This is a genomic window from Lysobacter enzymogenes, assembly GCF_900106525.1.
GTDB lineage: Bacteria > Pseudomonadota > Gammaproteobacteria > Xanthomonadales > Xanthomonadaceae > Lysobacter > Lysobacter enzymogenes.
In genome coordinates this window covers 165,464-221,713 of record NZ_FNOG01000004.1, presented here as the reverse complement: position 1 = coordinate 221,713, position 56,250 = coordinate 165,464, and the positions used below count along the sequence as shown (strand labels likewise).

Genomic DNA, 56,250 nt, shown 5'->3' with positions numbered 1-56,250 from the left:
AAGGCCGCGCGCGGCCGTGCGCAGCGGACTGGGGCCGACGCCGGAATCGCCGCATCGCTGAGTTCGGCGTGCGCTGCGTCAGGCGAAACGACCGCGCACGCAAAGAGCCCCCTCCCCGCGAGAGGAGGGGGCTGCGCGCGGCGGTGCGGACGTGGGCGAGGTTGGGATGGGTAACCTCAGGGGCTCGGCCGGCGCCGTCGTCGCGCATTGGGTGGAAACGCGCGGACGTCGCGGTTGTGAACCGCGCACCGCGGGCCCGCCGCGCTCAGCGTCGGTAGCGGCTGCCGCCGCCGTCGGCGCGTTGGGTCTGCAGCGCCGCGACACGGCCGTCGGCGCCGCGTTCGAAGCGCAGGCGCAGGCGCGGGTCGTCGCTGAGGCAGAACAGGTCCGGCTGCAGCGCGATCAGCGTCTGCGGCGGGCGGCGGCCGTCGCGCAGCACCAAGCGGCCGTCTTGCTCGTCGATGCGCATGCGCTCGTACTGGCCGAGGTAATCGGCGGCCACCATCGCCACCGGCGTGGCCTGCGCGCGCAGCGTCTCCAGCGCCCAACGCGCTTCCAGCGCGCCGGTGCCTTTGCCGCCCGCGGCCAGGATCCGCTGCAGCGCGCGTTCGCGCGCGACGTTCAGTGCCTGCGCAGGTTCGGCGTCGACATCGGGCTGCACGCCGCGGCCTTCCCAGTTGCCGCCGGTGATCGGGTTGGTCGGCGAACCGGTGGCGACGAACACGCGAAAGCCCACGCCCGCGGCGAACTCGTCGCCGGGATTGGCGGCGCCGCCGCTGCGCTCGCCGATCACCGTGGCGCGGCGTGCGGCCTGCAAGGTGTAGGCGAGCGCTTCGGCGGCCGAGCCGGTGCGCGCGCTGATCAACACGTACAGCGGAACCTCCAGGCGCGGCTGTGCATGCCATTGCGCCGGCGCTTCGCTCTGGCTGCGCAGGCGGCCGCCCTCGCGCCAACGGAACACGTTGTAGATCGGCGCGTCGCGCGGGGTGAACGCGCTGACCAGGTAGCCGACCGAGGCCGGCGAGCCGCCGCCGTTGCCGCGCAGGTCGATGATCACCGCGTCGCTGCCGGCGAGCAGGGCCAGCGACGCGTCCAGCGCGCGCCGGGCCGGGTCGGCGGCGTCGGCGAAGTCGAGATCGGGCAGTTCGCGCAGGTCCAGGTAACCCAGATTGCCCGGCAGGGTTTGCAGCGTGCGCACGCCGTAGTTGCCGCGGCGCGCGGCATCGGCGTAATCGGCGTCGGGCGCGCCGCGTTCGCGCGCGTCCGGCGACGGGAACCGTGCCGGGTCGCGCCATTCGACCCGGAAGTGCTTGTCTTCCTGGCTCAAGCGCTGGCTCAGCGCGGTGGCCAGATCGCGCGGATCGGCATAGGCATCGTAGCGGCCGGCGCCGGCCTCGCTGCGCAATTGCGCGGCCAGACGCGCAGCGCGCTCGGGGTCGTAGAAGTTGCGGTCGATGGCCGCGGCGACCTGGTCGACGGTCGCGCGCGGGTCCGCCGCCGGCGCAGGCGGCGCGGCGGCGGCGGGCAAGCTCAGGGCCAGCGAAAACAGGGCGGCGGCGAACGTACGCAGGCGGCGGCGCGAGGGGTGCATTACGGCTCCGGAATCAGGACGGTCTTGTTGCCTGGATGCGCGCCGGCGCCGCCGCGTCGCAGACACTTGTCACAAGTTCGCGCTGACATCCTGGAACCACGGGCCTTGCGCCGGCATTACCGGCACCGACGGCCAGTCCTTGGCGGCCGTGCTGCCGCCGGTGAAGTCGAGCCCGCTCAGTTGCACACCGTGCACGGTGGCGTTGAAGGCGGTGTTGAAGTAATAGGCGATGTTGGTGTGGTCGCGCGCGACCTGCCACATGGTCCAGTCGCCGAGCTGCGCACGCGCGTCCTTGTCGACCAGCGCAGTGCCGTAAGGCGTGGCCTGGATCGTGGTCACCAGTTGCAGGGCGACGTTGACGATGGTCTGGGTGCTGCCGGTGGCGCCGTCGAGTTTGGCGGTCGGCAGCCAGCCGTTGCCGTCCTTGGGCAGCTTGGCGAAGCCCTGGCGCAGGGTCCAGGCTTTGACGTAGCGCGAGATCGAGGTGATGTCGCCCGGCAGCCCAACCAGGCCCGCGCCCACCGGCACGCCGCCGGCCTTGCGCGAAGTGCCGGTGCCGACCACGCTCAGGTGCGCGTAGTTCTCGATGTTGGTGCGGTGCCAGTCGTAGGTCGGCGCGTTGGTGAGCACAGCGTCGTTGGTGGCGCCGTCGCGGTAGTCCGGGCCGTAGACGATGGTCTGCCCATCGATGCATTCGATCACCGCGCTCAGGCCCTGGCTGTCGGTGGCGATGAAATGCACCGGCAGGTAGGTCGGGGCGCCGGGTTGCGGGCCGACGATGCGCACCTTGGCCATGGCCGCGACCAGCGACGGCACCGAGTCGAACTGGCTCATCACCCAGGCGACGAAATCGTGGAACGCCACCGGCTGCTCGCCGGCGCCGGGCTTTTCGGCGAACTCGCTGCCCGGCAGCCACAGCGCCGCGCACGACAATCCGGTCTGGTTGATGCCGTCCATGAACATGGTGAATTCGGGAATGGTCTGCGGATCGCACAAGCCGACGAAGCCGTAGCTGCCGACCCACGGCTGCGAGTGGTTCTTGAACACCGGGAACTGCTGCAGCGCCGGGACGCGATACAGGCGGGTGGCGAGCGTGCCGGTCAGTTCCATGCAGCGCGCGGAGATGTGCTGCAGCGCCGGTTGGCCCGCGGCGGCGGGGACGTTGGGGACGGTCAACAGGAAGTTGGTGCACATGGCGGAGCTCCTTTCTGCTTGGGGCGGCGTGATGCGCACGCGCGCGGCCGTGCCGCGCGGGTTCGCGTGTCGGCGGATGAAGGCGGATGGCGGGTCGCGGGAGTGGCGCTGAAGGCTTCGCATGCGGACGGGCGCGCGCTGCGAAGGCGATGTTGCAAATAACAACGCGGCGCAAACGCACGAGAGGTCAGCGGTTTTGTGACGATTCGCGCGCTACGGACTATTTGCGCGGCGGGCGGTGGCGACATGAATGAACGACGCGGTCGCGGCTGCTCGTTTCGTCACGCGCTGTGCACGCGCGCATGATGAGGTTGCGCAGCGATGGCGGCGGCGTAGCGTTTCACGCGGCGCGGACATCAAGAACACTGCTGCCGATGTCGGCAGGCGCAAAAAATCGGCTACCGTCCGTCGCGGCGCGAGGCGATGAACAAGCGCGATGCGCAGACAGCGCCTGCGCCGCCTCCCGCGTCGCGAGTCTTCACCTCGATAGAGTGACAACCCGCGCGGGCATCGCCCGTCGACGCGGTTTATGCTTCGGCCTCAGCCGCCCAGGACTTCCCCGCATGGCCCGTTCCCGCTTCGTCCGCTCGCGCGCCGGCTTGCTGCTGGCCGTCGCGCTCGCCGCCGGCTGCGCCGCGCACGCCGCCGCTGTCGCGCCTGCATCCGCCGAGTCTGCTGTCGTCGGGCCCGCTCCCGCCGCGCAGCATCGCCCGCTAGATTTCGGCCGCGCCTGGCCCGACTACCGTCAGCGTCAGTCGCGCCTGCCGCTGCGTTACGAAGCGATCGAACGCGTGCGCCTGGACGGCGCGGAGCGGCGCAGCTATCGGCTGTATTCGCAAAGCTGGCCGGAAACCGGCGGCGCCGAGCCGGCGCAATGGAGCCACCGCGTCGATCTGTACGTGCCCGACGCCGCGCGGCCGAAGTCCGCGCTGCTGGTGATCAACAACGGCACCAACCGCGGCAACGGCAGCGACCCGCAGCGACCGCCCGGCGATTTCGACGAAGCGCTGGCGCTGGAAACCGCGCTCGCCACCCAGACCATCATCGTCTCGGTGTCCGACGTTCCCAATCAATACCTGACCCTGCCCGGCGAGGCGCCGAAGAAAGAGGACGTGCTGGTCGCGGCCACCTGGCGCCGCTTCCTCGACGACCCCAGCGCCGCCAACGCGACCTTGCCGTTGCACGTGCCGATGGCCGAGAGCGCGGTCAAGGCGATGGATCTGGCCCAGCGCGAACTGGCGCCGTGGCGGCTGCGCTCGTTCGTGGTCACCGGCGCGTCCAAGCGCGGCTGGGCCGCGTGGCTGACCGCGATCGGCGATCCGCGCGTCAGCGGCATCGTTTCCTACGTGATCGATATGCGCATTGCGCCGTTGATCGATCACATCGGCCGTACTTACGGCGGCGGCTGGCCGATCGCGTTGCAGCCTTATTACCAGGAAGGCATCACCCGGCGTTATCAGGAACCTGCGTTCGCGCAGCTGATGCAGGTGGAGGATCCGTATACCTATTTGCGCGGGCCGTATCGCTCCAGGTTGGCTATTCCCAAATACGTGGTCAGCGCCAGCGGCGACGATTTCTTTCCGCCCGACGCGCAGCGCTTGTACGTCGACGATCTGCCCGGCGCGACCGCGCTGCGCGCGGCGCCCAATTCCGATCACGGCGGCATCCGCCGGCATATCCGCGAGACCTTGATTCCGGCCTTGCAGCGCTGGAACCGGCACCAGGCGCTGCCGCAGGTGCAGGCGCGCCTGAGCGAACGCGACGGGCGCCTGAGCTTGCGTGCGCGCGCCTCGGAGCGGCCGGTCTCGGCCAAGCTGTGGCTGGCCGAGAACCCCGACTCGCGCGATTTCCGCTTCGCCTGCGGCGTGCGCTATCGCGAGCAGCCGCTGCCGACCCGACGCAACGCGGTCGAGGCGGCGCTGGCCAAGCCCGAGCGCGGCTGGGCCGCGGCCTTCGTCGAGTTCTCCTTCGCCGACGGGTTCGTCGCCACCTCGCCGGTGTTCGTGTACCCGCAGGGCGAGTTCCCGAGCCGTCCGCCGGCCAACGGCAGCGGCGCCTGCATCACCTTGCCGCCGCACGCCGCGGCTGCGGCGGCGCCTGCGAACCGGTAGGCTGTCGCCGTCCAAGCACGGATCCAGGGAAAGGGAACTGCATGAATCGGGGTTTGTTTCAGTCCGCGCGCGTGCGCGGCGCGTTGTTGGCCGTGTCGATCGCGGCGTTGAGCGGCTGCGGAGCGGCCGATGCGCCGCAGGCCACGCCGAAGGCCGCGTCTGCGCAGGCAAAGGCGTCCGTACCGGCCGCGCCGGCGTTCGACTTCGAAGCCTGGGTCGCCGCCAACGCCAGTTGCCAGGGCGACTACATCGCCGATCTGCAGGATGCGCAGTTCGCCCAGCGCCTGCTCGCCAGCGGCGTGCGCGTCAGCGAGGACAGCGGCATCGGCGAGATCGGCGTCGGCGGCGGCACGCTGACCCCGGGCCGGCCGATCCGTCTGCACGGATTTCCGGTCAAGCAGGTGACGTATTACTACGACAGCGGCGCGATGTTCGCGGTGCTGGTCGAAGCCGATGGCGCACAGGCGCGCGCGGCGATCGGCGCCAAGCCCTTGCCGCAGACCTACGGCCCGGACTACCACGACGGCGTGCCGACCGCGCCGGCCAGCGACGACGTGCCGATGCCCGACATCCAGTTCGTGCGCGCAGGCAAGCAGCCCGGCACCCAGGAAATCGGCTGCGTAGGCTTCGACGGCTGAGCCGCCGCTTGCCGCGATCCCGCATGGCCTACCTGTAGGAGCGGCGCAAGCCGCGACCGCGCCAACCCAACCACGACGCAACCCAATCGGGCCCGGCCGCCGCAGCGGCCAGGCCCGATCCGTACTCAGCACTCCAGGTTATTGCCCGTCGGCACGCCCAGAATCGAGGTGAAGCTGCGGTAGTTCGCGACCCGGTTGAGCATCTGCTGATGGCCGATGCCGCCGGCGTTGCACTCGATCCCGCCGTTGATCGCGCGGATGGTCTCGCCGAACGCGCGCAGGTTCACCATCGCCTGGTGCGGGGTGTTGCTGGCGCCGCCGCGCTGGGTCATCCAGTACCACAGCGCGGTCTGCCACGAGATCGCGGCGTTGGTGGCGACCCAGTCTGGGTTGTTGAGCAGGTCCAGCCCCAGCGCGTTGCCAGCGGCGGAATAGTTGTAGTTCCAGCTCAACTGGATCGGCCCGCGCCCGTAGTACTGCTTGCCGCCGCAGGTGCCGGCCGGCTGGCAGTAGTGGTCCCAGTTGGCCTGGTTCTGTTCGCGGATGTGCACCAGTCCGCCGGTCTCGTGGTGGACGTTGGCCAGGAACGCGGCCGCCTCCTGGCGCGCGACGGTGTCGCCGCCGTCCTTGGCGAAGTTCGGATACGAGCGCAGCGCCGCGATCAGGCCGGCGTAGGTGTAGAAGGAATTGCGGTTGGGGAACATCCGGTTGAACTGCGCCTCGCTGACCACGAAGCCGCCCGGTGCCGGGCCGCCGTCGTCGCAGGTGGTCGGCTGCCAGTACCAGGTGCTGATGGTCGGGTCGGTGCCGTCGCTGCCGTTGCTGCCGACGTTGACCAGCTTGTAGAACTGGCCGTTGGGCGGATAGCGCACGATGGTGCCGAGGGTGTAGTTCACCCCGCGCGTCCATTCGACGTAGTTGCAGGCCGCGACCGAGACGTCGGGCGCGAACGCCGGTTCGACGACGGGCGACTGCGGCGCAGCCAGGACGCTGTGCGCGCACAACAGGCCGAACAGGCCGGCGGCGCGGGCGAGGGCGGTGCGAAGGCGGAGCTTGGGCATGGCGATTCCTCAGGAGTTGGGCTGCTGATTCCCCCCGAGGCGCGCCGCGGCGAAAGCGCGGCGCGTCGATTGCGATTGCGATTGCGTCGTTATCGGTATGCGGCGCGCGCCGGGCCCGCCGCGGCCGGTGCGATATCCGGCCGTCGCCGCGCGCGGCGGCGAAGCGGGCGCGGTGCGATGCGCCTGGAGCCGAATGTAGCGGCGCGATGAATCTGAATTCGTGCCGCGGTCGCGGAAGCCGCGCGGCGACGGTCGCGAATCCGCAAGCCGCCGCCGGTATACGCTGCAGGCGCGACCCGTGTCGCATTTGCGCTGCGATGCGACAACCGTTTTACGCCGCGGCGCGGTATAAGGCCGTCAGGGCCCGGCGGCGTCGCCGCCGCGGCCGTTCCGGACCCAGGCCGCGCGGCGGCGAGGTGCAGCGATGAAGCGCAATGCGATCCCGGCGATTCTTGTGTTGACGGCGGCGGCGCTGGCCGCCTCGGCCGCGGGCTGCAGCGGCGCCCGCGACGGCGCCGAAAGCCAGGCGCAGGCCGCGCCGCAGCGCGCCGGCAAACCGCTGGACCCGGGCGAAACCGCGGCGCGTCTGGTCAAGATGCGCGCGCAGGCGCTCGGCGGCGATCAGCAGGGATTGCAGCAGAACCTGCAGGCGCTCAACCAGGACTTCAACCGCTCGATCAAGCTCGCCGACCCGAGCAAGCGCGTGGACCGCGAGAACGCGCGCATCGCCGCGCGCAGCGTCAAGGGCGTGCGCTCGGTGGTGTGGATCGACAACGAAAACCTGTTCGCCATCGTCGGCCACAACGCCGAGCGCAGCTACGACACGGTCGATGCGATCTGCCGTCAGCTCGAACCGCTGGGCGACACGCTGGGCGTGGTGGTCAACCTGCAAAGCGGCGCGGCGCGCACCGGCGACGAGTTGGAGATCCTCAGCCGCAACTGCCAGCTGCCGCCGGGCGAACGGGCGATGGCGCAGAGCAATCGCCAGATCGACGCGTTGCCGCCGCAGATGCGCGCCCAGCACCGCGCCAACGCCGACGCGGCGCGCCGCGCCGAACGTCCGGCCGAGCGCGCCGAAAGCGACCGCATCATCGAGGCGAACACGCCGGAAATGTGAGCGCCGCGGCCGGGGCTGTGCGCGGCCGCGCGATGGGGGACAATGGCCGCCCCACAGCAGCGAGGTGCAGCATGATCCAGCGATTCGACGTAGGCGCGCGCTTGTCGGAAATGGCGGTCTATAACGGCGTGGCCTACCTGGCCGGGCAGGTGCCCGACAGCGAGGAGCTGGACATCGCCGGCCAGACCCGCGAGACCCTGGCTTCGATCGACGCCCTGCTGGCGCGCGCCGGCACCGACAAGACCCAGATCCTGATGGCGCAGATCTTTCTCGCCGACATGGCCGATTTCGACGGCATGAACGTGGTCTGGGACGCTTGGGTCGAGCCCGGCCACACCCCGCCACGCGCGACCGTGCAGGCGCCGCTGGCCAATGCCAAGTACCGGGTCGAGATCGTGGTAACTGCGGCGGTGGCGGCGGGCTGAGCTGCGGCGCGGTTCTAGCGTTCGGGCCGCGCAGGTGCGGCCCGGGCGTTGCGGTTCGAACGGTTGCCGCCGCCGTGACGTGGCGGCGGCGCGAGTGTTGATGCCGGTGCCGGCGGTGCGTGTTGCGCCGGTGCCGCGCAGGGTCGCGTCAGGGTTGAAGCGGACTTGCCCACGCGTTCACAGCGGTACGGGTGCGGCCTGCGTCGGCGCGAGTGGTTGCGGCGCCGTCGGCGGCGAGGGCGCTCGCGCAGGCGCGTCCTGCTCCAGCGCGCGCGTGGTCTCCTGCAGCGTCTGCGCGACGGCTTGCGCCTTGTCGGCGACCGCGCGCCGGTGCGAAGGGTCGAGCGGATCGCCTTCGACCGCGAACAGCCGGCGTCCGTCGGCGCTGGGCACGATATGGTCGATGCGCTGCAAGCCGCCGATGCGCGCTTCGTAGGCCATCGTCGCCGCGGCGCGTTCCAGCGTTTCGCGACGGGCGAAATCGCCGCCGAGTTTCTCCAGTCCGGCCGCGGCCTGCAGGTACAGTGCATGATCGCGATGGTCGCGCTCGTCGATGCGCGGGCCATGCGCCTCCGCCGCGTGCTGGGCGAGTGCCGCGTCCAGCGCCTGCAGCGTGCGCGGATTCAAGCGGCCGTCCGGATCCAGCTCGTGCGCTTGCTGGAACGCTTTCACGGCCTCGCGGCTGCGCGCGCCGAGGCGGCCGTCGACCTCCAGCGGCTGTCCGTCGCGGTCGCCGATGCCGAGCGCGTTGAGCGCGGTCTGGGCGCGTTCGACTTCGGCCGACACTGGCGCCCGCGATTTCTCGCCGCGCACCGGCTCGCGCCCTTCGGCCAGCGCGACCAGATCCTCTTTCTCGTGGCGGGCGCGATTGAGCAGGCCTGTCCAGGACTCCGGCGAGCTGCGGAACAAACGCCGGTTGTGCTCGATCTTGTAATCCTGGATCGCTTCGACGATGTCGCGGTCGGACAATCGCTCCAGCGCATAGTCCGGGCCGAACTTCTGCTTGAGCCCCTTCTCGACGATCGCGGGCGTCAGCGCGCGCAGTTGCACCGATGTGCTCCACAGCGCGTCCTGCACCGCCGGGCCGCGCTCGCTGAGGTCGATGCCGCGGGCCTTGAGCCGGTCGCGCTCGGCTTCGTAATGGCTGCTGCGGATGTAGTCGTGCTGGTCGGCGGCGAAGCCCGGATCGCTGCGCGCGAGTTCCTTCCATTTGGCGTTGAACGCCGGCGTGGCCGGAGTCAGGCCGGCGAACTGCTCGCCGTATTTGGATTGCTGCAAGTACTCGCGCAGCGTCCCGGCGCGCGAGGACAGTTGATAGGCGCCGTAGGACACGCCGCCGTGATCGCCGTGGCCGGTGGAGATCGTCGCCGCGCCGCGGCCGCCGGTTTCGTAGCGCTCGGAGGTGCTGCCGAGCGTCCAGTCCTTGGTCATCGTGGGTGCTCCTGTGTGGCGTTGTGGTTGAACTGCGGGCGCAGCGGCGCTCAGCGCGCGCGATCGAGCTGCGTCTGCAACTGCGCGGCGCGCTCGGCGGTCTTGCGCACCCGACAGCCGTCGGCGCCGAGCAACTGGCCCTGGCCGGGCGCCGCGCCGGGATCGCAGTCGCGGTCGCGCTGGCCGATCCAGGCGCGTTGGCGTTCGCGCAGACGCGCGGCCTCGGCCTTGGGCAGGCTCGCGATCAAGCGGCGGTAGACCTGATTGAGGCGCCGGTCCTGATAGGCGTATTCGGTATCGATGCAGTCCTGCATCGTGGGCGTGACGCCGCCGCTGGCGTCAAGACAGCGCTGGTATTGCGGTCTTGGCGCAGTGGTGCGCGCAGCTTCGGCCCGTGCGTGCGTGGGGGGGCGGGCGTCGGCGATGCAGGCGCTCGCGCAAACGCAGGCGAGAACGACAAGGAGCAGCGCAGAGAAGTCGGAACGTTTCATGGGTATTGTCTCGGCAGGGGGCGCCGGCTCGGCGGCCGGCCGCGCGGATGCGACCCGGCGTCAGAGTTCGCTGCACGCGCTGTACTTGATCGCGCATTCGCCGCCTCGCGCGTAGCCTGCGCAATCCTTGAGCGCGGCAGCCACCGCCTCTTCACGGGTCTGGCGCGCCAACACGGAAGCGGTATTGCTGTCGCTGGCGATGGCTACGCAACTGTCGCCATACACCTGAGCCAACCGGCAGCCTTTGCCGCCGCTTTCGCGACATCGCTTGAGCGCTTCGCGCGTGGCTTGCAGGCGAAAGCGGCGAGATTCGGACATGCCCCAATGGCCGTCGTCGTCGCCGGCGACTGCGCCCCAGCGCAATATCATCCGCACCGGCGGAGGCTGCTCCGGGATCGGCGCGCAGCCGATGTATCCGTATCCGCTCGGGCTGTTCTGGTAATAACCGGCTGGGCAAGCGCCTTCAGCGAACGCGGGCCTGGTCAGCGCGAGGATCGTCAGCGCGCCTGCGGCGAGTGCCTGCGGGAACAAGGGCCATCTCATTTCGATTCTCCTGTTGCGGCCGAGCCGGGGTTTCAACGTGGAGCGCCGCCCCGCGGAGGGATGGAATGCGACTCGGATCGCACGCCTTCTCGTTGGTCGAACCGGCTCGCGCGTGGGTCGTATCCATCGCCGCCGCGCGAGCCGGAATCCGACGGCGACCGTCCGCCCAACTGCGATATAGGGTTGAAACCGCCCAGCGTGCCCTGGAAAAACATCGCCGCCGCCGGCGGCACGCTCACCAACAACACCGACATCAGCAGGCCGATACCACCCTGCTGCATCGCCTGCGTGGTCAAGCCCTCGCCGGCGTCGCCGAGCAGCCCGGTGACCTTCGACAGCCAGAGCGCCACCGCGACTTTGGCCAGCAACTTCATCGTCATCGCCGTGACCACGCTCAGCGTCGCCATCGAGAACAGCGTGCCCAGGCCGTACATCAGCCACTTGCGGAACAGTTCCTTGGTCTGATCGAAGATCAGGCACAGCACGAACAACGGGCCGAGGCCGATGAACAAGGCGAGGGTGAACTTGTAGAGCAGCAGCATCGCGCCGGCGACCATCGGCGGGCCGGCGGTGCCCAGCCCGGCGAACAGCAGGGCCTGTTGCTTGCGCGCCTGCAGCGCTTCGTCGCCGTCGGGCACCTGCACCGCGTCGATCGCGTTGAGCGCGATCTGCATGTAGGCGAGGTTGCGGTCGATGGCGTCGGCGCTGGAGCCGTCCTGATCGGTGAACAGCGAATGGATCTCGCGATCCAGATCCTGGGTGAAGAAGCGATGCAGGTCGGTGCCGGCGAACGACATGCTGGTGGCGATGGCGACAATGAAGGCCACCCGCGCGCCGCCGGCCACCAGGCCCATCATCGGTTCGCGCGACTGGCCGGTGACCATGCGGTAGCCGGCGATCAGCAGCCACAGCGTGACCAGCACCTGGGCGATGCCCGCGGCCCAGGCCATCGCGCGCCGCATCAGCGCGAGGCCGAAATGATCGATCTCGTGATTGAAGTACTCGTTGACCAGCTTGAAGAACACGTAGTCGCCGACGCCTTGGGCGTGCGGGATCAGCCAGTCCAGCGATATCGCGATCGAGTGCATGGGTCCGTCCGTTGAGCCGAGCCGTCCGGCGCGCCGCGCCGTCGTGCGATCCGGGTGAATTCGAATCGCACCCTTTGAGGTGTTGATAATGCGAATTCAGATTGCTTTATGCGGTGCAATTAAACCCGCAACTTCGGCGAAATCAAGAGGCAACTTTTAGTTGCGTCCGAGGTGGCGCGGCGACGGTGCCATCAGAACGGCTGTGTTTTGGCGATGATGTGCAAGGACGGCACATATGCGTGGCGGCGCGTAGCTGCGGCGCGCATCGGCGGTGCACGCGAGGCCGTAGCCGCCGGAGGGATGAGGGCGATGGTTCGGATCGCCCGTCGGCGCGTCAGCGGCGATGTGGGAGGTGGTCAGCGCGGTACGCGTGGGAACAGGCGACTGCCGCTAGGGAAGCGCAAGAGCGTGAAAGACTCGAGTGTGCGCTGCCAAGGGAGCAGCAGCATCGCGCCGGCGACCATCGGTGGGCTGGCGGTGCCGAATGGGGCGTGTCGAACAGTACTTGCGTGCCTGCTTTGCGTGCGCGCCATCCTTGGCACGCGGAACCTATGAATTGTTCAGAGGTTCCCTAGTGGGGACAGGTAAGCACGGGCGCGGATCGGCTTCTGGAACTGCACGCATCCGGCTCGCATCGGTTCTTTTGTAGGGTCGTAAAGCGGCTTCGCCTGGGCAGAGCAATTACGTGCTGAATCCGTGACTGCAGCGTGTGTACACGACGTTGCAATCGATGTCCTTACCTTGGCATCTACGCATCGCTATCGATTCGGCATCTTCCGTGGTCGGGGCGCTCTGAAAAAAGTCCCATTCCTTTCCCGAAACCATGCTCGCGCACTCGTTTCTATAGATCAGTCTGATCTCGCAGTTTTTGCCTTTGTTTTTCGTGCACTGCTTGATCGCTTTCTTTACGGCGTTGTCTCTCCCGGATACGGTGTCCGCCGCACCGAACGCGCCCGTGGATCCGTCGGTCGCTACGGCTCCCCATCTGTCGTGCCATACCGGTTCTCGCTCGGGTGTTTCGGCGCAGCCTTGCCAGCCGTTCCCGTACACCATGGTGCAGGCGGCGGAATTTCCCGGCATGAGAATGATGAGAATCAGCAGGAGTGCGGTCGTCGTCTTCATGGCTGCCCCCTCTTTACTTCATCGTGCGTTTTGATTCTGTCGGCATTTCCTGATTGCGAGTTGATTGGAACGCCATGCTGCTGCCGGGTGGGCTCGCCGTTGCTTCCTGCAAATCCACGAGAATTGCCGTCGCTTCTGTCGGTCGGATTCTGTGCTTGGCTTTTTGACGCGCTGCCGAATGCGGTGTTGTAGTTGAAACTGGCCGCAGTACCTTGAAAGAACATCGCGGCGGCCGGCGGCACCGTAACGATTACTGTCGTCATCAAAAGGCCGATCCCGCCTTGCTGCATGGCTTGCGTGGTTAGGCCTTCAGTGGCTGTGCCCATGATTTTTGTAGCCTTCGCCACCCATAGAACCACTGCGATCTTGGCCATCAATTCCATGGTCATCGACACTACTACGCTGAGCATGGCCATCGAGAACAGGTTTCCTATCCCGTACAACAACCATTTCCTGAACAAGTCCTTGGTCTGGTCGAACATCAAGCACAGGATGAAAATCGGTCCAAGACCGATGAACATGGCGAGCGTGAATTTATAGAGCAGCAGCATGGCTCCGGCCACCATCGGGGGTGCAGCAGTTCCGACGCCGGCGAAAAGAAGGGCGCGTTCCTTTTCCTTCTGGAGCTTCACATTGTCGTCGGGAATCTGCACGACATCGATCGCGCTCATGGCGATCTGCATGTAGGCGAGGTTCTTGTCGATGGCGTCGGCGCTGGAGCCGCTATCGTCGGTAAAAAGTTCGTGGATCTCTCGGTCCAGGTCTTTGGTGAAGAAGCTGTGCAGGCTGGCGCCACCGAATGACATGGTGGTGGCCAATGCCACGATGAATGTCACGCGGGCCGCGTTGACGATCAATCCCATCATCGGCTCGCGTGACTGGCCAGTAACGATGCGATACCCGGACAACAGGATCCACAGGGTCGACAGGACGAGCGCGATCTGACTGGCCCAGGCCATCGTTCGCTTCATCAGTCCGAGGCCGAACTGGCTGATCTTGTGATCGAAGTATGCGCTGATGAGCTTGAAGTAGACGTAGTCGCCGATGCCTTGAACCTGCGGAATAAGCCAGTCGGATAATGCGGTGATCAGTTGCATGTTCAATCCTTGAGTGCGGCGAATTAAGTCCTGGCGCTAAGCCGATCCGATCAGAATGAGAGCGCGCCCTTGATAGCTTCGCTTTGGATCACTTGGCCGACGCCGCCCTGGCGTTTGCCCTCCAGCGCGCGCCGCGCCAGCCGAGCCTGGTCTTTCTGCAACGCGACGATGTAGTCGTCGTAGGCCTTCATCCGCGCCTGCCAGTAATCGAGGTCCATGCGGGTGCGGACCATGAAGCGCTGGGTTTCGTTGTCGTTGGCGGCGAGCTTGCCCTGGCTGTCGCCGACCTGGCCGCGCTGGCCTTCGACCTGAGAGAACTCGCGGTTGCGCTGGATCAGCTGCTTGAGCATGCGCACCGATTCGTTGTACTTGGCGTTGTCGGCCAGGACCATGCGCTGGCACAGGCGGCGCTGTTCGGCGATGAGGTCGGAGTCCAATTGCGGATTGAACGCGCTCATCGCGCCGGCCAGGCCTTCGCGTTTAGCGCCGGGGCAGATGTCTTCCATGCCGTAGGCGGGGTCGCGTTCGGGGAAGTCGTCGCGCATGTTGGATTGCGCCAGTTGCAACTGCTGAATCCTGATCAGCTGTTGCGTGTAGTGGTCGTACTGCTGTTTCCAGCGCGCGGCCTCTTTGCCGTAGACGGTGACTTTTTCGATGAAGTCCTTGATGGCTACGCCGAAATTGAGAGGGTCGCTGACCACGAGTTGCGCATGTGCCGCGGGAGCGAACCATTGGCCGCAAAGAAACACGCCCGTTGCCAGTACGGTGACGATGCGCGCGCGCGGTTGGGTGTGGCGGGAAACGGAAGAGTATGAGGTCATTGCCGAGCTTCCTTGTTCGAGGGGCTGCGTTCGAGGCGCGGTCGGATCGCGCGTTCGCGAGCGAATCAAATCCCACCAAAACGCGGAACGCAACGTAATTTTTCGCCGTGGATGCAATCGTGAGGATGTTTTCCTGATGCGATGTGCGTCGCGAATATTCAGGTTGCGCGCTGGATGCGCATGTCCAGTTTTCGATGTCTGATTCAGGCGCAGAAAAAGTGGAATCGACGAAGCCGCAATCACGCGGCGGCGCAGCCTGAATCGCTGAACGACCGTGCGAAAAATCCCTGTTCCGCCGCTGCCGCAGGCATCGGGCTCGCGTCACTTCGAGGTTCTGTGATCGCCAGCAAGAGCCTTATCTGCGCCGCGTTCGCCTGGGCATGGACGCGCCGAACGCGCGCGCGCAGTGTCGCTTGAGCGTTCCCGCGACGCAGGCAGCCGGGACGCCGCTGTCCGGTGTATCCACGATCGATTCCCCTCCCACGCCGTCCGCACGGACGGCGACGGCCGAACTTTTTCTGGAGATGACCGCATGAACCGTCGCATCACGCTCACGGCGCTGGCCGTGGCCCTGGCTGTGTCTTCCTCGCTGGCCGCCGCACAGGCACAGCCGGCCGCCAACTATCAATTGGATCTGGGCGGCTTGCGCTTCGATCCGCTCAAGCAGCAACCGGTGCAGGCCGCCAGCGTGTGGGGCCGCGCCCGCGCCGACGGCGAGGATTGGCGCCTGGTGCAGTTCCAGGGGCCGGTGCGCCAGGCCTGGCTCGACGAGTTGCGCAGCAAGGGGCTGGAGCCGGTGCAGTACCTGCATCCGTACACCTACATCGTGTGGGGCAAGCGCGATGCGCTGGCGCGCGTGGCCGGGCAGCGCGAAGTGCGCTGGAGCGGCGATTTCCTGCCGGCCTACAAAGTGCTGCCGCAACTGCGCCAGGCCGCTGGCGCGAAGAACGCCGGTCCGCTCGACGTGCGCGTGGTGAGCCGCCGCGGCAGCGCCGGCGTGGCCGCGACCTTGAGCAAGATCGGCGCCGCCGACGCCGGCCTGGGCGCGCAGATCGTCGACCGCACGCTGCAGAGCCAGACTGTGCGCGTGGCCGCCGACCAGATCGCGCTGCTGGCGCAGGCGCCGGGCGTGTACAGCGTGCAGAGCGTGCCCACCGACGGCGGCCTGCGCGGCGAGATCAGCGGGCAGATCAACGCCGGCAACGTCAACGCCAGCAATCTGGCGGTGCCGGGTTACCTGAGCTATCTCAGCGGCGCCGGCGTGAACGGCACCGGCGTGATCATGGCCAACGTCGACGGCGGCATCCATCAGACCCATCCGGATCTGGCCGCGCGCATGACCACCTGCACCGGCACCACTTGCGGCGGTTCGGCCAGCAGCGCGCACGGCACCCACACCGCGGCGATCATGGCCGGCGACGGCGCGTCCAACGTGCGCGCGACCGCGTCCACCGGCAGCTTCCTGCGCGGGCTCGGCGTCGCCCCGGGCGCGAAGCTGGTCGAGCAGGTGTATTCGCCGTTCTTCACCCAGCCCGGCGGCATGTTGCTGCTGATGACCCAGTCGGTGCGCAACAACGCGACCATCTCCGGCAACAGCTGGGGGCCGGCCGGTTCGCCGCGCGGCTACGACGGCGATACCCGCCAGGTCGACGTCGGCGTGCGCGACGCCGATCCGAGCGCGCCGGGCGACCAGCCGCTCAACTACGTGCTGTCGTTCATGAACGGCAACGGCGGCACCCAGAGCCAGGGCTCGCCGGACGAGGCCAAGAACACCTTCACCGTCGGCTCGACCAAGGGCCAGAGCTCGGCGACGGTGCAGATCGCCGCGATCAACGACCTGTCCAGCAACAGCGCGCACGGGCCGGCGCTGGACGGCCGGCGCATCCCGGGCATCGTCGCGCCGGGCTGTTCGATCGATTCGGCCAACAGCGCCACCGGCCACGGCCTGATGTGCGGCACCAGCATGGCCTCGCCGCAGGTCGCCGGCGCCAGCGCCTTGTTCACGCAGTACTACCGCAACAAGTTCGCCGGCGCCACGCCGAGCCCGGCCCTGACCCGCGCCGCGTTCACGGCGGTGTCGTTGAACCTGGTCGGCAAGCTCGACGCCGACGGCGGCACCCTGACGACCGCGCCGGACAGCAAGCAGGGCTGGGGCCGGATGCTGATCGATCCGGTGATCAAGCCGGCGCAGACGGTGCAGTACATCGACCAGACCCACATCTTCAACAACAGCGGTGAGAACTGGACCCGCAGCTATCGCGCGGCGGATGCGAGCAAGCCGGTGCGGATCATGCTGGTGTGGACCGACGCGCCCGGCCACGGCCTGGGCGGCACCACGCCGGCCTGGAACAACAACCTCGACCTGCGCGTGAGCTCGGGCGCCAGCACCTTCCTAGGCAACGTGTTCAGCGCCAGCGGCTGGTCGGCCGCCGGCGGCGCAGCGGATGCGCGCAACAACAACGAGGGCGTGTTCCTGCAGCCGGCGCAGCACGGCGGCGGCGCGTTCACCATCGAGGTGCGCGCGACCGACATCAACTCCAACGGCTTGCCGAATTCGGGCGACGACACCGATCAGGATTTTGCGTTGGTTTGCTACAACTGCGTGGCGAGTTGAGCGCTGCGGGCGCTGCGTGAGCGGCGTTGCGGAATAGGCGAGGGCGGCTTTGGCCGCCCTCGTCTTTTGGCGGGTGGTCGCGTCGTATGTGCGGTGGCGCGGTCGCGGCTTGCGCCGCTCCTACAGGTAGCCTAGGTGGGGACGCAGCCCCCCTGTAGGAGCGGCGCGAGCCGCGACCGCGCCAATGCAATGACGACGTAACTGCCTGTGCAGATTTCCGTCGTGCTTACTTCGTTTCGGGCAACGCGTAGGTGCGCTTGACCGGATCGAACTCGACCACCTGCTCGCTGTGCGCGTCCTGGCTGCCCGGCGCGTTGGAGCGCTTGGTCACGCGCAGTGGAAACATCGCCTTGGCGGTGTCGCTGTCGTCAATCGCGATGCTGTATTCGCTGTCCTGATCGTCCTCGGTGATCTGCGGGATCGCGCTGAGTTCAGCGATCTTGCCGTCGAGCGGCGCGATCAGGCTGTAGTAGGACACCACCGTGCCTTGCCAGACGCCGCCGCTGGCGAACTTCCAGGCCATGGTGCCGGCGCCGATGCGCACCAGTTGCGCGTCCTGGCAGCCGCAATTGCCGGAGCTGCCGAGCGCGAGCTGTTTGTCGCCGGCCAGCAGGGTCCAACCGCCGCGGGAGTCGGGGCCGAGCACGAAGGCGCCCATCAGGCCGGGTTCGGCGTGGCCGTAGGAGTACGCCGGCGCGTCGGCGACGCTGGCGGCGGCGAGGTAGAGCCGGCGCTGGCCTTGCAGTTCGATCAGCTGCGGCTCGGCCGCGCGCATGCAGTAGTCGTTGCCGCCCTGGCCGCCGTCGAAGCGGGCGGCGAATTTCCAGCAGCGTTGGGTGGCGTCGAAGGCGTCGCCGTACTGTTGCTTCATCAGCGAGTCGGCGGCGCGCTGGAGCGCGGCGGGGTCGTCGTCGGCGGGCGCGGCGGAGGGTTGCGGCGTTGACGTCGCGGGTGCCGGCGCGGCTTCGCGCTTGCACGCGCTCAGGCCCGCGGCGGCCAGCAGTGCGGCGGTCGCGGCCGCAGCGAAGGAGGGTAGGCGGGGCGCGGAATTCATGCGGGCAGTCCTTGTGCGATGCGGTCTGCTCGAACGATACGGCGGCCGGCGAGGCGCCGGCAATCGCATAAGTTCACAGCGGGCATTGGCTCAGAGCAGTCGCTGGCGCAGAGCAAGCATTGGCTCGCGGCGGTCGTTAGCCCATCGCGGGCACTGGCCCGTCGCCGATCGCGTTCACGACGACGCGGCACGATCGCGCGCGGCCTCGATGAACGCCATCAACAGCGGCCGCCCTGGCAGCAGTTCGGGAAAACGGTGGTCGTGGAATTCCGGGTGCCATTGCACCCCAACCACGAAGCCGTCGCCGCGGCCGCGCACGCATTCGACGATGCCGTCTTCCGACCATGCCTCGGCTTGCAGGTCCGCGCCGATGCGCTTGATGCCCTGGTGATGGATCGAGTTGACCTGCGGCTGCGCCACTTGCGGATACAGCGCCGCCAGCCAGCCGTCCTCGCGCAGGCGCAGGGCGTGCTTGTGTTCGTCGTACTGGGCCGGGATGTAGTGCTCGGCGCGGGTGGCGCCGGCGCCGACCAGGTCCTGGTACAGGCTGCCGCCGTGGGCGACGTTGATCAGCTGCATGCCGCGGCACACGCCCAGCACTGGCTTGCCGACCTCGACGAAGGCGCGCAGCAGGCTCAGTTCGAAGCGGTCGCGGTCCGGGTCGGTGGTCATCAGCAATTCGCTCGGGCGCTCGCCGTAGGCGACCGGGTCGATGTCGGCGCCGCCTTGCAGGATCAGGCCATCGAGCCCGCCGGCGTAGTCGCGCACCGACAGGTCGGTGGCCTGCACCGCGCCTTCGGCGTCGACGGTGGGGATCATCACCACCAGCGCGCCGCCGCTCATGACCCAGTGCGCCATCGATTGCTCGAGGTATTGCAGGGTCTTGTTGCGGAAGCCGTATTCCGGCGGCAGGTTGCGCATCAGGCGCGGGGACAGGCCGATCAGCAGTTTGCGGGCAGTCGTGGGCATGGCGGGCATCAGTGGGCAGCGGTGGCGTGGGCCGGCGTTTCGGCGGGCACGGTGGCGTGCAGCAGCCAGTCGACCACCGCCTTGAGCGCGGTGTTGCGGCTGGCGCCTGCCTGGCGTTGTTCGCGATAGATCGCCAGTTGCGCGTGCGCGCTGGTGCCGCGCGCGGCGAGCACGTCCAGGTGCGCGAGCGCGTCGGCGCAGCCGAGCGCAGCGGCGTCTTGCGCGATCAGCGCGCGCAGGCGCTGCAACTGCGCCAGCGCCGGTTCGAGCCGGCCGTGGGCGTCGAGGAATTCGGCCTGCAGGCCCGAGCGTTTGGCCCGCCAGCGGTTCTCGTCGATGAGCCGGCGCGTGGCCGCGTCGCACGGCGGCGCCGGCGCCGGGTGGCGGACGATGTGGCGCATCAGGCAGCGGAACAGCGCGGCGATGGCGATGCTGTCGTCCAGATGGGTGCAGGCGTCGGCGATGCGCAGCTCGACCGTGGGGAAGTTCGGCGAAGGCCGGATCGCCCACCACAGCGAGCTGGCGTCGGCGATCGCGCCGGCGCGCACCAGCACCTGGGCGAAGGCGTCGTACTCGGCTTCGCCAGCGAAGAAATCGGGAATGCCGGTCCGCGGCCATTCGTCGTACATCGCCTGGCGGTAGCTCATCAGCCCGCTGTTCCAGCGGTCCCAGAACGGCGAGGAGGTCGACAGCGCCAGCAGCAGCGGCAGCCACGGCATCGCCCGGTTCATCGCCTGCACCCGGTCGATGCCGTCGGGCAGTTGCACGTGCACGTGCAGGCCGCAGACCTGGCTGCGGCGGGCGACGATCTGGAAGTCCTCGACCAGTTGCCGATAGCGCGGCTTGTCGGTCTGCGCCTGCTCGCGCCATTGGCCGAGCGGATGGGTGCCGGCGGCCAGCAGCGCCAGGCCGTGCTCGTGCGCGAGCGCGCCCAGGCCGCGGCGCAGTTCGCCGAGCTGGCGGCGGGCCTGGCCGAGGTCGCATTGCACCGGCGAGGCGATCTCGATCTGCGCCTGCAGCAGCTCGCTCTCGATGCTGTCGCCGAACTCGGCGCGGGCGCGCTTGAGCAGCCGCGCGGGCACTTGCGCGGCGAGCAGGCGGCTGTGCGGGCGCACGAGGAAGAACTCTTCCTCGATGCCGAAGCTGTAATCGCACTGCGCGCTCATCGCAGGCGATCCCGGGACTGCGGACGGGTCGGGTTCTTCATGGGGGAAACTTAACGCGATGAACGCTAAGAATCCGTTGAAGCGGTGCGAGGGCTTCAATCGCATCCGTGAGCGCGGCGCGATTGGGGCGGTTCCTGTAGGAGCGGCGCGAGCCGCGACCGCGACAACGCAACTGCGACGAAAGCCGCGCCGTAGCTGTGTTGTCGCGGTCGCGGCTCGCGCCGCTCCTACAGGGGCTGCGGATGGCTTACTTCAGCGGCAGGCAGATCGCGGTGCGCCATTGTTCCGGCGGCAGGCTGTGGCTGTCGTTGAGGTATTCCTCGTACACCGGCGCGTCGCCGGCTTCTTCGCCGCTGGCCGGCAGCCATTGGCAGAACAGCCAGTCGTAGGCGCGCTGCAGTTCGCTGTAGGGGCCGGTGTGCACGACCACGGCGTGGCGGCCGCCGGCGATCTCGACCCAGCGCATGTCCGCGCCCGGCGCGGTGTTGGCCGGCACCGCCAGGCAGGCGTCCGAGCGCAATTGCTCGGCCGGCGTGTCGTTGGGGCTGTCGTAGTAGATGCCGAACGCGCGCACCGGTTGCGCGCCGAGCAGGCCGGCGGCGCCGGCCCAGCCATACAGGCGTTCGAACACGGCGCCGATGCCGTTGTAGTCGCCGCGGTGCGGCGCGGCGACGGCGCGGACGGGGGCGAGGGTGGAAATCTGCGCGGTGTACATGAGGCTCTCCAGGGTCGGGTCGAAGTCCGCGCGGGTCAGCGCGGGCGGGGCGGCACGACGCTTGCGGAACGCCGCCGGAGTCTGCTCGTAGGCGGCGCCGAACGCGCGGGTGAAGGCGGCGACGCTGGCGTAACCGGCGCGCTGGGCGATGCGCGCGATGCTGTGCGGGCTGTGCAGCAGTTCGTGCGCGGCGCGGTGCAGGCGCAGCCGGCGCTGGGTGCTGGCGATGGTCTCGCCCATCAGGCCGCGATAGACGCGGTGGAAGTGATAGGGCGAGAAATGGCCGGCTTCGGCCAATTGCGCCAGGGTCAGCGGCTGGTCCAGGCGCTGGGCCAGGAACGCCACCACTTTCTCGATGCGGGCGCTGTACTGCTCGAAGGTGGTGCTGCGGACCAAGGCGTTGCTCCGTCGTCGTCGTGCCGCGCCAGGATGCCGGCGCGGAATTGATCGAGGTTGCGCAGTTGCGGCGCGACGGGCGGGAGGATAGCGGGTTTGCGCTGGCGAACGCGGGCGGCGGGTGGGCGCCGGGTCGCACCGCATCGCCGCGTTGCGGGGCAGTAAAAACGCAGCGCCCCGCGTCGTCGCCGACGCGGGGCGCTGTGCACGGGCGTTAGCGCGAGGCTCAGTCCACCGTCACCGCGGTGAACGGCGTGCGGCCGCGCACGTTGATCGTCGACGGGGTCGCGGCGGCTTCCACCTGCACGCCGATCAGGCCCAGGCCGCCGACGTTGACGCTGCCGCCCAGGGTCAGCTGGACCGGCTTGTGGGTCACGCTGACGTCGCGGCTGCCGACGCCGGCGGTGGCGACGCTGTTGAGGGTCAGCGCGCCGCCGACCGGCACTTCCACGGTGATGCCGAGCACCACCAGGCGGATGCTGCCGCCGACCGGCACGCGGAAGTTCTGCGGCAGCGGCGTCGGCACGGTGATGACGTTGCCGCCGGCGATGCGCACGTTGGCGACGTCGGCGCTGGCCTGGCACTGCAGCACGGTGCTGCCGGTCAGCGAGTCGCACGACAGCGCGCCGCTGGCGCCTTCCAGCGCGACCAGGTTCTGCACCAGGCTCAGGCCGGCGACGCTGGAGCGGCCGTCCAGCGCGGTGGCGCCGCTGAGGTTGGTGTAGTCGGCGCGCTGGCGGGCGACGTCGAGCTTGACCACGCTGACCAGGCCGAGCAGGCCGATGTCGAGGCCGAGCGCGCTGTTCTCCTTGTTGCCCGGGGCGGTGACCTGGGCCTGGCCGGTGCACGGCAGCGGCAGGGTGGTGTTGAGGCCCAGCACGGTGACGGTGACGCCGCCGCTGAGCGCGCAGGCCTTGGCCCCGGCCGACACCACTTCCGCGCTCTGCGCGCTGGCTTGGGTGGCGACGAAGGACAGGCCCAGGGCGCAGGCGAGGGCGCTCAGGCGGACGGAGCGGAGGATGCGCTGATTCATGATGAGTACCTGCTCGGTGGAGGTGTAGGGATGGAGTTGCGTCGCATCGGCGCCGCGCGCACGCGCCGCCGTCGGCGCAGGCGCGCCGCAGCGTTGGCGATGGACGAGGCCGCCGATGACTCCCCTGTGGCGCGGCGCGGCCGTGGCCTCGCCGCAACTGCTGCATGGCGCGGATCCGGCCGGGGCCGGGCCTGGCGCAACTGAACAACGGCCCGCGCGGGGCCGGGGTGTAAGCGCGCATCCGTTGCGTCGCGGCGCCATGCCAGGGAATGCCGGCGCCGCTCGGTTGGAGCGCGCACAGAGTAGGAAAGCCGGTGCCGGCGAATCCTTGATGTTTCGCGCATTAGCCGCCGGGCTTAGTTCCGCTTTGCCGATCTGCGATGGATTAGGCGCTGGGCATGTGCGCGAAGCGCGCTTGCGAGTTGCGCCGCGCTTGCAATTCGATGCGCGCGCGCAGCGGGCGTGTGCGTGCGGTTGGCCTGCGGGCGTGATCGGTGGCCGCGTCGTTCATGCTCGCGCGCATCGGCCGCGCGCGAATTGTTTTCCGCGTTGGAATCGCGTTTTCGATTGCGCCCAGTACCGATGCGTATTCGAAGCCGCGCATGCGACGACGCGCTGCGGCCGCGTGCGAACGCGCGCAGCGCTCAGGATTGCGCGAGCGAGAATGAGCGAAGGTGAGCGCGCCGCAGCCGCGCCTCGTCGGCTGCTTCGCGTTCGCTCTGGCTCAGGGCCAGCGGCAGCGCGCGGCCTTGCGCGGCCGATTCGGCCGCCGCTTCCAGCACCGCCATCAGCGCCACCGCCTGCTCCGGCGGCACCGGGTTGTCGGCGCGGCCGGCGACGGCGTCGCGCACCGCGGCGTAGAAGCGGCGCTGGTCGCCGGCCGGGGTCGGCCAGTGCCTGGCTTCGGCCGGGCCGAACCACTGCAGCGGATCGGAATCCTCGCCCCAGCCGGGCGCGCCCGGGATCAGGCCGGCCAGCAACTGCGCTTCCTGCGGATCGGCCTGCACTTTGACCACGCTGCCGGCGTCGCCGTGGACCACGAAACGCCGGGCGCCGCCGGCGGCGAGCATGCCGGCGTGCAGGATCGCGCGCAGGCGCGGATATTCCAGCACCACATGCGCCCAGTCGGCGACCACCGCGCCGTCGCGCTGCACCGCCAGGCTGGCGAATACGCGCTCGGGCAGGCCGAACAACTGCAGCGCCTGGTCGGCCAGATGCGGGCCCAGATCCCACCACACCCCGGTGCCGGGGCCGGCCTGCTCGCGCCAGCGTTCGCGCACCTGCGGGCGGAAGCGGTCGATATGCGATTCGAAGTGCGCGATCGCGCCGAGCCGGCCGGATTCGATGGCCTGCTTCACCCCAAGGTAATCGCTGTCCCAGCGCCGGTTCTGGAACACCGACAGCAGCCGGCCGTGGCGCTGCGCCAGCGCGGCCAGTTCGCGCGCCTGCGCCAGATCCAGGGTGAAGGGTTTGTCCACGACCACGTGCTTGCCGGCGGCCAATGCGGCGCGCGCGAGCGGGGCGTGGCTGTGGTTGGGCGTGGCGATGACGATCAGGTCCGCGCGCGGATCGACCGCGGCCTGCAGCGGGTCGGCGACGACCGCGGCGGCGGGGAAATCGGCGCCGACCTTGGCCGCGTCGCTGGAGCCGATCAGCGCCAGCTCCAGCCCCGGCGTGGCCGCGATCAAGGGCGCATGAAAGGTCTTGCCGGCGAAGCCGTAGCCGATCAGGGCGACGCGGAGAGGGGCGGTTTCGCTCATGGCGGCGAGGGTCGGTTCGGGGGACGGCCCACCTTGCCGGATCGCGCCGCGCGCGGCCAGCGGCTACGACCATCCGGTCTTTGCCGAACCGGCCCGGGATCGGGTATCAATGCACCACCTCCCCCCAATCCGGACATGCCGATGAGCGCAGCCGCCCAGGCCACGGTCAATTCTCCCTCGCGGGTCCTGTTCGCGAGCCTGATCGGCACCACCATCGAGTTCTTCGATTTCTACATCTACGCCACCGCCGCGGTGCTGGTGTTCCCGCAGCTGTTCTTCCCCTCGGCCGATCCCAACACCGCGCAGCTGCAATCGCTGGCCGCGTTCGCGCTGGCGTTCTTCGCCCGCCCGGTCGGCGCGGCGCTGTTCGGCCACTTCGGCGACCGGGTCGGGCGCAAGGCCACGCTGGTGGCGGCGCTGCTGACCATGGGCCTGTCGACGGTGGTCATCGGCCTGCTGCCGACTTATCACAGCATCGGCATCCTGGCGCCGATCGCGCTGGCGCTGTGCCGCTTCGGCCAGGGCCTGGGCCTGGGCGGCGAGTGGGGCGGGGCGGTGCTGCTGGCGACCGAGAACGCACCGCCGGGCAAGCGCGCCTGGTACGGCATGTTCCCGCAGTTGGGCGCGCCGATCGGCTTCTTCCTGTCGACCGGCATCTTCCTGCTGCTGACCGATCTGATGGGCGACAAGGCCTTCTTCGCCTGGGGCTGGCGCATCCCGTTCCTGGCCAGCGCGGCGCTGGTGTTCGTCGGCCTGTGGGTGCGCCTGCGCATCAGCGAGACGCCGGCGTTCCGCAAGGCCATGGACCATCACGAGCGGGTCAAGGTGCCGATGCTGAGCGTGCTGCTCAAGCATCCCGGCGCGCTGATCGCCGGCACCTTCTGCGCGCTGGCGACGTTCGTGCTGTTCTACCTGATGACGGTGTTCGCGCTGGGCTGGGGCACCGCCCACCTGGGCTACACCCGCCATCAGTTCCTGCTGCTGCAGCTGGGCAGCGTGCTGTTCTTCGCCGCGATGATTCCGCTGTCGGCGGTGTTCGCCGACCGCAAGGGCCGGCGCATCGCGATGATCGTCTCGACCCTGGCGGTGATGCTGTTCGGCGCGTTCTTCGAGCAATTGTTCGTGGCCGCGAACCCGTGGGGCGTGTTCGCGTTCCTGAGCCTGGGGCTGGGCGTGATGGGGCTGACCTACGGGCCGCTGGGCACGATCCTGGCCGAGATGTTCCCCACCGCGGTGCGCTACACCGGCGCCTCGCTGGCGTTCAACTTCGCCGGCATCCTCGGCGCCTCGCTGGCGCCGTCGATCGCGATGTTCCTGGCCCAGAGCTACGGCCTGGCCTATGTCGGCTATTACCTCGCCGCGGCCGGCGCGTTGACCTTGATCGCGTTGTTGATGATGCGCGAGGACGAAGCGGCGGGATGAGCGCGGCGGCCGCGATGCGCGTCAGCGGTCGCGGCGGTAGACGTGGCGGGTCGCGCGCAGGCCCTTGGGGAACAGCTTGCGCACCCAGCCGCGCAAGGACGCGTCCGCGCGCAGCGCCAGGTCGCGCACGCGCTGCTCGGGGCGGCCGCGGAACGAGGTCGGATGGAAATAGTCGGCGTCGCCGACCGGGTGATCGGAAAAGTAGTAGTTCGACACGCAGCAGCGCGGACGCTCGCTGCGGTTGGCCGAGACCGAATGCCACGAGGTCCGGTCGGTCACCATCAACGCGAGCCGGTTGAAGCGGCTGACCACGGTGATCGGCTCGCCCTGCGGGCCGTGCGGCCACAGCTCCAGGTTGGCGCCGTCGGTTTCGCTCCAGTCCGGCGAGACGTAGTACAGCAGGTTCAGCACGCGATAGCGCTCGCGGTCCTTGTCGTGCGAATTGTCCAGGTGCGGATTGAGGAAGTGGCCGTGGCCCATGACCGAAATGCCGCCGGCGTAGAGGTGTTCGTCCGGATACAGCGAGCGCAGCCCGGTGATCGCGCGCACTTGTTCGAGCACGCCCGGCTGCTGGAACGCGAACACGATTTCCTCCAGCAGCCGATCGTGCCGGTCCATCTGCGCCGACACGTATTTGAGCTCGCGCAGGTTCTTGCGCAGCATCATGCTCGCCGGCGGCGGAAACGCCGCGTGGATGCGCTGGGCCAGTTCCGGCGGCAGCAGATCGTCGACGAAGCAATGGCGGATCGACGCATGCCCGCGCCACTGCGCCTGCATGTCGGCGGCTTGGGCGATGAGGCGTTGTTCGATCAGGCGGCCGATCTCGATGCGGTCCATGGCGTGAGCTGAGGTGCGACGGAAGCCGCAGATTCTAACCGTTAGCGGACGGCCGGCGTCGGCGCCGGAACGGCCGGGCCGCGGGCGTTGTGTATCGAGACTGTAGTTTGTGCTGGTTCAGGGCGGCTGCGGCGTTGCCGGCGCTAGGCCTTGAGGCCTTCGACGGCCGTGGCTGCGCAGCCGGGCAAGGCTTGGGTTGCGCGCCGCAACGGTGCTCCGGCCGCGGCTGCGGCCGCGGGCGCGATCCGCTCGACGCGGTTCGGGGCAGGCGCCGCGGACCGGGCATGCCAGCGGTTTAGCCGCGGTTACAACATCGCAGTCGTGGCCGGCGCCGAACTGCGCGGGTCTCAGCGCGCGCCGGCGGATTCGATCTCCTGCGCGGTCAGGTACAGGCGCAGGTCGAATTCGAGCTGATGGTAGTCCGGGCTCATGTGCGCGCACAGCTGGTAGAAGCCCTTGTCGTGCTCGCGGTGCTTGAGGTGGGCCAGCTCGTGCACCGCGATCATTTCCAGGAACGGCGCCGGCGCGTCGCGGAACAAGGTGGCGATGCGGATCTCGCGCGCGGCCTTGAGCTTGCCGCCTTGCACGCGCGAGATCGCGGTGTGGGTGCCCAGGGCGTGGCTGACCACGTGCAGCTTGTTGTCGTAGATCACCTTGTTGAGCGGCTCGGCCTTGCGCATGTAGCGGTCCTTGAGCCCCACCACGTAGGCGAACAAGGCCTTGTCGTCGCGCACGGCATGGCTGCCGTGGTCGTAGCGCTTGCGCAGGATCTCGCCGAGCTTGCCGGCGTCGATCAGCGACTGCACTTGGGTCAGTACGTGCGGCGGGTAGCCGCGCAGGTAGCGGAGCGGGTCCATGCGCGCACGATACCTTAGGAGCTAGGAGCTAGGAGCTAGGAGTTAGGAGCGAGGAGCGAGAAAAGCCCGCTGTGGCGCTTGCTTTCGCTCATTCCTCACTCCTGCGCGTTCGCTCCTGGCTCAAGGCCTTCCCGCAGCCGGCGATGCGGTCATGGCCGGTACTCGACCCGCAGCTTCGCGCTCGCCCCGCGCTCGATCCACAGGTAGTTCGTCGCCGCGGGCGGTTGTTCGAAGCGCAGGCGCAGCTGGGTGCGGCCGGTGCGGTCGATCGCCGCCAGGCCGGCGGCGTCGAACGCGCTGGAAGTCTGCCGGCCGCCGCTGAAACGGGCCAGCTCGGCGACCGCGCTGGCGTCGGCCGCGGCGGCGTAGTCGCCGGCCTCGATCGCGCAGCCGCCGAAGCAGCCGCGGCGCGCGTCGATCAGCAGGCGGTTGCCGGCCGGCTGGCTCCACGGGTCGCCGTAGGCGCTGCCGAAGCCGACGCTGAGCGTGGCGGCGAGGATCTGCGCGCCGTCGGGCAGGGCCGAGGTGTCGAACGACAGCACGCTGCGGTTGTGCTTGCCGTCGGCGCCGCGGCCGCTGGCCAGGCCGTAGGTCGCCTCCAGCGTGCCGATCGCGGCGGCGCTGCCGTCGGCGTTGGCCTTGACGTAACCGTCGTTGCCGTCTTCGTTGTCGAACTCCATCGTCAGCGGCGCGCTGCCGCCGCCGCTGACCTGCACCGCGATCGCCGCCGACGAGGCGCTGTTGCCGGCCAGATCGAACGCCCGCGCCTGCAGCGTGTGCGCGCCGTTGCCGGCGTTGGCGCTGTTCCATGGCAGCGAATACGGCGCGCTGGCATCGCTGCCGAGCAGGGCGCCATCGAGCAGGAACTCGACCCGCTCCACGCCGACATCGTCGCTGGCCTGCGCGGCCAGCGTCACCGTGCCGCTGACCTGGGCGCCGTCGGCCGGCGCGGTCAGCGCGACCTGCGGCGGGTTGGGGTCGAGATCGTCCAGGCCCCAGAAGCGCGCGATGTAGTAGCTCGAGCAGATGTTGACGTCGAGGATGTAGGCGCCGGCGGCGCCGCACTGGGTTTCGCCGCTGCCCGGATCGACCGGCACGCCGTGGCCCATGCCGGCGACGGTGTAGGTCTCGACCCGGGCGCGGCCGGCGGCGTCGCGATAGACCTTGTGCGGCACGCCGGCGAGGTTGTCCTGCACGTCGGGCGTCTGGTCGATGCCGTGGACGTTGGTCCACTGCTGCATCAGTTCGCTCTGGTTGATCGGCCGCACCAGGTAATCGGCGTCGCCCTGCCACAGCGACACGATCGGCCACGGCCCGGTGTGGGCGCTGGCCGCGCGCACCTTGTCGCCCCATTGCTGTGGGGTCAGGTCGCTGCCCGGCGACATGCACGAGAACGCGGCGCTGGACGAGGTCGCGCAGCGGTACGGAATACCGGCGACGATGGCGCCGCCGGCGAACACGTCCGGATAGGTCGCCAGCAACGCGGCCGCCATCGCGCCGCCGGCGGACAGGCCGGTGACGTAGACCCGGCTGGCGGAGACGGCGTGGTCGGCGCGCATTCGGTCGATCATCTGCTTGACCGATAGCGCCTCGCCCTGGCCGCGGGTGGTGTCGGCGGTTTCGAACCAGTTGAAGCAGGCGCTGGAATTGTTGGCGCTTTGCTGTTGCGGCAGCAGCACGGCGAAGCGCCAGCGCTGGGCCAGCATCTCCCAGCCGGTTTCGTTGTCGTAGCTGGCCGCGCTCTGCGAGCAGCCGTGCAGCGCCACCACCAGCGGCGCGTCGGCGGGCAGGTTCGGCGGCACGTAGGCGAACATGCGCAGGTTGCCGGGGTTGCTGCCGAAGCCGGCGACTTCACTGGAGGCGAAGGCGGGCGCGGCGCAGCAGACGCCGGCGAGCAGGACGGACAGCGACAGCCAGCGGGCCGCGCGGGGCGCGGACCGGTGCAGCGAGCGGACGGCGGACATGCGGCGCTTCCCCAGGCCGGAACCGGCTCCGGCGTGGCGGCAGTGAAGCGCCGCGGCGCGCGCGGCGCCATCGTCCGATGGGGCAAGCTGCGGCGCAGCATCGGCTGTTCGGCGACGGAATCTCCCTGTAGGAGCGACGCGAGTCGCGACCGCGGCAACGCAACTACGCCGAAGCTTGCGTCGCAGCTGCGTTGCCGCGGTCGCGACTTGCGTCGCTCCTACAGGGGCTTCGGGTCGATTACGCAAGCCCTGTAGGAGCGACGCGAGTCGCGACCGCGGCAACGCAACTACGCCGAAGCAAAACGTTCGCGACTTGCGTCGCTCCTACAGGGGCTTCGGGTCGATTCGCGGTAGCGGCCGGATCGGCGTGCTTGGCCGGGCAGTACGACTGTAGGAGCGGCGCGAGCCGCGACTGCGATAACCCAACTACGTCGAGACTCGCGTCGCAGTTGCGTTGTCGCGGTCGCGACTTGCGTCGCTCCTACAAGGGGCTTCGGGTGGGCCGGGTCAGAAGCTGGACAGGCCGCTGGCTTCGGCGATGCGGTACCAGATCTTGCGCAGGGTCGAGTCGTCGGCGTATCGGGCGTAGTCGGTGCTGATCGTGCGGCCGCCGCTGTTGCTCCAGCTCTGCTCGAAGTACGTCTGCGCCTGCCGCGCCACCGGCGCGTCCTCGAGCGCGACCACGCGCGCGCTGGATTCCAGGTTGTAGTCGTCGAGGTTGCGGCGGGTGTAGTTGGCCGAGCCGGCGATCAGTTCGATCTTGCCGTCGCTGCCGCTGCGCAGCAGCAGCTTGGCGTGGCATTGCTCGCCGTGGGTGTCGCACCAGCGCAGCGGCACGCCGGCGGCGGCCAGTTCGGCGGCGACCTGACGGTTGGGCACGCCGTTCTTCTTGCGGCCGAATGCGTCCTCGTTCGGGTCCAGCAGTACCCGCACGCTGACCCCGCGCTTGTGCGCGGCGGTCACCGCGTCGACCAGGCGGCGATGGGAGAAATAGAACACCGCGATATCGAGCCGGTCGCCGCCGCGGGCGTCGTCGACCGCGGCGAGCAGGGCGTCGCGGATCCGGCCTTCGGTCAGCACCTGCACGCGCGGCGCGCTGGTGGTGTCGACGATGCTCTCGCGCGGAACCGAAGCCGGCAGCGCGCGCGGCCACGCTGCGCCCGACAGCGCTGCCACCGCGCGCTCGCTGGCCAGCAGGTCGAGCGCGGCGGCGCCGCTGAAGCGTAGGGCGACGTTGCCGTGCAGGCTGCTGGCGTCGTGCGGATTGGCCGAGGCGACCAGCGCGGTCCAGTCCTGGCCGTCGTCGACGACCAAGGTCTTGCGGTGGTTGGCGTTGAGATTCAGCAGCGCCAGCCAACTGCGCAGGCCGACCTTGCCGGAGCCGAGCGGATTGGGCAGCCAGCCGCCGTCGCTGGCGTTGCCGGCCCAGCGGCAGCACAACTGCCACAGGCCCGACCAGGCCGGGTTCGGCGTGCGCAGGCGGGCGAGGTCGGTGACCACGACCTCCACGCCAGCTGCGCGCAGCGCGTCGAGATGCGGCGAGGCGCGGCCGCCGTAGACGGTGTTGATCGGGTCGGTGATCAGCACCACGGTCAGCGCGGGCACCGCGCGCTTGCGCGCGATCAGCGCGTCGGTGAGTTCCTGGCTGAGCTTGCGGTAGTGCGCCGGGCCAGCGTTCTCGCTGCCGAAATCGTTGAACAGGAACTGGTCGGCGACGATCGCGCGGCGGGCCTGGCCGATCAGGCGCAGCGCTTCGTCGAACACGTGCTGGTCGCTGTGGCGCGCGCCTTGCGGGTCGGTCCAGGTGATGTCGGTGAGCAGGGCGACGTCGCGCGCGCTGCGCAGCGGGCCGGCGACGCCGATGCCGGCGGGCAGCGGCTTGTAGACGTGGTAGACGCCGCTGGCGACCCAGGCCAGCAGGCACAGCGCGAGCAGCCAGCGCAGCTTGCGGCGGAAGGTGGAGGCGGGAGCGGTGTGGGGATCGGACGAGGCGGACATCGGTACTGCGGACTGGGCGGTTAGCCATGGTCGGGACAGCGGGCGGGTTGTGCAACCTTGCGGGTTTGCGGGGCGTGGCGGGCCCCTCACCCCAACCCCTCTCCCGCAGGCGGGGTGAGGGGCTGCGCTTGCGAGCCATCGGCTCGCGCAGCGCCGAACGCCCGAACGCTCTGCGTTCGGGCCGGGGTGCAGGTTGGGCTGAGGGCGCCCCAGGACACAAATCGGTCATCCACGCTCTCTAGGCTGGCAGGATGAACATCCTGATGCTCTCGGACGTGTACTTCCCGCGGGTCAACGGGGTGTCGACCTCGATCCGCACCTTCGCCCAGTCGCTGGCGCGCATGGGCCACGCGGTCACCCTGGTGGCGCCGGACTACGGCCCCGGCAGCGGCCAGGAACTGCACCACAGCGACGAGTTCGAAATCCTGCGGCTGCCGGCAAGGGTGATCTTCTTCGATCCCGAAGACCGCCTGATCCGCGCCCCCGAAGCGCGCCGGCTGCTGCCGCAACTGGCCCAGCGGCACTGGGACGTGATCCATATTCATACCCCGTTTCGAGCCCACCGCCTGGGGGTGAGCCTGGCCGAACTGACCGGCCGGCCGACGGTGGAGACCTATCACACCTATTTCGAGGAATACATCGGCCACTACCTGCCCTGGGCGCCGGTGGGGCTGCTGCGGCTGGTGGCGCGGCGGCTCTCGCGCATGCTCTGCCACGGCGTCGATCACCTGATCGTGCCGACCGCGCAGATGGTCGAGGTGCTGGACCGCTACGGCATCAGCACGCCCTCGACCGTGCTGCCGACCGGCATCGACCTGAGCGAGTTCGCCCACGGCGACGGTGCGCGCTTCCGCGCCGAGCACGGCATCGATGCGGCGCGGCCGACCCTGGTGACGGTCAGCCGGTTGGCGGTGGAGAAGAACATCGCCTTCCTGCTGCAGGTGGCGCGCCGGCTGGTCGTGGACTTCCCCGATCTGATGTTCATCATCGCCGGCGAAGGCCCGGACGCTGAGCGGCTCAAGCGTTTGTCGAAGGAGTACGGCCTGGACGCCAACGTGCGCTTCTTCGGCAACCTCGACCGGCGCACGACCCTGCTCGACGCCTACCGAGCCGGCGACGCCTTCGTGTTCGCCTCGCCGACCGAGACCCAGGGTCTGGTGCTGATCGAGGCCATGGCGCTGGGCGTGCCGATCGTCTCCACCGCGGTGATGGGCACCGCGACGGTGCTGCGCGATGCGCGCAGCGCGGTGATCAGCGAGGAAAACATCGAGGACTTCGCCGCGCACGTGGCGCAGGTGCTGCGCTCGCCGGAACTGCGCGCGCAGTTGTCCGCCGCCGGGCCGCAGGACGCGCGCGGCTGGAGCACGCAGGGCCTGATGGAGCAGGTGGTGGCGCTGTACCAGAGCCTGGCGCAGGCGGCGCCGCGCAAGCTCGCCGCGGCCGGGACGCAGGCGCAGACGGCGCGCTGAGCTTCGGCCTTCGTGCTGGCCTTGGCTGTTGTTGTGGGAGGGCCTTCAGGCCCGATGCCTTTCGCTCAGATCGCAGCGACCTGAAACAAGAGCATCGGGCCTGAAGGCCCTCCCACAACCGATCTTCAAGCCGCCGGCGCGACCCGCACCCGCGCCGCCAGCGCCAGCCCGACCAGCGCCAGCGCGAACGCGATCGCGAACCCGCAGGCATAGGCCAGCGCGTGCGAGCGCGTCAGCAGCGCCGCGAACAGCGAGCCGCCCGCGGCCAGCGCGGCGGCGGTGTAGATCGCATCGCCCAGATGCAGCGCCGAGGAATTGCGTCCCTGTTCCTGCGGCGGCGAGAGTTCCAGCATCAGCACCGACAGGGTCGGGTAAATCAGGCCCATGCCCAGCCCCGACACGATCCAGCCGCCGATGCCGAACCAGATCGGCGCATCCAGCAGCGCCAGCGCCGCCACCGCCGCGATGCCCAGCGCGATCATCGCCATGCCGGCCTGCAGGTAGCGCCACGGCCGCTGCGCGTGGGCGCTGCGGCCGCGCAGCCACGAACCGGTGGACCAGCCGATCGCGCCGAGGGTCAGCACCGCGCCGGCCCAGGTCGGCGACAGGCCGCGCTCGGACGACAGCAGCAGCGGGATGTAGGCCTCGGTGAGGAAGTAGGAGCCGGCGGCGATGCCGCGCAGCGAGACCACGGTGGGCAGGCCGCGCGCGGCGCGCAGCGCACCGGCCGGCAACAGCCGCGAGGCAGCCAGCAACAACGCCACGGCTGCCGGCAGCAGCCACGCCAGCGCGCTCCAGCCGCGCTGTTGCCCGCCGTAGTGCAGGGCCAGCAGGCTGGCAGTGGCGAGCAGCGCCCACGGCAGCCGCAGCGCCTCGCCGGGGCGAGGCGGTTCGGCCTGCGCGACCGGGCCCAGGCCGCGCAGCGCCGGCAGCACCCAGCACGCGGCCAGCGCGGCCACCGCCGGCACCGCCAGGAACACCCAGCGCCAGCCGACGTGCTCGACGATGGCGCCGCTGATCGCCGGGCCGATCACCGCCGGCAGCACCCAGGCCGCGGCGAACGCGGCGAAGATCTTGACCCGCAGCGCCGGCGGATAGACCCGCCCGACCACCACGTACAGCGCCACCGAGATCAGGCCGCCGCCGAAGCCCTGGATCACCCGTCCGGCGACCAGCCAGCCCATCGCCGGCGCCAGCCCGGCCACGATCAGGCCGAGCGCGAACCAGGCGATGCCGTGGCGCAGCGGCGCGACCGGGCCGCGCGCATCGGCCCAGGGCCCGGCCGCGACCATGCCGACCACGCTCGCGGCGAGGGTGCCGGCGAAGGCCAGCGCGTACAGCGGCAGGCCGTCGAGCGCGCGCGCCACGGTCGGCATCGCGGTGGTCACCGCCAAGGCTTCGAACCCGACCAGGGCCACCAGCGCGACCGCGCCGGCGGTGAGGCCGCGGTAGCGCGGCGCGAACAGGCTTTCTTCTTGCATGGACATCGCGGCGGGGCCTGCGGGCCCGGCGTCTTCTTCGGCGTGAGGCAGCGCAGTGTCGACGCTGCGCGCCGGGTTCGCCAACTGTTCGCCGGCACCGCCTCGCACGGACGCTCCCACCCCGGCCGATCCGCTCCGCTGCGCCAGCATGGGTTCGTCGGGGACCGGGATGGAAACGTCCGCGCCAGGCGGCGCGTCGCGGAGATTGTGGGGAGAACCTTCGGCGCCGTCGCCCTGCGACCCGATCACATGGCCCATCGGTTCCGAAGGCTCTCCCGACAACGTCCGCGCGTGCGGCTGCGCCGGGTCGCTGTTGCGTTCGCTCACGCGCTGAGCCTCAGCAGCGCCAGCGGCATGGCTTCGTAGACCATCAACACCACCCTGCCGCGCGCCGGGCCGCGCTCGACCGCGCGGTGCGCTTCGGCGGCGCGGGTCAGCGGGAACATCTCGCGCACCGGCACCAGCAGGCCGTGGCGCTGGTGCATCGTCACCAGTTCGGCCAGGCGCTCGCGGCTGCGCGCGCTGCGCAGTTCGGCCAGGCCGTAGCGGGGCGACAGGCTTAGCGCGCGCTGCGGTGCGGCCAGCGCCAGCCACGGCGCGAAATCGTCCTGGCCGCAGGCATCGAACAGCGCGTCCACGCCGTGCGGCGCCAACGCCCGTACCTGTTCGACGCCGGTGTTGTCGTCGTTCACTGGCTGCGCGCCGAGGCTGCGCAGATAGTCGTGGTCGGCTGCGGCGGCGGTGCCGATCACGCGCGCGCCCCAGGCCACCGCCAACTGCACCGCCACGCAGCCCAGCGCGCCGGCGGCGCCGTGGATCAGCACGGTCTGGCCGGCGCCGACGCCGAGCTGGCGCAGCGCGGCGTGCGCGGTCTGGCCGGTCGACGGCAGCGCGCCGGCCACCGCCCAGGTCATGGTGTGCGGCTTGTGCACGGCCTGGGTGGCCGGCACGGTCAGCGCTTCGGCGTAGCTCATCGCCGCGGCCCAGCCCATCACTTCGTCGCCGACGGCGAACTCGGCGACGCCGGCGCCGATCTGGTCGACCACGCCGGCGAATTCGTTGCCGAGTCGGTGCGGAAAGCGCGCGCGCGCGCCGCCTTGGGCGCGCGCGCTCAAGCCGCTGCGCAAGGCGATGTCGCTGGGCCGCACCCCGGCCGCGCGCACCCGCACGCGGATTTCGCCGGGGCCGGCCTGCGGCATCGGCAGGTCGATCGCGCGCAGCACTTCGGCCGCGCCGTAGCGGTCGAACACGACCGCCTTGACCCGGGGGGAGGGTGGCGGGGAATCGTTCGCGGGCATGCCGCTGCGCTGCGAGGCCATGACTTGACGCCTTGAAGAGACGAAGCGCAGCATAGAACCTGGACTTAAGTTGAGGTCAAGAGGTCGCGAGCGGTTTGTGCGCGAAAGTTCGCGCGGCGTATCGCCGCACCCCAGGGCCCGAAGCGAGACGAGGCATGAGCGTGGCGATGGAATTGAGCGTGGGGCAGGTGGCCGAGCGCTCCGGCGTGGCGGTTTCGGCGTTGCATTTCTACGAGGCCAAGGGCCTGATCCACAGCGTGCGCACGGCCGGCAACCAGCGCCGCTACAGCCGCGACACCTTGCGCCGGATCGCGGTGATCCGGGTCGCCCAGCGCGTCGGCATGCCGCTGGCGACGATCCGCGAAGCGCTGGACACGCTGCCCGATTCGCGCGTGCCGACCCGCGCCGACTGGACCCGGCTGTCGGCGGCGTGGAAGGACGAGCTGGAGCAGCGCATCGCCCACCTGACCTTGATGCGCGACACCCTGGATCAGTGCATCGGCTGCGGCTGTTTGTCGCTGGATCGTTGCCGGTTGGCCAATCCCGAAGACGCGCTGGGCGACCAGGGCACCGGCGCGCAGCGTTGGGCGACGGCGCTGCGCGAGAGCCGCGGCAAGCGCGGCGGGAAGCGGACGCGGGAGTGAAGTCGGCGGCGAGCCGAGCGCAAAGCGTCGGGCCTGAAGGCCCTCCCACAACAGCGGCCTGAATCGCGCGCGCTTGCGCGGCGGCCTCGGCTTTGGTGGCAAGGCCTTCAAGCCCAAACGCTTCGGCAGTTGTGGCAAGGCCTTCAAGCCAGAGGGCTTCGGCTGTTGTGGGAGGGCCTTCAGGCCCGACGCTTTTGTGCCCGCCGGCCGCGCACCCCGTACCATAGGCGCTTGTCCCCCACCTCGGTTCCGCCATGACCGTTTCGATGTACTCCGCCAGCGTCCCGGTGCTGCAACAGCTGCTCGGCAGCCTGGCCACGATCCTCGCCCGCGCCGAAGCCCACGCCAGCGAACGCAAGATCGACGCCGACGCCTATCTGCAGGCGCGGTTGTTCCCCGACATGTTCCCGCTGCTGCGCCAGGTGCAGATCGCCTGCGATTTCGCCAAGGGCATCGGCGCGCGCCTGGCCGACGTGCCAGTGCCGGTCTACGACGACAGCGAGCGCAGCTTCGAGGAACTGCAGGCGCTGATCGCCAAGACCCGCACCTTCCTCGACGGCCTGGAACCGGCGCTGTTCGAAGGCGCGGCCGAGCGCGAGATCGTGCTGCGCGCGGGTACGCCGAAGGAGCGCCGCTTCGGCGGCCACGACTATCTGCTGCGTTACGGCCTGCCGCAGTTCTTCTTCCACGCCACCACCGCTTACGCGATCTTGCGCAGCAACGGCCTGGAGATCGGCAAGCGCGATTTCATGGGTCAGTACTGAGGCTGCGCGCAGCGGTTAGCGCCGCTGCGCCGTGTTGCAAAAAAGCCCGCTTCGGCGGGCTTTTTCTTTGCTTGCGCGAACGCGGCGATGCAGCGCGCAAGCCGCCTGGATAGCGACTTCGAAACGGCGCGATCCGCAGTCACGCGAGCGACGAAAAAATCTCGTCGCAACCACATTTTTTTCGACCGCGTTCGCGCCCGGTCTCGGCCTGTGCGACGTGCGATTGCGATGATGTCTTCCCGTTGGCGGCAGGCGTTCGCGAACGGGTCCGGACCCAGCCAGGAACGCGTTCGCGATGGCGCGGCGCGCAAGGATGCGCGGTCCGGAGTCTGCGTACTCGACACCACCAGAAGGAGTTGGCATGCCGTACAAGAGTATCCAGGGGCCCCTCGCGTTGAGCCTGGCGCTGTTGGCGCTGGGAGCGGGCGCGATCGGTGCCCCGCAATCGAAGGATGGGCTGCTCGGTCTTTCCCTCAGTCAGGTCGTTTCGGCCGCCTCGGAGCAGGCGCGCCTGGAGGCGGCCGAACGCGACGCCGACCGCGCGCGTTTTCAGCGCGCGCTGATGCCGCGCGATCGCGACGCGGCGCTGGCGCCGATCGCGCGCGAACTGGCGCGCTTGCGCCGCTTCGAACCGCTGCGCGCGGGCGATGTGGTCACCCACAGCGTCGACGGCAAGGACTCGACCATCGTGCTGCGCGGCGCGGTCGGCAGCGGCGCGCCGCTGCGCTACAGCCTGGCCCAGGCGCCGCGCCACGGGCGGGTCACGATCGAACGCGATCGCGCGACCTACCGGCCGGATCCGGGCTTCGCCGGCGTGGACACCTACACCTATCGGGTGCAGGCCGGCGGCGCGAGCGCCGAGGCGGTGGTCGCGGTGACCGCGATCGGCGCGCGCAGCCTGCCGGCGACGGCCGCCGCGGCTTTGTAGGCGCCGCGCGAGCGCGCTGCGGCGCTTCGGGTTTTCGGCGTCGCCGCGCAGCGCGGCGGCGCCCGCAGGATCCCGCAGGTGCGGGGTAGGGGACGGCTCCCGGCGCCAGGCGCGCGAGCCGCTGCCGTCGTCGCCGGCGCCTCGCGCGCTGGCGCGGACGCTCCGCCGGCCGTCTCGTCGTGGTGACGGCCCGGCCGGGCGCGTGCGCAGTCGTCGCCGGGCGCGGCGACGGCGGCAGTCCCCTGGCATCGGCCGGCCGCGGCGTGCGCAGACGCATCGATCTGCGCCGTCGCGGCCGGTACGGGCCGACATTTTCTGCGCGCGATCGCGATCTGTTCGCGCCGCGCCGCAACGCGACACCGGGAACAGGACGTCTTTCATCCTCGTCAGTGATGGAAGCCGAGCGGGCAGGGACGCCCGCGACATCGGCGGCTCCGGCCGTCGCGCCGCTCTGGGCGCGGCGCGGCGGTCGGGGCCGGACGATGGGCGCAGAGCCGCACACATCCGAATGCAGCGGGCCTGCAGCCCTCGCGCCAGTTGCCGCCGTTGCGGCCGCGCTGCGCGGGCTGCGGGCCCGATCCGTTTACCGAGCTGCGGCGCAGCGCTGCGACGCCGCTCACGCATCGGGCGACCCGGCGCGCGCCGCCGCCGGTCGGCCGGACGAGCTCCGCCTTCGCCGGGGCTTGCATCCGCGCGCCGTCGCGGGGAGGATGCGGCCTCGGCTTTGGGGAGGCCCGCATCGATGGATCTGTTGACGCTCGATCACTTCGCTCCGTACGTGAACGAAACCTACGCCGCGCAGATCAACGACGGCGAAGTGCCGTTCGTGCTGGTCGAGGCGCGCGCGCTGAGCACCCAGCCGCAGCCGATGGCGGCGCGGGTGCCGTTTTCGCTGTTGTTCCGCAATGGCTCGGCGTTCCTGTTCCCGCAGCAGATGTACATGATGCGCCACGGCTCGATCGGCGAGGTCGGCATCTTCCTGGTCCCGGTCGCGCGCGAGCGCGAGGGGTTTCTCTACCAGGCCGTGTTCAACTGAGTCCGCGCGCGGCGCACCCAGTGCCGTAGACGACGTAGCGGCAGCCCTTTGTAGGAGCGGCGCGAGCCGCGACCGCGACAACCCAACTACGCCGACACTGGCGCAATGGTTGGGTTGTCGCGGTCGCGGCTCGCGCCGTTCCTACAGGGGGAAGCCGATCAGCCGGCGTGGTCGCGGCGATCCGCCCCGTCGCTCAACGCATATCCGCTTCCCAGCGCATCAGCGAATGCGTCGGCAAGGTGTCGGCTACGGCGAAGCCGAGCCGTTCGTACAAGCGGCGCGCGCCGTGATTTCCGTGTTCCACATGCAGGCGCATGCCGCGCCCGCGCGCGTGCGCTTCGTCCTGCGCCCAGCGGATCAGCGCGCTGCCAAGGCCGGCGCCGCGCGCGTGCGGGTCCAGGGTGATGTCGATCAACAGATGCTCCGGCGCGCTGCGTTGCAGGTAGATGCGGCCGACCGGCGCGCCGTCGCGTTCGACCACCAGGAACTCGCCGCGTTCGTAATGGCGGGTGTAGTGCAGGTGCTGCATCGCGAACTGCTGGTCGAGGAAGGCGGCCAGCGCCTGCGGCGGCCAGCCCATCGGCGCGAACTCGTGCGCGCGCAGCTGCCGGAACAGCGCGCGCAGCCAGCCGATGTCGGCGTCGGTCGCCGGGCGCAGGCCGATCCCGCGCCCCTCCAGGGGCGCGGGAAGGTCCAGGTGGCCGTCGCGCGGCGGCGGGAACGCCAGCGACGGCGCAGCCGAGAGCATGGCTTGCATGTCAGTTGAACGCCGGGAACACGCCGCGCAAGGCGATGCAGAAGTTCATCGCCAGATACGGCTGGCGGTTCTCGTGCGGCTGGCCGCCGCCGGCCGGCTGCAGCACGGTCGGCGCGAACGGCGCGTTGGCCGCGGTGCCGGCGACGAAGGCGCTCATGCTCGGCGAACCCAGCGAGTTGCCGGTCGAGGGCGAGGCCGCCTTCTTGCTGTCGGTGGGCTGGTTGTAGACGTTCAGCGAGTGGCTGTGCGCCGGCATCTCCAGGGTGCTCAGGGTGACCGCATTGACGCCGTAGGGCTCGCCGATGGCGTGCCGGGTCAGCCCCGGCCCCTGGCCCTGCTGGGTGGCGGCGCGATTGATGAAGTTGGGCAACTGGAACGTGGTCTGCCCGTTGCCGCCGTACTGGGTGCCCAGCAGCGAGAACAGCGCGGTGTTCTGCTGGATCGGCATGGTCACGCCGTTGCACACGGCCCAGTCGCGGGGCGCGAAGTTGAAACCGAAAATCTGGATTTGGCCGATGAAGGGTTCGGTCATGGGTATGTCCTCGATCTGCGGCCCGTCGCAGCGTGGTCGCCGGCGCGGGCCTGGGTGCGAATGGGTCAGCTTTGCGACGGGAACACGCCGTATTGCGCGATGCAGTACTGCACGGTCAGCGTCGGCATCTGGTTCTCGTGCGGCTGGGTGCTGCCGACCGAGCTCACCGAGCGGGCATCGGCGGCGAACGCCGTCGCGCCGCTGGTGTCGGTGACGTAGAGCACGTCGCCGTTGAGCGCGCCCAGCTCCAGCGTCGGCGCCGGCGTCTTGGCGGTAGCGGTCAACGTGGTCGCGACCAGAGTGTGGGTGTGCTGCGGCAATTGCAGGCCGTTCAAGGTGACCGATTCGGTGCCGGCGCGCTGGCCGAGCAGGTAATTGCTCAGGCCCGGCCCCTGACCTTGGTGGACCGGCACCCGGCCCTGCAGGTCGGGTACGCCGAAGGTGGTGACGCCGTCGCCGCCGTAGGTCGTGCCCAGCAGCATGAACAACGCTTCGTTCTCGGCGATCGAGACCAACTGGCCGTTGCAGGTAAACCAGCCTTGCGGCACGCGGCCGAAGCCGAACAGGCGGATCTCGCCCAGGTATGGCTGACTCATGAGAGATGCTCCAGAAAAGTAATGAAACGCACAGGAGGGGCCGCGATGCGGCCGGACGCTCGTTCGCGAGTCAGTTGCGCGAGGGGTAGACGCCGCTCAGGGCGATGCAGAAGTTGATCGCCAGATACGGCTGCACATTGGCGTGCGGCTGGGTGTTGCCGGACATGCCGATGGTGGCCGGGCTCAGCGGCACCTGGGCCCCGCCGGTGGTGGAGTACATCTCTTTGGTCGTGGTGCCGAAGTACATCCCGGTCGGGTTGCGGTTGTCGGCGGCGGTCGAGTTGCCGCCGAAGATATGGTTGTGGCTGGGCATCTGCGTCGACAGCAGGGTCACGTTCTCGACGCCGCCGGTTTCGCCCTGGTTGTAGGGCGTCGGGTTCCAGCCCGGATCGACCGAACTGCCGGCCCCCACCGGCGTGCGACTGCGCAGGTCGGGCAGGGCGAAGTTGGTGGTGCCGTTGCCGCCGTACTGGGTGCCCAGCAACGAGAACAGCGCCTGGTTCTGCGCGATCGGAAGGAGCTGCCCGTTGCAAAAGGCGAAATACTTCGGCGCGAACTGAAAGCCGAAGGTGGTGATCTGCCCCAAGAATACTTCTGTCATCTCTTCCCCCAGAGGTGTAACCGGGCGCCGTGCGCGCACCGGGACTGCGTGCCCGGAGCCTCGGCCGCACGCCCCGTCCGCGCACGGCGGGCGGGCCGGTCCGGCCAGGTTCGGGCATGGCGCATCAGCGCCATGACCTCGATTAACGAGAAGCGGGGCCGGATGCGGCCGCTTTTGCGTTCGATTTGCGTATCAGGTCAATGAAAGGGGTGTGCCAGGGGTCAATGGCACACGCGACCAGCTTCGCTCACGGGCACAACCCTGGCGGATTCGCGCACGAGGCGCGCCGGCCGGGGGTCAGGGGATAACAACATGCAACAGCAGTCGGCGCGGTTTGCGGGCGTTTCGCACGTCTCGCGCAGGGGACATTCGGCCGGAGCCAGCACCTGGCGACGCGGGTTGGCAGCGATTCTGATCGTCCTGGCCGGGCTGTGGTCGGCCGCGGCGGTGGCCGCGCCATCGATCCGGTGCCCGGTCATGACCCTGGCGGTCGCCAACGGCGGCACCGCGATCCTCGATGCCGACGCCTGCGACGGCGGCCCGCCGCCGATCGGCTTCGGCATCGGCACGTTGATCGCTCCGCCGGCGCACGGCAACGTGACGGTCAACCAGAGCACCGACAAGGTCACCTACACCCATAACGGCGACTCGGCCCTCACCGACACCTTCACCTTCGGCGACGGCGTCGGCGGCGTGGTCACGGTCAACGTCACCATCTCGCCGGCGGTCAGCCCGATCACGGTCAGTCCGGCGACGATCACGCCGACCCTCGGGGTGCCCTACAGCCAGGCGCTCAGCGCCACCGGCGGCGTCGCGCCCTATACCTATGTGCAGAACGTCGGCACCCTGCCGACCGGGCTGACCTTCAGCCCCGCGACCGCGACGTTCTCCGGCACGGTCCGCCAGCGCGGCAACTTCCCGGTCCAGGTCTCGATCACCGACTCGACCTCGCCGACGCCGTTGACCACGGTCAAGTCGTACACCATCGCGATCCCCAACGATCCGCACGACTTCACCCCGGCGGCGCTGCCGACCCTGTACCGCACCGGCAGCTACAACATCGCCCTGACCGGCAGCGGCGGCTACGGGCCGTACAACTACGCGATCGAAACCGGCGCATTGCCGGCCGGCCTGAGCCTGAGCGGCGGCGCGATCGTCGGTACGCCGACCGTGTCGGGCGCCTATAGCGTCACCATCAAGTCCACCGACTCCAGCCTGCCCGGCCCGGGCGTGCCGGCGGTCGCGTTCCGCACCCGCACCTACACCGGCACCGTGCTCGAGCCGCCGACGATCGTGGTCAATCCGGCCACCATCCCCGGCGCCACCGTCGGCGTCGCCTACAACCAGACCTTCACCGGCAGCGGCGGCACCGCGCCGTACACCTTCTCCATTTCCGCCGGCGCGCTGCCGGCCGGGCTGACCCTCAACACCACCACCGGCGCGCTGACCGGCACGCCGACCGCGGCCGGTACCTTCAACTTCACCGTGCGCGCGACCGACGCGACCAACTTCCCCGGCACCCGCGCCTACACCCTGACGGTGGCGCCGCCGGTGATCGTGATCGCGCCGCCCACCTTGCCCAACGGCACCGTCGCGGCCGCGTACAACCAGACCATCACCGCGTCCGGCGGCATCGGCCCGTACACCTACGCGGTCACCGCCGGCGCGCTGCCGGCCGGCGTGAGCTTGAACGCCAGCAGCGGCGTCCTGGCCGGCACCCCGACCGCGGGCGGCACCTTCAACTTCACCGTCACCGCGACCGGCACCAGCACTGGCGCCGGCGCGCCGCACACCGGTTCGCGCGCCTATGCCTTGGTGATCGCGCCGCCGACGGTGAACCTGCCGGCGACCACGCTGGCCAACGCCACCCAGGGCGTGGCCTACAGCGCCACGCTCAATCCCGCCAGCGGCGGCACCTCGCCGTACACCTATGCGATCACCGCCGGCGCCTTGCCGGCGGGGGTGACGCTCAACGCCGCCAGCGGCGCGCTGAGCGGTACGCCGACCGCCTCGGGCACGTTCAACTTCGCCGTTACCGCCACCGACTCCAGCACCGGCAGCGGTCCGTACAGCTCGGCGCCGCGCGGTTACGCGCTGCAGGTCATCAACATCCCGCCGGTGGCCAATGCGGTCTCGGCGACGGTGGCCTACAACAGCGGCGCCAATCCGATCACGCTCAACATCACCGGCGGCATTCCGGCGTCGGTCGCGATCGGCACCGCGCCCTTGCACGGCACCGCGATCGCCACGGGCCTGACGGTGACCTACCAGCCCACCGCGGGCTACGCCGGCCCCGACAGCTTCACCTACACCGCCACCAACACCGCCGGCACCTCGGCGCCGGCGACGGTGACGATCACGGTCGGCAACCCGACCATCACCGTGACCGCGTCGGGTCCGCTGACCGCCCAGATCGGTGCGGCCTACACCCAGACCTTCACCTGGAACGGCGGCGCCCAGCCCTTCACCGGCTACGCCGTCACCGGCCTGCCGGCGGGCCTGAGCATCACCGGCCAGAGCGCCAACAGCGTGACCGTGTCCGGCACGCCGAGCGCGGCCGGGTCGTTCACGCTCAACGCCAGCGCCACCGACGCGAGCACCGGCAACGGTCCGTTCACCGTCGGCCAGGCCTTCACCCTGTCGGTGTCGGCGCCGACCCTGACCCTGACCCCGGCCGCGGGCACGTTGTCGGCGACCTACGGCACGGCTTACAGCCAGACCTACGTCGCCGGCGGCGGCACCGCGCCGTACAACTACACGGTCAGCGCCGGCGCGCTGCCGGCCGGGCTGAGCCTGGACGCCGTCACCGGCGTGCTGTCGGGCACGCCGACGGTCACCGGCTTGTTCACCTTCTCGGTGCGCGCACGCGACAGCTCCACCGGCGCCGGCGCGCCGTTCGCGCGCACCCAGAACTACGTGCTGCAAGTCGCCGCGCCGAGCATCGTGGTGGCGCCGCCGACCCTGCCGGGCGCACAGGTCGGCGCCGCCTACACCGCCAGCGTCAGCGCCAGCGGCGGCATCGCGCCGTACACCTTCGCGATCCCGGCCGGCAGCGCGCCGCCGGGCCTGAGCATGGCCAGCGACGGCACCCTCAGCGGCACGCCGACGGCGGGCGGCAGCTTCAATTTCATGGTGATCGCCACCGACGCGCACGGCCAGACCGGCAACCGTGCCTACATCTTCACCGTCAGCGCCGCGACCGTGTCCGTGGCGCCGGCCACGCTGCCCAACGGCGGGATCGCCCAGGCCTACAGCCAGACGATCACCGCCAGCGGCGGCACCCCGGGCTACAGCTTCGCGATCACCGCCGGCAGCCTGCCGGCCGGGCTGAGCCTGAGCGCCGGCGGCGTCGTCAGCGGCACGCCGACCGCGGGCGGCACCTTCAACTTCACCGTCACCGCGACCGATTCGAGCACCGGCAGCGGCCCGTACACCGGCTCGCGCGCCTATACGCTGACCATCGCCGCCTCGACCATCGTGCTGCCGCCGACCACGCTGGCGCATGCCACGGTGGCCTCGGCCTATAGCGCCAGCCTCAATCCGGCCAGCGGCGGCACTTCGCCGTACCGCTACGCGATCTCCTCCGGCAGCCTGCCGGCGGGCATCACGCTGAGCACGGCCGGCGCGCTGAGCGGCACCGCCAACGCGCCGGGCACGTTCAACTTCAGCGTCGTGGCGACCGACTCCAGCACCGGCAGCGGCCCGTACAGCTCGGCGCCGCAGAGCTACGCGCTGGTGGTCGACGACATCAAGCCGGTGGCCAATCCGGTCAGCGTCACCGTCGCCTACGGCAGCGGCGCCAATCCGGTGACGCTCAACATCACCGGCGGCATCCCGGCCTCGGTCGCGGTCGCCGCCGCGCCGGCGCACGGCACCGCCGTCGCCAGCGGCACCTCGATCACTTACCAGCCTGCCGCCGGCTACTCCGGCCCGGATACCTTCACCTACACCGCGACCAACGTCGCCGGCACTTCGACGCCGGCGGTGGTGACGGTGAACGTGACCGACCCAAGCATCACCATCGCCACCTCCGGCCCGCTGACCGGGCAGGTCGGTACCGCCTACACCCAGACCTTCACCTGGTCGGGCGGCACCGCGCCGTACACCAACTACAACGTCAGCAGCCTGCCGCCGGGCGTGAGCGTCACCGCCACCGGCAACGACAGCGTGACCATCTCGGGCACGCCGACCGCCGCCGGCACCTTCAACCTGACCGCCAGCGCGCGCGATTCCAGCACCGGCAACGGGCCGTTCACCGTCGGCCAGCTGTTCCCGCTGACCATCGGCGCGCCGACCCTGTCGATGACCCCGGCCGCCGGCAACCTGCCGATGAACTACGGCGTCGCCACCAGCATCAACTTCGCCGCGGCCGGCGGCACCGCGCCGTACAGCTTCAGCCTCGCCGCCGGCTCGCTGCCGGTGGGCGTGACCCTGAGTTCGGCCGGCGTGCTGGCGGGCACGCCGACGGTGCCGGGCAACTACAACATCACCGTGCGCGCGCTCGATTCGAGCACCGGCGCCGGCGCGCCGTTCCGGATCGACCAGAGCTACACCATCGTGGTCGCCGTGCCGAGCATCGCGATCGATCCGCCGTCGTTGCCCAACGGCACCGCCGCGGTCGCCTACAGCGCGAACTTCAGCGCCACCGGCGGCGTCGCGCCGTACACGTTCTCGGTCCTGGCCGGCGCCTTGCCGATCGGCGTGAGCCTGAACACGGCCGGCGCGGTGTCGGGCATCCCGCGCAGCGACGGCAATTTCAGCGTGACCATCCGCGCCAGCGACAGCAACGGCCAGACCGCGTCGAAGATCTACACCTTCGCCATCGCCCCGGCGACCGTGGTCATCACGCCGGCGACCCTGCCCGGCGGCGTGGTCGGCACCGCCTACAACCAGAGCCTGAGCAGCAGCGGCGGCATCGCGCCGTACACCTACGCGATCGCCTCGGGCAACCTGCCGGTCGGTCTGGCCCTCAGCTCGGCCGGCGCGATCAGCGGCACCCCGACCACCGCCGGCAGCTACACCGCCAACATCCGCTCCACCGACGACGCCGGCTACAACACCACGGTGCCGTACACCATCGTCGTCGCCGACGCGGTGCCGGTGGCGGTCAACGACAGCGCCAGCACGATGTCGAACCAGCCGGTCACCATCAACGTGATCGCCAACGACACCGGCATCATCACCGCGGTCGCGGTGGCCTCGGCGCCGACCCACGGCACCGCCACCGCCAGCGGCACCAACGTGGTCTACACCCCGGCCAGCAACTACTTCGGCACCGATACCTTCACCTACACCGCGAGCGGCCCGGGCGGCACCTCCGCGCCGGCCACGGTGACGGTGACGGTCAACGCGCTGCCGGTGCCGGTGGGCCAGCCGCAGAACGTGACCACGCTGTCGACCCAGGCGGTCACCATCGACGCCGCCAACGGCGCCAGCGGCGCGCCGTTCACCGGCGTGACCCTGCTGACGCCGCCGAGCTCGGGCACCGCGGTGGTGCAGGGCACCACGCAGATCCTGTACACGCCCGCGGCCGACACCGCCGGCGCGATCGCGCTGACCTACACCCTCAACAACCCGTTCGGCCCGTCGGCGCCGATCACCTCGACCATCACCGTCAACCCGGTGCCGGTGGCCACGCCCAAGCGCGTGCGCACCGTCGCCGGCGCCACGGTCACGGTCGACCTGACCCAGGACGCGCGCGGCGGCCCGTTCACCGGCGCGGCCCTGGTCTCGCTGACCCCGGCCACCTCGGGCACGGCCACGGTCAGCGCCGCCAACGGCAGCTACAAGCTCAGCTACACCCCGGTGATCGGTTACTCCGGCGTGGCGGTGGCGACCTTCACCCTGAGCAATGCGTATGCGACCTCGGCGCCGGCGACGGTGGAGATCGACGTGGCGCCGCGCAGCGATCCGTCCAAGGACGCCGAGGTGCTGGGCATCCTCAACGCCCAGGCCGAGGCCGCGCGCCGCTTCGCCAGCGCCCAGATCGGCAACTTCCAAAAGCGCATGGAAGGCCTGCACGACGGCGGCACCGGCGGTTCGCGCTTCGACAACGGCCTGAGCTTCTCGGTCGACCCGCGTTGCCGCGACGGCGCGAGCCGCACCCCGGGCAGCGATTGCCGCAACCCGGACCTCGCCGACGAGCAGGCCGCGGCCGAAGGCAAGCCGCGAGTGGAAGGCACCGGCCCGCAGTACGGCTTGTGGACCGGCGGCACCATCGAAAGCGGCAACCGCGACGGCCGCGGCGGCGGTTCGGGCGGGCTGGACTTCAAGACCAGCGGCATCAGCCTGGGCGCCGACTACCGCGTGCGCCGCGACTTCGCCTTCGGCGGCGGCATCGGCTACGGCCGCGACGACACCGACGTGGGCACCCGCGGCAGCCGCAGCAAGGGCGAGAGCTACAGCGCGGTGCTGTACGCCAGCTACCATCCGGGCGAGAGCTTCTACCTGGACGGCTTGCTCGGTTACCAGTGGCTGTCGTTCGATTCGCGCCGCTACGTCACCGACACCGGCGGCATGGTCAACGGCCGTCGCGACGGCAACCAGTGGTTCGCTTCGGTGTCCACCGGCCTTGAGTACCAGCGCGAGCAAGTGCGGATCACCCCGTACGCGCGCCTGGACGTGGCCCGCGCCACCCTCGACGGCTACACCGAGAGCGGCGACGCGCAGTACGTGCTGAAGTACCGCGACCAGGACGTCGACACCACCACCACCAGCCTGGGCCTGCGTCTGGATTGGCGTTACCCGGTGCGCTGGGGCACGTTCTCGCCGCAGGTGCGGCTGGAATACCAGCACGACTTCCAGGATGCGAGCTACGCGATCATGAGCTACGCCGACATGGTCGGCGGCCCGTTCTACCGCGCCCGCCTGCAGGGCCTGGACCGCAACCGCTTCGTGTTCGGCCTGGGCGCGGTGCTGCAGACCGAGCGCGACTGGGCGCTGCGACTGGAGTACCGCGGCCTGTTCGGCAGCGGCAACGACGACGACAACAGCTTCATGATCAACGTCGAAAAGAAGTACTGATCGAAGCGGGATGCAAGCAGCGGCGGGCGCCTTCGGGCGCCCGCCGTTTTTTGCGCGCGGTTCGGCCATGCTGTGGGAGGGGCTTCGCGGTGGGAGCGGCTTCGCGGTGGGAGGGCTTCGCTGTGGGAGGGGCTTCAGCCCCGACGCTTTCTTCTCAGATCGCCGATAACTCCCTGCTTGCCCGAGAGAAAAGCCTCGGGGCTCAAGCCCCTCCCACAAAAGCCGAGCGATGTGAGGTCGTTGCCTTCGCTGTTGTGGGAGGGGATTGCCGGAATCCTCATCGCGACCGGACCGAAGGGCATCGGGGCTGAAGCCCCTCCCACAAAAAAAAGCCGGCCCGGGCGGCGCACTCGCTCGCGCCGCGCGGCGGCAGCGGAAGTGCCAAGATGGGCGCAGTCCCCCAGCGATTCCGCCGCGATGTCCGACTCCGCCACGCCCGCTTTCGCCAGCGCCGCCAAAGACCGCCTCGGCGAGGCCTCGCTCGAACTGTTGCCGCTGCCGTTGCCGGCCGAACAGCTCGCCGCGCTGCAGGCCGCCTACGCCGCGCCGCCGCGCGCGTACCACAACATCGGCCACGTCGCCGAAGTGCTGCGCCATTACGCGGACGTCGCCGCCGGACCGGGCTGGGAGCGGCCGCGCGAGGTCGCGCTGGCGGTGCTTTATCACGACGCGATCTACCAGGCCGGGCGCCGCGACAACGAAGCGCGCTCGGCCCAACTCGCGCGCGAGCACATCGCGCGCTGGCTGCCGGATGCGGGCATCGATGCGGAGTTCGTCGCCGAACTGATCGAACTGACCGCGCGCCACGGCGCCATCGCCCGCGACGACGTCGGCGAGCAGGTGCGGCTGTTCCTGGACGGCGACATGGCCATCCTCGGCACCGAACCGGCGGTGTTCGACGCCTACGACCGCGGCATCGCCTCCGAATACCGCGGCCACGTGCCCGGCCCGTTGTTCCGGCTCAACCGGCGGCGCTTCCTCAAGGCCCTGCTCAAGCGCGAGCGGATCTTCCTCAGCGATTTCTTCCATCAGCGCTACGACGCCGCAGCGCGCAACAACCTGCGGCGCGCGGTGACCACCAAGCGCTGAGCGCTCTTGTGGGAGGGGCTTGAGCCTCGAGGCTCTCGGCTCAGATGGCCGGAATGCTCATCGCGACCGGACCGGAAAGCGTCGGGGCTGAAGCCCCTCCCACAAAAGCCGAGCAACGCGTGGACGTTGCCTTCGCTCTTGTGGGAGGGGCTTGAGCCCCGACGCTCTTGGCTCAGGTTGCCGGAATCCTCATCGCGACCGGACCGGAAAGCATCGGGGCTGAAGCCCCTCCCACAAAAGCCGAGCAACGCGTGGACGTTGCCTTCGCTCTTGTGGGAGGGGCTTGAGCCCCGACGCTCTCGGCTCAGGTTGCCGGAATCTCCATCGCAACCGGACCGGAAAACTTCGGGGCTGAAGCCCCTCCCACAAAAAACGGCGGCCGCTGTGCGCGGCCGCCGTGGCGGTGGAGGGGAACGGCGGCCCGGGCCGCCGCTGTCGTCGAATGTGCGGCGCGTTCGCGCCGCGGTACCGCTGGATCAGTCGCGATAGGAACAGGCGCCTCCGAATCGCCATTGCGGTGGAAACAAGACGGCAAGCCGCGCCGTCGCGGTGGTCGAGCGCGGCGCTTGCGCCGCTGTGACGGGAACTGAGGGCGGCAGTGCCGCCGCGATGGGGGAGGGGAGCGCCGCGGCGGCGCCTGGTGCGTCGTGCCGCGGCGTTGTGGATTCGCAAGCGACGGCGCCGCAGCGCCGCCGCCGTCGAGCTCAAGCCGACAATCGTCCCAGCGAACTGCCCAGCACCCGCTGCAGCTTGCGCGCCGCGCCGCTGATGGCCGCGCGCATGGTCGCCGCGTCCTCGGTCGCCGCCACCGGCGGGCGGCCTTCCACCCGCGCCTCGATCGTGCAGTGCTTGTCGTGGCCGCCGGCCTTCTCGCCGTTGAGGTCGCGCAGATGCACTTCGACGCGGGTGATGTGGCTGCTGAAACGTCCCAGGTTCTGGTCGATCACGCCTTCCACGTGCTGGCCCAGCGATTCGTCGCCGCGGACATGGTGGTCGGTGTTGAGCTGGATCTTCATGCAAACGCCTCCTTGTGGCGCAGATGTCGGGTCGACGCGCGGGCCCTTGCCCGGCGTCTGCGCGGTCCGCCGCTGTTCGGTCGGCTTGTCGGCCACGCACAAGTTCCGACCGGCGCCTGCGTGGAAGGTTCTCGTTGCGTTCAGCTTCGGCCCAGCCGGGCCATGTCAGGGTGTGGGATCACTCGCGGGGCGGGGCGGTACAATGGCGGCATGGTCGTCAACATCGCCGCTTACCATTTCGCCGTCATCGACGACCCGCCCACGCTGGCCGCGCGCTTGCGCGAGCGCGCCGAAGCCCTGCAACTGCGCGGCACCGCGCTGGTCGCGCCGGAAGGCATCAACCTGTTCCTGGCCGGCGCCGCGCCGGCCATCGACGCCTTGCTCGACGAATTGCGCACCGATCCGCGCCTGGCCGGGCTCACCGCCAAGTACAGCCACAGCCGCGTTCAGCCCTTCGCCCGGCTCAAGGTCAAGCTGAAGCGCGAGATCATCGCGTTCCGCCGCGACGGCGGCTCGCCGCTGCACGGCCGCGCACCCAGTGTGACGCCCGACACATTGGCGCGCTGGCTCGACCAGGGCCACGACGACGCCGGCCAGCGCGTGGTGCTGCTGGATACGCGCAACCGCGAAGAGATCGGCTACGGCAGTTTCGAAAACGCGCTGACCCTGCCGATCGACAACTTCACCGAACTGCCCGAAGCGCTCGCCCCGCACCGCGAGGAACTGCGCGACGCCACCGTGGTGAGCTTCTGCACCGGCGGCATCCGCTGCGAAAAAGCCGCGCTTTGGCTGCGCGCGGACGGCATGGACAACCTGCTCCAGCTCGATGGCGGGATCCTGGGTTACTTCGAACGCGTCGGCGCGCGCCACTACGACGGCGGCTGCTTCGTGTTCGACGAGCGCGTCGCGCTCGACCCGCAGCTGCGGCCTTTGCATGACGCTGCCGCCTGATTGGCTTTTTTTGCCATTCATTACAAATCGTTAACCCGGGCAAACGCGGCCTGCGGTTAGGCTGCGCGTTCGCGATGGACCGGCCCCGCGCCGTCCCCCGCCATCGCCATGGACGCCGCCGCGGCGCAGCCGCCGCCGGCCTTATTCGTTACGAGGATTCCCGATGAACCGACGCCTGTTCCCCGCTGTGTGCCTGCTCGCGAGCGCCGCCCTGGCGATGGCCGCGTGCAGCCAGAGCGCGCCGGTCAACACCGCTGCCCCGCAGGAAACCACCGCTGCCGCGCCGGCGCCGCCCAAGGCCGTGCCGGATCCGGACGCCGAGCCGGTCTCGCGCGCCTCGCCGCCGATGCTGACCCCGGTCGCGCTGGGCACCTTCGAGCCCGGCAATCCGGTGGCCCAGGCGACCACCGGCAAGCTCACCATCGACGATCTGGAGATGAAGGGCGAGAACGGTTCGCTGTACAAGACCGAGCGGGTCGCGATCGTGCGCGGCGGCGACCAGTACAGCGCCGGGCAGACGTATGGCGCGACCATGCAGGTCGAGGCCAGCCAGGCGGTCGAGCTGCGCCGCGTGATCGAGCAGACCCCGCCCAAGCAAACCCCGGCCAATTCGTTCTGCGGCGCCCAGCCGACCGGCTTCATCGCCCTGGCCAAGATCAGCGAAGGCAGCGGCGATGTGATCAAGCTGATCGCGCTGCAGGGCAGCGACCTGCCGGCCGCCAGCGCGCAAGGCGTGGGCCTGTGCGCGTCGATGTTCTACATGGGCAAGGCGTTGCCGGAGAAGGCGACGTCGTAAGCGCTGCGGCGCTTGGCGCGCTGATCGACGGCGTCGCCGTCAGCGCTGTTGTCGCGGCGAAACCTGCACGTTCGTCATTGGAGCCTGCACGTTCGTCATTGAAACCTGCACGTTCGTCATTCCGGCGAAAGCCGGAATCCATTTTGATCTTGGCTGTGCCTTCGCTCGACCGTCGGCGGCCGAAGCGACAGCGAAATGGATTCCGGCTTTCGCCGGAATGACGATGTTGGAGCCGATGACAGGGATGAAGGCAAGCGCGCTGAAGACCGCGCTTCGACGCTTCACTCCACCGCGCCGTCCAACACCGCCCGCGCCGCCGCCTCGCCCGCGATCAAACCGCTGGCGAAGCACGCGGTCAGCAGATAGCCGCCGGTCGGCGCCTCCCAGTCCAGCATTTCGCCGGCGAAGAACAACGGCGGCGCCGATGCGCCGGCGTGCAGCGAAGCGTCCGACGTCTTGGCGGGTAGCGAAGCGTCTGGCGCCTTGGCACGCAACGAATCGTCCAGCGCCTCCAGCCGCACGCCGCCGGCGCTGCTGATCGCTTCGGCGATCGGCCGCGCGCGCAGCAGCCGCAGCGGCAGGCGCTTGATCGTGCGCGCCACCGTGGCGGCGTCGTTCAAACCGTCCTTGCCCAGTGCTTCGAACACCAGCGCGGCCTTGACCGCGTCCAGCCCGGTCTGCCGGCGCAGGTGCTCGCCGACGCTGCGGCCGCCGCGCGGGCGGGCGAAGTCGCGCTGCAGGCGTTCGAGTTCGCGGCCCGGCGCGAGGTCCAGGTGCAGCAACGCTTCGCCATCCGCGGCGATGGCCTCGCGCAGCCGCGCCGACAGCGCATAGATCAGGCTGCCCTCGATGCCGGTCGCGGTGGCCACGCATTCGCCCTGCAGCGAGCGCTCGACATCGCCTTCGCGCCAGTGCGCGACCACCGGCTTGAGCGGCGCGCCGGCGTGGCGCTGGGCGAAGTGCTCGCTCCAGCCGATGTCGAAGCCGCAGTTGGACGGTTGCAGCGCGGCGATGTCGAGGCCGCGTTCGCGCAGCCATTCGACCCAGGCGCCGTCGGAACCCAGCTCCGGCCAACTGCCGCCGCCGAGCGCGAACACGCAGGCGCGCGCGCGGGTGCGGACCTCGCCCTCGGGCGTGGCGAAGCGCAGCGTGCCGTCGGCGTCGATCCCGATGCAGCGGTGCTGGACGTGGAAACGCACGCCATCCTCGCGCAGCCGCCGCACCCAGCCGCGCAGCAGCGGCGCGGCCTTGCGGTCCAGCGGGAACACCCGGCCGGAGCTGCCGACATAGGTCTCCACGCCGAAGCCGCGCGCCCATTCGCGCAGCGCGTCGGCGTCGAAGCGGTCGAGCCAGCGCGCGATCTGCGCGGCGCGTTCGCCGTAGCGCGCGTCGAACGCCGGCCGCGCTTCGCCGTGGGTGAGGTTGAGCCCGCCCTTGCCGGCGATCAGGAACTTGCGCCCGACCGAGCCCTTGGCCTCGAACAGATCGACCTGCACGCCGAGCGCGCGCGCGGCCTGCGCGGCCATCAGCCCGGCGGGGCCGCCGCCGACGATGGCCAGGGCGGGGAGGGTTTCGGGCAGGGACAGGGCGGAGTGGGGCGCGGACATGGGGCGAAGGCGGGCGGCGAAGGGCGGGCGAGCGGGCGCGCATTATGCCCGCTGCGCCGTCGCGGCCGGGTGCGGCGCGTCCGGGCCGGGCGACGGCGGCCGCCGCAGGCATGGCCGCCGGCTCTGGCGCCGCCTCGCCGCTTGCGCCACAGTCCTGAGCTTTCAGAATCGCCAGGACTACCGATGCGAGCCAACGACTGGAAGGCGCAAGGCGCCGGACTGCTGATCAGCCTGAGCGCCGCCGGCGCGTGCGCGCAGGCGCCCGCCGCCGCGCCGACGGCCGCGCCGCCGCTGCCGGAGCAGTTGCAGGATTTCGACGCCTACGTCGAAGCGGTGCGCAAACAGTTCGAGGTGCCGGGCATCGCCGTGGCCATCGTCCAGGACGGCCGCATCGTGCTCGAGCGCGGCTACGGCCTGCGCGAGATCGGCAAGCCCGAGCCGGTCGACGCCCACACCTTGTTCGCGATCGCCTCCAACACCAAGGCCTTCACCGCCGCCTCGCTGTCGATGCTGGCCGACCAGGGCAAGCTGAGCCTGGACGACCGGGTGATCGACCACCTGCCGTGGTTCCGCATGGCCGACGCCTACGTGACCCAGGAGATGCGCCTGCGCGACCTGCTCGCCCATCGCAGCGGCCTGGGCCTGGGCGCGGGCGACCTGCTGTACTGGCCGGGCACCGACTACAGCAACGAAGAAGTGGCCCGGCGCCTGGCCCACGTGCCGCTATCCGGCGGCTTCCGCGGCCAGTACGCCTACGACAACATCCTCTACGGCGTGGCCCAACTGGTGGTGGAGAAGGCCAGCGGGCAGAGCTACAGCGACTTCCTCGCCCAGCGCATCTTCAAGCCGCTGGGCATGGACGAGACCCGCTACAACGCCGATGCCCTGCGCGCCGGCGACAAGGTCGCCAGCGGCCACGCCAAGGCCGATTTCAAGGACCTGCAGGTCGCCCCGCGCATGACCTGGTCGAACGTGGCCGGCGCCGGCGGGCTGTATTCGTCGGTGCACGACATGAGCAAGTGGATGCGGGTGCAGCTCGACGGCGGCGTGTACGCGCGCGACGGCGAGAAGGAGCAGCGCTTGTTCAGCGCCAAGCGCCAGCGCGAGATGTGGTCGGTGGTGACGCCGATGCCGATCGCCGAGCCGGCGGTGCCGGAGCTGGCGCCGGCCAAGCCCAATTTCGCCGGTTATGGCGAGGGCTGGCAGCTCACCGATTACCGCGGCGAGAAGTTGGTCTGGCATACCGGCGGCTGGCCGGGCATGGTCTCGCGGGTGACCCTGGTGCCGGCGCGCAAGCTCGGCGTGGTGGTGCTGACCAATGCCGAACTCGGCGGCGCGTTTCAGGCGGTGACGATGCGCGCGCTCGACGCGTTCCTGGCCGCGCCCAAGACCGATTGGAACGCCGCCTATGCCGCGGCGCTGGCCAAGAACCGCGGCAAGGCCGACGACGACTGGGCCAAGCACCTCAAGGCGCGCGACGCCAAGTCCAAGCCTTCGCTGCCGCTGTCGGGCTACGCCGGCACTTACCGCGACCCGTGGTACGGCGATGTGGTCGTCGAACAGACCGGCGCCAAGCTGCGGGTGCGCTTCGGCCGGACCAAGGATCTGACCGGCGAGCTCAGCCATTGGCAGCACGACACTTTCATCGTGCGCTGGGACCAGCGCTGGCTCAACGCCGACGCCTTCCTCAACTTCGCCCTGACCCCGGACGGCAAGGTGCGCGAGCTGCGCATGGAGGCGATTTCGCCGCTGACCGATTTCAGCTTCGACTTCCAGGACCTGCGGCTGACGCCGGTGGCCAAGGGCGAGGCCGACGGCGCCGTCAAGGCGCATTGAACGCCGCGTGCGATCGCGGGGTAGGGGGAGCGGGCGCTGCCGGCGTTACTAGCTGAGACTGGCTTCCAGTCTCAGCGCCGGCATTTCTCCAGGTGACGGCGCCATGCTCGTGGCGACGCGGTACCGTGACCGCTAAGCCACTTCCGGCCCCGCACCGCGGCGCTACGCGGTGCGGGGCCACCTTCGCGGGGTCGCGCGCGGCCGTCGCTTGCGGTTTCAGGGGCTTGTGGGTTGTGTCGCGATGAAGCCCTGGATCCCCGCCTTCGCGGGGATGACGGTAGGTAGGGGCGCGCATCTCGGGAGGTTTCATT

General features: G+C 70.0%; 50 protein-coding genes and 1 pseudogene. 20 read left to right on the top strand and 31 right to left on the bottom strand.

The genetic code is table 11. The features are described 5' to 3' along the window. Positions 1-265: 265 nt before the first annotated feature. A complete protein-coding gene (locus BLU84_RS11855) occupies positions 266-1,591 on the bottom strand; it encodes a S41 family peptidase (RefSeq protein ID WP_074867049.1) in 1,326 nt (441 codons plus the stop codon). Between the two features lie 69 nt (positions 1,592-1,660). Beyond that, entirely contained in the window at positions 1,661-2,785 is a 1,125-nt protein-coding gene (locus BLU84_RS11850) for a linear amide C-N hydrolase (protein WP_074867048.1), read from the bottom strand. A gap of 563 nt (positions 2,786-3,348) precedes the next feature. On the opposite strand from BLU84_RS11850, the gene BLU84_RS11845 reads away from it, so the two are divergent. After that, positions 3,349-4,896: a PhoPQ-activated pathogenicity-related family protein gene (locus BLU84_RS11845; RefSeq protein ID WP_139174945.1), complete on the top strand. Its 1,548-nt coding sequence runs from the start codon at positions 3,349-3,351 to the stop codon at positions 4,894-4,896. Positions 4,897-4,937: 41 nt separating this feature from the next. Next, a complete protein-coding gene (locus BLU84_RS11840; RefSeq protein ID WP_139174944.1) occupies positions 4,938-5,534 on the top strand; it encodes a hypothetical protein in 597 nt (198 codons plus the stop codon). A 125-nt stretch (positions 5,535-5,659) separates the two neighbouring features. On the opposite strand, the gene BLU84_RS11835 is transcribed toward BLU84_RS11840, so the two are convergent. After that, entirely contained in the window at positions 5,660-6,595 is a 936-nt protein-coding gene (locus tag BLU84_RS11835; protein WP_074867044.1) for a glycoside hydrolase family 19 protein, read from the bottom strand. Between the two features lie 424 nt (positions 6,596-7,019). Here BLU84_RS11835 and BLU84_RS11830 point away from each other — a divergent pair, with 424 nt between their 5' ends. Together BLU84_RS11830 and BLU84_RS11825 are read left to right on the top strand one after the other, a co-directional pair. Continuing rightward, positions 7,020-7,712: a hypothetical protein gene (locus BLU84_RS11830; protein WP_074867042.1), complete on the top strand. Its 693-nt coding sequence runs from the start codon at positions 7,020-7,022 to the stop codon at positions 7,710-7,712. 71 nt (positions 7,713-7,783) lie between these two features. Next, a complete protein-coding gene (locus BLU84_RS11825) occupies positions 7,784-8,137 on the top strand; it encodes a RidA family protein (protein WP_074867040.1) in 354 nt (117 codons plus the stop codon). Positions 8,138-8,314: 177 nt separating this feature from the next. Here the strand turns inward: BLU84_RS11825 and BLU84_RS11820 are convergent, their stop codons facing one another. From BLU84_RS11820 to BLU84_RS11790, 7 genes are all read right to left on the bottom strand, one after another. Next, positions 8,315-9,568 (bottom strand): peptidoglycan-binding domain-containing protein, encoded by a 1,254-nt coding sequence (locus tag BLU84_RS11820; protein ID WP_083382518.1) that lies wholly within the window; start codon positions 9,566-9,568, stop codon positions 8,315-8,317. Positions 9,569-9,618: 50 nt separating this feature from the next. Continuing rightward, positions 9,619-9,993 (bottom strand): lysozyme inhibitor LprI family protein, encoded by a 375-nt coding sequence (locus BLU84_RS27765; protein ID WP_324610482.1) that lies wholly within the window; start codon positions 9,991-9,993, stop codon positions 9,619-9,621. A 126-nt stretch (positions 9,994-10,119) separates the two neighbouring features. Continuing rightward, positions 10,120-10,590 carry a DUF4189 domain-containing protein gene (locus tag BLU84_RS11810; protein ID WP_074867036.1) on the bottom strand — a complete coding sequence of 157 codons (471 nt, stop codon included), beginning with the start codon at positions 10,588-10,590 and terminating at the stop codon, positions 10,120-10,122. 44 nt (positions 10,591-10,634) lie between these two features. Then, a complete protein-coding gene (locus tag BLU84_RS11805) occupies positions 10,635-11,690 on the bottom strand; it encodes a TrbL/VirB6 family protein (RefSeq protein WP_074867034.1) in 1,056 nt (351 codons plus the stop codon). Positions 11,691-12,371: 681 nt separating this feature from the next. Continuing rightward, on the bottom strand, positions 12,372-12,812 hold the full coding sequence (locus BLU84_RS11800) for a DUF4189 domain-containing protein (RefSeq protein ID WP_074867032.1): 441 nt from the start codon (positions 12,810-12,812) through the stop codon (positions 12,372-12,374). After that, on the bottom strand, positions 12,809-13,909 hold the full coding sequence (locus BLU84_RS11795) for a TrbL/VirB6 family protein (RefSeq protein WP_074867030.1): 1,101 nt from the start codon (positions 13,907-13,909) through the stop codon (positions 12,809-12,811). The genes BLU84_RS11800 and BLU84_RS11795 overlap by 4 nt, the downstream gene beginning before the upstream one ends. 50 nt (positions 13,910-13,959) lie before the next feature. Then, a complete protein-coding gene (locus tag BLU84_RS11790; RefSeq protein ID WP_074867028.1) occupies positions 13,960-14,730 on the bottom strand; it encodes a hypothetical protein in 771 nt (256 codons plus the stop codon). Between the two features lie 532 nt (positions 14,731-15,262). Between BLU84_RS11790 and BLU84_RS11785 the strand changes: the two genes are divergently transcribed. Continuing rightward, on the top strand, positions 15,263-17,344 hold the full coding sequence (locus BLU84_RS11785) for a S8 family serine peptidase (RefSeq protein ID WP_074867025.1): 2,082 nt from the start codon (positions 15,263-15,265) through the stop codon (positions 17,342-17,344). A 226-nt stretch (positions 17,345-17,570) separates the two neighbouring features. Here BLU84_RS11785 and BLU84_RS11780 read toward each other — a convergent pair whose 3' ends face one another. The 7 genes from BLU84_RS11780 to BLU84_RS11755 all read right to left on the bottom strand — a co-directional run bounded on the left by BLU84_RS11780 (position 17,571) and on the right by BLU84_RS11755 (position 24,437). Then, the gene (locus BLU84_RS11780; RefSeq protein ID WP_074867023.1) at positions 17,571-18,398 is read right to left on the bottom strand and encodes a hypothetical protein; all 828 of its coding nucleotides are present in this window, start codon (positions 18,396-18,398) and stop codon (positions 17,571-17,573) included. Between the two features lie 174 nt (positions 18,399-18,572). Continuing rightward, entirely contained in the window at positions 18,573-19,367 is a 795-nt protein-coding gene (locus tag BLU84_RS11775) for a gamma-glutamyl-gamma-aminobutyrate hydrolase family protein (RefSeq protein ID WP_074867864.1), read from the bottom strand. A gap of 8 nt (positions 19,368-19,375) precedes the next feature. Continuing rightward, a complete protein-coding gene (locus BLU84_RS11770) occupies positions 19,376-20,533 on the bottom strand; it encodes a carboxylate-amine ligase (RefSeq protein WP_074867021.1) in 1,158 nt (385 codons plus the stop codon). Positions 20,534-20,780: 247 nt separating this feature from the next. Beyond that, the gene (locus tag BLU84_RS11765; protein ID WP_074867020.1) at positions 20,781-21,644 is read right to left on the bottom strand and encodes an AraC family transcriptional regulator; all 864 of its coding nucleotides are present in this window, start codon (positions 21,642-21,644) and stop codon (positions 20,781-20,783) included. A 226-nt stretch (positions 21,645-21,870) separates the two neighbouring features. Next, positions 21,871-22,677 (bottom strand): hypothetical protein, encoded by an 807-nt coding sequence (locus BLU84_RS11760; RefSeq protein ID WP_074867018.1) that lies wholly within the window; start codon positions 22,675-22,677, stop codon positions 21,871-21,873. A 385-nt stretch (positions 22,678-23,062) separates the two neighbouring features. Then, positions 23,063-23,281 carry a hypothetical protein gene (locus BLU84_RS26410; protein WP_139174942.1) on the bottom strand — a complete coding sequence of 73 codons (219 nt, stop codon included), beginning with the start codon at positions 23,279-23,281 and terminating at the stop codon, positions 23,063-23,065. A gap of 40 nt (positions 23,282-23,321) precedes the next feature. After that, positions 23,322-24,437 (bottom strand): oxidoreductase, encoded by a 1,116-nt coding sequence (locus tag BLU84_RS11755; protein ID WP_074867016.1) that lies wholly within the window; start codon positions 24,435-24,437, stop codon positions 23,322-23,324. A 141-nt stretch (positions 24,438-24,578) separates the two neighbouring features. Between BLU84_RS11755 and BLU84_RS11750 the strand changes: the two genes are divergently transcribed. After that, a complete protein-coding gene (locus BLU84_RS11750; protein WP_074867861.1) occupies positions 24,579-25,859 on the top strand; it encodes an MFS transporter in 1,281 nt (426 codons plus the stop codon). A gap of 21 nt (positions 25,860-25,880) precedes the next feature. Here the strand turns inward: BLU84_RS11750 and BLU84_RS11745 are convergent, their stop codons facing one another. The 4 genes from BLU84_RS11745 to BLU84_RS11730 all read right to left on the bottom strand — a co-directional run bounded on the left by BLU84_RS11745 (position 25,881) and on the right by BLU84_RS11730 (position 31,515). Next, positions 25,881-26,696, bottom strand: a complete 816-nt coding sequence (locus tag BLU84_RS11745; RefSeq protein WP_074867014.1) for a 2OG-Fe(II) oxygenase — start codon at positions 26,694-26,696, stop codon at positions 25,881-25,883. Between the two features lie 347 nt (positions 26,697-27,043). Continuing rightward, entirely contained in the window at positions 27,044-27,553 is a 510-nt protein-coding gene (locus BLU84_RS11740) for a YgjP-like metallopeptidase domain-containing protein (protein WP_074867012.1), read from the bottom strand. 149 nt (positions 27,554-27,702) lie between these two features. Beyond that, positions 27,703-29,517, bottom strand: coding sequence for an extracellular catalytic domain type 1 short-chain-length polyhydroxyalkanoate depolymerase (locus BLU84_RS27175; RefSeq protein WP_074867011.1), 1,815 nt, complete (start codon positions 29,515-29,517; stop codon positions 27,703-27,705). Positions 29,518-30,024: 507 nt separating this feature from the next. Further along, positions 30,025-31,515 carry a phospholipase D family protein gene (locus BLU84_RS11730; RefSeq protein ID WP_074867010.1) on the bottom strand — a complete coding sequence of 497 codons (1,491 nt, stop codon included), beginning with the start codon at positions 31,513-31,515 and terminating at the stop codon, positions 30,025-30,027. 251 nt (positions 31,516-31,766) lie between these two features. Here BLU84_RS11730 and BLU84_RS11725 point away from each other — a divergent pair, with 251 nt between their 5' ends. After that, complete coding sequence (locus tag BLU84_RS11725) at positions 31,767-32,984, top strand: glycosyltransferase (RefSeq protein ID WP_074867008.1); 1,218 nt, start codon at positions 31,767-31,769, stop codon at positions 32,982-32,984. A gap of 12 nt (positions 32,985-32,996) precedes the next feature. Continuing rightward, positions 32,997-33,068 carry a DUF6053 domain-containing protein gene (locus BLU84_RS28610; RefSeq protein ID WP_425479380.1) on the top strand — a complete coding sequence of 24 codons (72 nt, stop codon included), beginning with the start codon at positions 32,997-32,999 and terminating at the stop codon, positions 33,066-33,068. Here the strand turns inward: BLU84_RS28610 and BLU84_RS28605 are convergent. The 3 genes from BLU84_RS28605 to BLU84_RS11715 all read right to left on the bottom strand — a co-directional run bounded on the left by BLU84_RS28605 (position 33,050) and on the right by BLU84_RS11715 (position 35,784). Next, the gene (locus BLU84_RS28605) at positions 33,050-33,100 is read right to left on the bottom strand and encodes a DUF6053 domain-containing protein (protein ID WP_394541505.1); all 51 of its coding nucleotides are present in this window, start codon (positions 33,098-33,100) and stop codon (positions 33,050-33,052) included. The genes BLU84_RS28610 and BLU84_RS28605 overlap by 19 nt on opposite strands. A 9-nt stretch (positions 33,101-33,109) precedes the next feature. Then, complete coding sequence (locus tag BLU84_RS11720; protein ID WP_074867858.1) at positions 33,110-34,471, bottom strand: MFS transporter; 1,362 nt, start codon at positions 34,469-34,471, stop codon at positions 33,110-33,112. A gap of 317 nt (positions 34,472-34,788) precedes the next feature. Further along, complete coding sequence (locus tag BLU84_RS11715) at positions 34,789-35,784, bottom strand: NADP-dependent oxidoreductase (protein WP_211664528.1); 996 nt, start codon at positions 35,782-35,784, stop codon at positions 34,789-34,791. 140 nt (positions 35,785-35,924) lie between these two features. Between BLU84_RS11715 and soxR the strand changes: the two genes are divergently transcribed. The 4 genes from soxR to BLU84_RS11695 all read left to right on the top strand — a co-directional run bounded on the left by soxR (position 35,925) and on the right by BLU84_RS11695 (position 39,135). After that, positions 35,925-36,407, top strand: coding sequence for a redox-sensitive transcriptional activator SoxR (gene soxR, locus BLU84_RS11710; protein WP_139174987.1), 483 nt, complete (start codon positions 35,925-35,927; stop codon positions 36,405-36,407). Positions 36,408-36,661: 254 nt separating this feature from the next. After that, positions 36,662-37,171 carry a DUF1993 domain-containing protein gene (locus BLU84_RS11705; RefSeq protein WP_074867004.1) on the top strand — a complete coding sequence of 170 codons (510 nt, stop codon included), beginning with the start codon at positions 36,662-36,664 and terminating at the stop codon, positions 37,169-37,171. A gap of 361 nt (positions 37,172-37,532) precedes the next feature. Beyond that, complete coding sequence (locus BLU84_RS11700) at positions 37,533-38,099, top strand: Ig-like domain-containing protein (RefSeq protein ID WP_139174941.1); 567 nt, start codon at positions 37,533-37,535, stop codon at positions 38,097-38,099. A 742-nt stretch (positions 38,100-38,841) separates the two neighbouring features. Then, entirely contained in the window at positions 38,842-39,135 is a 294-nt protein-coding gene (locus tag BLU84_RS11695; protein ID WP_074867000.1) for a DUF6916 family protein, read from the top strand. Positions 39,136-39,328: 193 nt separating this feature from the next. On the opposite strand, the gene BLU84_RS11690 is transcribed toward BLU84_RS11695, so the two are convergent. The 4 genes from BLU84_RS11690 to BLU84_RS11675 form a co-directional block, all read right to left on the bottom strand. Further along, positions 39,329-39,892 (bottom strand): GNAT family N-acetyltransferase, encoded by a 564-nt coding sequence (locus BLU84_RS11690; RefSeq protein ID WP_139174940.1) that lies wholly within the window; start codon positions 39,890-39,892, stop codon positions 39,329-39,331. A gap of 1 nt (position 39,893) precedes the next feature. Further along, positions 39,894-40,424: a phage tail protein gene (locus BLU84_RS11685; protein WP_074866998.1), complete on the bottom strand. Its 531-nt coding sequence runs from the start codon at positions 40,422-40,424 to the stop codon at positions 39,894-39,896. Positions 40,425-40,489: 65 nt separating this feature from the next. Next, entirely contained in the window at positions 40,490-41,020 is a 531-nt protein-coding gene (locus tag BLU84_RS11680) for a phage tail protein (protein WP_074866997.1), read from the bottom strand. A 70-nt stretch (positions 41,021-41,090) separates the two neighbouring features. Beyond that, on the bottom strand, positions 41,091-41,621 hold the full coding sequence (locus BLU84_RS11675; protein WP_074866995.1) for a phage tail protein: 531 nt from the start codon (positions 41,619-41,621) through the stop codon (positions 41,091-41,093). 399 nt (positions 41,622-42,020) lie between these two features. On the opposite strand from BLU84_RS11675, the gene BLU84_RS11670 reads away from it, so the two are divergent. The 5 genes and pseudogenes from BLU84_RS11670 to BLU84_RS28590 all read left to right on the top strand — a co-directional run bounded on the left by BLU84_RS11670 (position 42,021) and on the right by BLU84_RS28590 (position 50,020). Then, positions 42,021-48,644 (top strand): putative Ig domain-containing protein, encoded by a 6,624-nt coding sequence (locus BLU84_RS11670; protein WP_074866993.1) that lies wholly within the window; start codon positions 42,021-42,023, stop codon positions 48,642-48,644. An 89-nt stretch (positions 48,645-48,733) separates the two neighbouring features. After that, entirely contained in the window at positions 48,734-48,955 is a 222-nt protein-coding gene (locus BLU84_RS28595) for a DUF6053 domain-containing protein (protein ID WP_425479363.1), read from the top strand. Positions 48,956-49,061: 106 nt separating this feature from the next. After that, on the top strand, positions 49,062-49,733 hold the full coding sequence (locus BLU84_RS11665) for an HD domain-containing protein (RefSeq protein WP_233431123.1): 672 nt from the start codon (positions 49,062-49,064) through the stop codon (positions 49,731-49,733). 38 nt (positions 49,734-49,771) lie between these two features. Continuing rightward, positions 49,772-49,888, top strand: a pseudogene (locus BLU84_RS29020) (hypothetical protein); the annotation flags it as partial. A 12-nt stretch (positions 49,889-49,900) separates the two neighbouring features. Then, complete coding sequence (locus BLU84_RS28590; RefSeq protein ID WP_425479362.1) at positions 49,901-50,020, top strand: hypothetical protein; 120 nt, start codon at positions 49,901-49,903, stop codon at positions 50,018-50,020. Positions 50,021-50,437: 417 nt separating this feature from the next. Here the strand turns inward: BLU84_RS28590 and BLU84_RS11660 are convergent, their stop codons facing one another. Beyond that, complete coding sequence (locus BLU84_RS11660; protein WP_074866991.1) at positions 50,438-50,749, bottom strand: HPF/RaiA family ribosome-associated protein; 312 nt, start codon at positions 50,747-50,749, stop codon at positions 50,438-50,440. A 210-nt stretch (positions 50,750-50,959) separates the two neighbouring features. Here BLU84_RS11660 and BLU84_RS11655 point away from each other — a divergent pair, with 210 nt between their 5' ends. Beyond that, on the top strand, positions 50,960-51,700 hold the full coding sequence (locus tag BLU84_RS11655) for a sulfurtransferase (protein WP_074866987.1): 741 nt from the start codon (positions 50,960-50,962) through the stop codon (positions 51,698-51,700). Positions 51,701-51,863: 163 nt separating this feature from the next. Beyond that, positions 51,864-52,496, top strand: coding sequence for a hypothetical protein (locus BLU84_RS11650; protein ID WP_074866985.1), 633 nt, complete (start codon positions 51,864-51,866; stop codon positions 52,494-52,496). 39 nt (positions 52,497-52,535) lie between these two features. Here BLU84_RS11650 and BLU84_RS26405 read toward each other — a convergent pair whose 3' ends face one another. Both BLU84_RS26405 and BLU84_RS11645 read right to left on the bottom strand, forming a co-directional pair. After that, on the bottom strand, positions 52,536-52,781 hold the full coding sequence (locus BLU84_RS26405) for a hypothetical protein (protein WP_139174939.1): 246 nt from the start codon (positions 52,779-52,781) through the stop codon (positions 52,536-52,538). Continuing rightward, the gene (locus BLU84_RS11645) at positions 52,778-54,103 is read right to left on the bottom strand and encodes a TIGR03862 family flavoprotein (RefSeq protein WP_074866982.1); all 1,326 of its coding nucleotides are present in this window, start codon (positions 54,101-54,103) and stop codon (positions 52,778-52,780) included. Before BLU84_RS11645 ends, BLU84_RS26405 begins: the two co-directional genes overlap by 4 nt. A 183-nt stretch (positions 54,104-54,286) precedes the next feature. Between BLU84_RS11645 and BLU84_RS11640 the strand changes: the two genes are divergently transcribed. Next, the gene (locus BLU84_RS11640) at positions 54,287-55,939 is read left to right on the top strand and encodes a serine hydrolase (RefSeq protein ID WP_074866981.1); all 1,653 of its coding nucleotides are present in this window, start codon (positions 54,287-54,289) and stop codon (positions 55,937-55,939) included. Positions 55,940-56,250 lie beyond the last annotated feature (311 nt).

Coding starts and splice junctions, on each gene's coding strand:
- BLU84_RS11855 (WP_074867049.1), bottom strand. CDS start 1,591: ATGCACCCCTCGCGCCGCCGCCTGCGTACGTTCGCCGCCGCCCTGTTT.
- BLU84_RS11850 (WP_074867048.1), bottom strand. CDS start 2,785: ATGTGCACCAACTTCCTGTTGACCGTCCCCAACGTCCCCGCCGCCGCG.
- BLU84_RS11845 (WP_139174945.1), top strand. CDS start 3,349: ATGGCCCGTTCCCGCTTCGTCCGCTCGCGCGCCGGCTTGCTGCTGGCC.
- BLU84_RS11840 (WP_139174944.1), top strand. CDS start 4,938: ATGAATCGGGGTTTGTTTCAGTCCGCGCGCGTGCGCGGCGCGTTGTTG.
- BLU84_RS11835 (WP_074867044.1), bottom strand. CDS start 6,595: ATGCCCAAGCTCCGCCTTCGCACCGCCCTCGCCCGCGCCGCCGGCCTG.
- BLU84_RS11830 (WP_074867042.1), top strand. CDS start 7,020: ATGAAGCGCAATGCGATCCCGGCGATTCTTGTGTTGACGGCGGCGGCG.
- BLU84_RS11825 (WP_074867040.1), top strand. CDS start 7,784: ATGATCCAGCGATTCGACGTAGGCGCGCGCTTGTCGGAAATGGCGGTC.
- BLU84_RS11820 (WP_083382518.1), bottom strand. CDS start 9,568: ATGACCAAGGACTGGACGCTCGGCAGCACCTCCGAGCGCTACGAAACC.
- BLU84_RS11805 (WP_074867034.1), bottom strand. CDS start 11,690: ATGCACTCGATCGCGATATCGCTGGACTGGCTGATCCCGCACGCCCAA.
- BLU84_RS11800 (WP_074867032.1), bottom strand. CDS start 12,812: ATGAAGACGACGACCGCACTCCTGCTGATTCTCATCATTCTCATGCCG.
- BLU84_RS11795 (WP_074867030.1), bottom strand. CDS start 13,909: ATGCAACTGATCACCGCATTATCCGACTGGCTTATTCCGCAGGTTCAA.
- BLU84_RS11790 (WP_074867028.1), bottom strand. CDS start 14,730: ATGACCTCATACTCTTCCGTTTCCCGCCACACCCAACCGCGCGCGCGC.
- BLU84_RS11785 (WP_074867025.1), top strand. CDS start 15,263: ATGAACCGTCGCATCACGCTCACGGCGCTGGCCGTGGCCCTGGCTGTG.
- BLU84_RS11780 (WP_074867023.1), bottom strand. CDS start 18,398: ATGAATTCCGCGCCCCGCCTACCCTCCTTCGCTGCGGCCGCGACCGCC.
- BLU84_RS11775 (WP_074867864.1), bottom strand. CDS start 19,367: ATGCCCACGACTGCCCGCAAACTGCTGATCGGCCTGTCCCCGCGCCTG.
- BLU84_RS11770 (WP_074867021.1), bottom strand. CDS start 20,533: ATGAGCGCGCAGTGCGATTACAGCTTCGGCATCGAGGAAGAGTTCTTC.
- BLU84_RS11760 (WP_074867018.1), bottom strand. CDS start 22,677: ATGAATCAGCGCATCCTCCGCTCCGTCCGCCTGAGCGCCCTCGCCTGC.
- BLU84_RS26410 (WP_139174942.1), bottom strand. CDS start 23,281: ATGCGCGGCTTCGAATACGCATCGGTACTGGGCGCAATCGAAAACGCG.
- BLU84_RS11755 (WP_074867016.1), bottom strand. CDS start 24,437: ATGAGCGAAACCGCCCCTCTCCGCGTCGCCCTGATCGGCTACGGCTTC.
- BLU84_RS11750 (WP_074867861.1), top strand. CDS start 24,579: ATGAGCGCAGCCGCCCAGGCCACGGTCAATTCTCCCTCGCGGGTCCTG.
- BLU84_RS11745 (WP_074867014.1), bottom strand. CDS start 26,696: ATGGACCGCATCGAGATCGGCCGCCTGATCGAACAACGCCTCATCGCC.
- BLU84_RS11740 (WP_074867012.1), bottom strand. CDS start 27,553: ATGGACCCGCTCCGCTACCTGCGCGGCTACCCGCCGCACGTACTGACC.
- BLU84_RS27175 (WP_074867011.1), bottom strand. CDS start 29,517: ATGTCCGCCGTCCGCTCGCTGCACCGGTCCGCGCCCCGCGCGGCCCGC.
- BLU84_RS11730 (WP_074867010.1), bottom strand. CDS start 31,515: ATGTCCGCCTCGTCCGATCCCCACACCGCTCCCGCCTCCACCTTCCGC.
- BLU84_RS11725 (WP_074867008.1), top strand. CDS start 31,767: ATGAACATCCTGATGCTCTCGGACGTGTACTTCCCGCGGGTCAACGGG.
- BLU84_RS11720 (WP_074867858.1), bottom strand. CDS start 34,471: ATGTCCATGCAAGAAGAAAGCCTGTTCGCGCCGCGCTACCGCGGCCTC.
- BLU84_RS11715 (WP_211664528.1), bottom strand. CDS start 35,784: ATGGCCTCGCAGCGCAGCGGCATGCCCGCGAACGATTCCCCGCCACCC.
- BLU84_RS11705 (WP_074867004.1), top strand. CDS start 36,662: ATGACCGTTTCGATGTACTCCGCCAGCGTCCCGGTGCTGCAACAGCTG.
- BLU84_RS11700 (WP_139174941.1), top strand. CDS start 37,533: ATGCCGTACAAGAGTATCCAGGGGCCCCTCGCGTTGAGCCTGGCGCTG.
- BLU84_RS11695 (WP_074867000.1), top strand. CDS start 38,842: ATGGATCTGTTGACGCTCGATCACTTCGCTCCGTACGTGAACGAAACC.
- BLU84_RS11690 (WP_139174940.1), bottom strand. CDS start 39,892: ATGCAAGCCATGCTCTCGGCTGCGCCGTCGCTGGCGTTCCCGCCGCCG.
- BLU84_RS11685 (WP_074866998.1), bottom strand. CDS start 40,424: ATGACCGAACCCTTCATCGGCCAAATCCAGATTTTCGGTTTCAACTTC.
- BLU84_RS11680 (WP_074866997.1), bottom strand. CDS start 41,020: ATGAGTCAGCCATACCTGGGCGAGATCCGCCTGTTCGGCTTCGGCCGC.
- BLU84_RS11675 (WP_074866995.1), bottom strand. CDS start 41,621: ATGACAGAAGTATTCTTGGGGCAGATCACCACCTTCGGCTTTCAGTTC.
- BLU84_RS11665 (WP_233431123.1), top strand. CDS start 49,062: ATGTCCGACTCCGCCACGCCCGCTTTCGCCAGCGCCGCCAAAGACCGC.
- BLU84_RS11660 (WP_074866991.1), bottom strand. CDS start 50,749: ATGAAGATCCAGCTCAACACCGACCACCATGTCCGCGGCGACGAATCG.
- BLU84_RS11655 (WP_074866987.1), top strand. CDS start 50,960: ATGGTCGTCAACATCGCCGCTTACCATTTCGCCGTCATCGACGACCCG.
- BLU84_RS11650 (WP_074866985.1), top strand. CDS start 51,864: ATGAACCGACGCCTGTTCCCCGCTGTGTGCCTGCTCGCGAGCGCCGCC.
- BLU84_RS11645 (WP_074866982.1), bottom strand. CDS start 54,103: ATGTCCGCGCCCCACTCCGCCCTGTCCCTGCCCGAAACCCTCCCCGCC.
- BLU84_RS11640 (WP_074866981.1), top strand. CDS start 54,287: ATGCGAGCCAACGACTGGAAGGCGCAAGGCGCCGGACTGCTGATCAGC.